Source organism: Treponema succinifaciens DSM 2489, assembly GCF_000195275.1.
Lineage (GTDB): Bacteria > Spirochaetota > Spirochaetia > Treponematales > Treponemataceae > Treponema_D > Treponema_D succinifaciens.
In genome coordinates, this window is record NC_015385.1 from 2,342,486 (window position 1) to 2,399,601 (window position 57,116).

The 57,116-nt window shown below is 39.3% G+C and carries 58 protein-coding genes (2 of these 58 running past the window's edge); 28 read left to right on the top strand and 30 right to left on the bottom strand.

Annotated features, from left to right (window positions below; genetic code table 11):
- The 7 genes from csm5 to TRESU_RS11150 all read right to left on the bottom strand — a co-directional run.
- Nucleotides 1-116 carry the start of a type III-A CRISPR-associated RAMP protein Csm5 gene (gene csm5 / locus TRESU_RS11120; protein ID WP_013702308.1) on the bottom strand. It extends 964 nt beyond the left edge of the window, so the window shows 116 of its 1,080 coding nt (coding positions 1-116); it begins with the start codon at nucleotides 114-116; the stop codon falls past the left edge of the window.
- Nucleotides 113-994: a type III-A CRISPR-associated RAMP protein Csm4 gene (csm4, locus tag TRESU_RS11125; RefSeq protein WP_013702309.1), complete on the bottom strand. Its 882-nt coding sequence runs from the start codon at nucleotides 992-994 to the stop codon at nucleotides 113-115. Before csm4 ends, csm5 begins: the two co-directional genes overlap by 4 nt.
- Nucleotides 995-1,007: 13 nt before the next feature.
- Nucleotides 1,008-1,676, bottom strand: coding sequence for a type III-A CRISPR-associated RAMP protein Csm3 (csm3, locus tag TRESU_RS11130; protein ID WP_013702310.1), 669 nt, complete (start codon nucleotides 1,674-1,676; stop codon nucleotides 1,008-1,010).
- An 18-nt stretch (nucleotides 1,677-1,694) separates the two neighbouring features.
- A complete protein-coding gene (gene csm2, locus TRESU_RS11135; protein ID WP_013702311.1) occupies nucleotides 1,695-2,213 on the bottom strand; it encodes a type III-A CRISPR-associated protein Csm2 in 519 nt (172 codons plus the stop codon).
- Nucleotides 2,214-2,305: 92 nt separating this feature from the next.
- The gene (gene cas10 / locus TRESU_RS11140) at nucleotides 2,306-4,678 is read right to left on the bottom strand and encodes a type III-A CRISPR-associated protein Cas10/Csm1 (protein ID WP_013702312.1); all 2,373 of its coding nucleotides are present in this window, start codon (nucleotides 4,676-4,678) and stop codon (nucleotides 2,306-2,308) included.
- A 10-nt stretch (nucleotides 4,679-4,688) separates the two neighbouring features.
- Nucleotides 4,689-5,603, bottom strand: a complete 915-nt coding sequence (gene cas6 / locus TRESU_RS11145) for a CRISPR system precrRNA processing endoribonuclease RAMP protein Cas6 (protein ID WP_013702313.1) — start codon at nucleotides 5,601-5,603, stop codon at nucleotides 4,689-4,691.
- Between the two features lie 202 nt (nucleotides 5,604-5,805).
- On the bottom strand, nucleotides 5,806-7,986 hold the full coding sequence (locus TRESU_RS11150) for a beta-galactosidase (protein ID WP_013702314.1): 2,181 nt from the start codon (nucleotides 7,984-7,986) through the stop codon (nucleotides 5,806-5,808).
- A 318-nt stretch (nucleotides 7,987-8,304) separates the two neighbouring features.
- On the opposite strand from TRESU_RS11150, the gene TRESU_RS15670 reads away from it, so the two are divergent.
- Complete coding sequence (locus TRESU_RS15670; RefSeq protein WP_013702315.1) at nucleotides 8,305-9,843, top strand: hypothetical protein; 1,539 nt, start codon at nucleotides 8,305-8,307, stop codon at nucleotides 9,841-9,843.
- Between the two features lie 964 nt (nucleotides 9,844-10,807).
- Here the strand turns inward: TRESU_RS15670 and TRESU_RS11165 are convergent.
- The 4 genes from TRESU_RS11165 to TRESU_RS11180 form a co-directional block, all read right to left on the bottom strand.
- Entirely contained in the window at nucleotides 10,808-11,650 is an 843-nt protein-coding gene (locus TRESU_RS11165; protein ID WP_013702316.1) for a sugar ABC transporter permease, read from the bottom strand.
- Entirely contained in the window at nucleotides 11,647-12,969 is a 1,323-nt protein-coding gene (locus TRESU_RS11170) for a carbohydrate ABC transporter permease (RefSeq protein WP_013702317.1), read from the bottom strand. The genes TRESU_RS11165 and TRESU_RS11170 overlap by 4 nt, the downstream gene beginning before the upstream one ends.
- Before the next feature lie 152 nt (nucleotides 12,970-13,121).
- Nucleotides 13,122-14,321, bottom strand: a complete 1,200-nt coding sequence (locus TRESU_RS11175; RefSeq protein WP_013702318.1) for a sugar ABC transporter substrate-binding protein — start codon at nucleotides 14,319-14,321, stop codon at nucleotides 13,122-13,124.
- Between the two features lie 50 nt (nucleotides 14,322-14,371).
- On the bottom strand, nucleotides 14,372-15,370 hold the full coding sequence (locus TRESU_RS11180) for a LacI family DNA-binding transcriptional regulator (protein ID WP_013702319.1): 999 nt from the start codon (nucleotides 15,368-15,370) through the stop codon (nucleotides 14,372-14,374).
- Between the two features lie 241 nt (nucleotides 15,371-15,611).
- On the opposite strand from TRESU_RS11180, the gene eda reads away from it, so the two are divergent.
- Entirely contained in the window at nucleotides 15,612-16,271 is a 660-nt protein-coding gene (eda, locus tag TRESU_RS11185; RefSeq protein ID WP_013702320.1) for a bifunctional 4-hydroxy-2-oxoglutarate aldolase/2-dehydro-3-deoxy-phosphogluconate aldolase, read from the top strand.
- Nucleotides 16,272-16,344: 73 nt separating this feature from the next.
- On the opposite strand, the gene gdhA is transcribed toward eda, so the two are convergent.
- Entirely contained in the window at nucleotides 16,345-17,700 is a 1,356-nt protein-coding gene (gene gdhA, locus TRESU_RS11190; RefSeq protein WP_013702321.1) for an NADP-specific glutamate dehydrogenase, read from the bottom strand.
- Between the two features lie 175 nt (nucleotides 17,701-17,875).
- Between gdhA and TRESU_RS11195 the strand changes: the two genes are divergently transcribed.
- A complete protein-coding gene (locus TRESU_RS11195; protein WP_013702322.1) occupies nucleotides 17,876-18,367 on the top strand; it encodes a DUF8052 family protein in 492 nt (163 codons plus the stop codon).
- A 69-nt stretch (nucleotides 18,368-18,436) separates the two neighbouring features.
- A complete protein-coding gene (locus TRESU_RS11200; protein ID WP_013702323.1) occupies nucleotides 18,437-20,152 on the top strand; it encodes a carbon starvation CstA family protein in 1,716 nt (571 codons plus the stop codon).
- A gap of 217 nt (nucleotides 20,153-20,369) precedes the next feature.
- Here TRESU_RS11200 and TRESU_RS11205 read toward each other — a convergent pair whose 3' ends face one another.
- Complete coding sequence (locus TRESU_RS11205) at nucleotides 20,370-21,527, bottom strand: hypothetical protein (RefSeq protein WP_013702324.1); 1,158 nt, start codon at nucleotides 21,525-21,527, stop codon at nucleotides 20,370-20,372.
- Between the two features lie 141 nt (nucleotides 21,528-21,668).
- Entirely contained in the window at nucleotides 21,669-23,093 is a 1,425-nt protein-coding gene (locus tag TRESU_RS11210) for an ATP-dependent 6-phosphofructokinase (RefSeq protein WP_013702325.1), read from the bottom strand.
- 142 nt (nucleotides 23,094-23,235) lie between these two features.
- On the opposite strand from TRESU_RS11210, the gene TRESU_RS11215 reads away from it, so the two are divergent.
- The gene (locus tag TRESU_RS11215) at nucleotides 23,236-23,817 is read left to right on the top strand and encodes a LemA family protein (protein WP_013702326.1); all 582 of its coding nucleotides are present in this window, start codon (nucleotides 23,236-23,238) and stop codon (nucleotides 23,815-23,817) included.
- Between the two features lie 15 nt (nucleotides 23,818-23,832).
- Nucleotides 23,833-24,630 (top strand): TPM domain-containing protein, encoded by a 798-nt coding sequence (locus tag TRESU_RS11220; RefSeq protein WP_013702327.1) that lies wholly within the window; start codon nucleotides 23,833-23,835, stop codon nucleotides 24,628-24,630.
- Between the two features lie 150 nt (nucleotides 24,631-24,780).
- On the opposite strand, the gene TRESU_RS11225 is transcribed toward TRESU_RS11220, so the two are convergent.
- The 4 genes from TRESU_RS11225 to TRESU_RS11240 form a co-directional block, all read right to left on the bottom strand.
- On the bottom strand, nucleotides 24,781-25,971 hold the full coding sequence (locus TRESU_RS11225) for a protein-glutamate methylesterase/protein-glutamine glutaminase (RefSeq protein WP_013702328.1): 1,191 nt from the start codon (nucleotides 25,969-25,971) through the stop codon (nucleotides 24,781-24,783).
- A gap of 29 nt (nucleotides 25,972-26,000) precedes the next feature.
- The gene (locus tag TRESU_RS11230) at nucleotides 26,001-26,822 is read right to left on the bottom strand and encodes a CheR family methyltransferase (protein WP_013702329.1); all 822 of its coding nucleotides are present in this window, start codon (nucleotides 26,820-26,822) and stop codon (nucleotides 26,001-26,003) included.
- Between the two features lie 125 nt (nucleotides 26,823-26,947).
- Entirely contained in the window at nucleotides 26,948-27,949 is a 1,002-nt protein-coding gene (locus TRESU_RS11235; protein WP_013702330.1) for a LysM peptidoglycan-binding domain-containing M23 family metallopeptidase, read from the bottom strand.
- An 8-nt stretch (nucleotides 27,950-27,957) separates the two neighbouring features.
- Nucleotides 27,958-28,563, bottom strand: a complete 606-nt coding sequence (locus TRESU_RS11240) for an SAM-dependent methyltransferase (protein WP_041612071.1) — start codon at nucleotides 28,561-28,563, stop codon at nucleotides 27,958-27,960.
- 192 nt (nucleotides 28,564-28,755) lie between these two features.
- Between TRESU_RS11240 and TRESU_RS11245 the strand changes: the two genes are divergently transcribed.
- On the top strand, nucleotides 28,756-30,693 hold the full coding sequence (locus tag TRESU_RS11245; RefSeq protein ID WP_013702332.1) for an AMP-dependent synthetase/ligase: 1,938 nt from the start codon (nucleotides 28,756-28,758) through the stop codon (nucleotides 30,691-30,693).
- Here TRESU_RS11245 and TRESU_RS11250 read toward each other — a convergent pair.
- From TRESU_RS11250 to ptsP, 4 genes are read right to left on the bottom strand one after another with little or no spacing between them, the layout of a single operon-like run.
- Nucleotides 30,690-32,051, bottom strand: coding sequence for a small ribosomal subunit Rsm22 family protein (locus TRESU_RS11250; RefSeq protein WP_013702333.1), 1,362 nt, complete (start codon nucleotides 32,049-32,051; stop codon nucleotides 30,690-30,692). The two genes, TRESU_RS11245 and TRESU_RS11250, sit on opposite strands and share 4 nt — an antisense overlap.
- Nucleotides 32,051-32,386 (bottom strand): MerR family transcriptional regulator, encoded by a 336-nt coding sequence (locus tag TRESU_RS11255; RefSeq protein WP_013702334.1) that lies wholly within the window; start codon nucleotides 32,384-32,386, stop codon nucleotides 32,051-32,053. The genes TRESU_RS11250 and TRESU_RS11255 overlap by 1 nt, the downstream gene beginning before the upstream one ends.
- Nucleotides 32,386-33,939, bottom strand: a complete 1,554-nt coding sequence (gene der / locus TRESU_RS11260) for a ribosome biogenesis GTPase Der (RefSeq protein ID WP_013702335.1) — start codon at nucleotides 33,937-33,939, stop codon at nucleotides 32,386-32,388. The genes TRESU_RS11255 and der overlap by 1 nt, the downstream gene beginning before the upstream one ends.
- Nucleotides 33,940-33,954: 15 nt before the next feature.
- Nucleotides 33,955-35,664, bottom strand: a complete 1,710-nt coding sequence (gene ptsP / locus TRESU_RS11265) for a phosphoenolpyruvate--protein phosphotransferase (protein ID WP_013702336.1) — start codon at nucleotides 35,662-35,664, stop codon at nucleotides 33,955-33,957.
- Nucleotides 35,665-35,789: 125 nt separating this feature from the next.
- Here ptsP and TRESU_RS14370 point away from each other — a divergent pair, with 125 nt between their 5' ends.
- From TRESU_RS14370 to TRESU_RS11280, 3 genes are all read left to right on the top strand, one after another.
- On the top strand, nucleotides 35,790-37,760 hold the full coding sequence (locus TRESU_RS14370; RefSeq protein ID WP_013702337.1) for a substrate-binding and GGDEF domain-containing protein: 1,971 nt from the start codon (nucleotides 35,790-35,792) through the stop codon (nucleotides 37,758-37,760).
- Complete coding sequence (locus TRESU_RS11275; RefSeq protein WP_013702338.1) at nucleotides 37,757-38,251, top strand: hypothetical protein; 495 nt, start codon at nucleotides 37,757-37,759, stop codon at nucleotides 38,249-38,251. The genes TRESU_RS14370 and TRESU_RS11275 overlap by 4 nt, the downstream gene beginning before the upstream one ends.
- Before the next feature lie 186 nt (nucleotides 38,252-38,437).
- The gene (locus tag TRESU_RS11280; RefSeq protein ID WP_013702339.1) at nucleotides 38,438-39,205 is read left to right on the top strand and encodes a lytic transglycosylase domain-containing protein; all 768 of its coding nucleotides are present in this window, start codon (nucleotides 38,438-38,440) and stop codon (nucleotides 39,203-39,205) included.
- On the opposite strand, the gene TRESU_RS11285 is transcribed toward TRESU_RS11280, so the two are convergent.
- The 6 genes from TRESU_RS11285 to TRESU_RS11310 form a co-directional block, all read right to left on the bottom strand.
- A complete protein-coding gene (locus TRESU_RS11285; RefSeq protein WP_013702340.1) occupies nucleotides 39,202-40,050 on the bottom strand; it encodes a biotin--[acetyl-CoA-carboxylase] ligase in 849 nt (282 codons plus the stop codon). The two genes, TRESU_RS11280 and TRESU_RS11285, sit on opposite strands and share 4 nt — an antisense overlap.
- Entirely contained in the window at nucleotides 40,050-40,694 is a 645-nt protein-coding gene (locus tag TRESU_RS11290) for a P-II family nitrogen regulator (protein ID WP_013702341.1), read from the bottom strand. Before TRESU_RS11290 ends, TRESU_RS11285 begins: the two co-directional genes overlap by 1 nt.
- On the bottom strand, nucleotides 40,691-42,211 hold the full coding sequence (locus TRESU_RS11295) for a DUF1538 domain-containing protein (protein ID WP_013702342.1): 1,521 nt from the start codon (nucleotides 42,209-42,211) through the stop codon (nucleotides 40,691-40,693). Before TRESU_RS11295 ends, TRESU_RS11290 begins: the two co-directional genes overlap by 4 nt.
- 287 nt (nucleotides 42,212-42,498) lie before the next feature.
- Nucleotides 42,499-42,984 (bottom strand): S-ribosylhomocysteine lyase, encoded by a 486-nt coding sequence (locus TRESU_RS11300; RefSeq protein ID WP_013702343.1) that lies wholly within the window; start codon nucleotides 42,982-42,984, stop codon nucleotides 42,499-42,501.
- Nucleotides 42,985-43,007: 23 nt separating this feature from the next.
- On the bottom strand, nucleotides 43,008-43,661 hold the full coding sequence (locus tag TRESU_RS11305; RefSeq protein WP_013702344.1) for an HAD hydrolase-like protein: 654 nt from the start codon (nucleotides 43,659-43,661) through the stop codon (nucleotides 43,008-43,010).
- A complete protein-coding gene (locus TRESU_RS11310; protein WP_081454789.1) occupies nucleotides 43,661-44,995 on the bottom strand; it encodes an aminopeptidase in 1,335 nt (444 codons plus the stop codon). Before TRESU_RS11310 ends, TRESU_RS11305 begins: the two co-directional genes overlap by 1 nt.
- Nucleotides 44,996-45,135: 140 nt before the next feature.
- Here TRESU_RS11310 and TRESU_RS11315 point away from each other — a divergent pair, with 140 nt between their 5' ends.
- From TRESU_RS11315 to TRESU_RS11330, 4 genes are read left to right on the top strand one after another with little or no spacing between them, the layout of a single operon-like run.
- A complete protein-coding gene (locus TRESU_RS11315; RefSeq protein ID WP_013702346.1) occupies nucleotides 45,136-45,756 on the top strand; it encodes a CarD family transcriptional regulator in 621 nt (206 codons plus the stop codon).
- Complete coding sequence (ispF, locus tag TRESU_RS11320) at nucleotides 45,749-46,930, top strand: 2-C-methyl-D-erythritol 2,4-cyclodiphosphate synthase (RefSeq protein ID WP_013702347.1); 1,182 nt, start codon at nucleotides 45,749-45,751, stop codon at nucleotides 46,928-46,930. The genes TRESU_RS11315 and ispF overlap by 8 nt, the downstream gene beginning before the upstream one ends.
- Nucleotides 46,931-46,980: 50 nt before the next feature.
- Nucleotides 46,981-47,253 (top strand): type II toxin-antitoxin system RelB/DinJ family antitoxin, encoded by a 273-nt coding sequence (locus TRESU_RS11325; RefSeq protein WP_013702348.1) that lies wholly within the window; start codon nucleotides 46,981-46,983, stop codon nucleotides 47,251-47,253.
- Nucleotides 47,250-47,549 (top strand): type II toxin-antitoxin system YafQ family toxin, encoded by a 300-nt coding sequence (locus tag TRESU_RS11330; protein WP_013702349.1) that lies wholly within the window; start codon nucleotides 47,250-47,252, stop codon nucleotides 47,547-47,549. Before TRESU_RS11325 ends, TRESU_RS11330 begins: the two co-directional genes overlap by 4 nt.
- A gap of 52 nt (nucleotides 47,550-47,601) precedes the next feature.
- Here TRESU_RS11330 and TRESU_RS14375 read toward each other — a convergent pair whose 3' ends face one another.
- Complete coding sequence (locus tag TRESU_RS14375) at nucleotides 47,602-47,931, bottom strand: helix-turn-helix domain-containing protein (protein WP_013702350.1); 330 nt, start codon at nucleotides 47,929-47,931, stop codon at nucleotides 47,602-47,604.
- Between the two features lie 147 nt (nucleotides 47,932-48,078).
- Here TRESU_RS14375 and TRESU_RS11340 point away from each other — a divergent pair, with 147 nt between their 5' ends.
- From TRESU_RS11340 to TRESU_RS11390, 10 genes are all read left to right on the top strand, one after another.
- Nucleotides 48,079-48,564, top strand: coding sequence for a hypothetical protein (locus TRESU_RS11340; RefSeq protein ID WP_013702351.1), 486 nt, complete (start codon nucleotides 48,079-48,081; stop codon nucleotides 48,562-48,564).
- 82 nt (nucleotides 48,565-48,646) lie between these two features.
- Nucleotides 48,647-48,997: a hypothetical protein gene (locus tag TRESU_RS11345; protein ID WP_013702352.1), complete on the top strand. Its 351-nt coding sequence runs from the start codon at nucleotides 48,647-48,649 to the stop codon at nucleotides 48,995-48,997.
- 54 nt (nucleotides 48,998-49,051) lie between these two features.
- Nucleotides 49,052-49,558, top strand: a complete 507-nt coding sequence (locus TRESU_RS11350) for a hypothetical protein (protein ID WP_013702353.1) — start codon at nucleotides 49,052-49,054, stop codon at nucleotides 49,556-49,558.
- An 18-nt stretch (nucleotides 49,559-49,576) separates the two neighbouring features.
- Nucleotides 49,577-50,254 carry a RipA family octameric membrane protein gene (locus TRESU_RS14380; protein WP_013702354.1) on the top strand — a complete coding sequence of 226 codons (678 nt, stop codon included), beginning with the start codon at nucleotides 49,577-49,579 and terminating at the stop codon, nucleotides 50,252-50,254.
- Between the two features lie 99 nt (nucleotides 50,255-50,353).
- Nucleotides 50,354-50,866 carry a hypothetical protein gene (locus TRESU_RS11360; protein ID WP_148228285.1) on the top strand — a complete coding sequence of 171 codons (513 nt, stop codon included), beginning with the start codon at nucleotides 50,354-50,356 and terminating at the stop codon, nucleotides 50,864-50,866.
- Between the two features lie 41 nt (nucleotides 50,867-50,907).
- Nucleotides 50,908-51,591, top strand: coding sequence for a hypothetical protein (locus TRESU_RS11365; protein ID WP_013702356.1), 684 nt, complete (start codon nucleotides 50,908-50,910; stop codon nucleotides 51,589-51,591).
- A gap of 75 nt (nucleotides 51,592-51,666) precedes the next feature.
- On the top strand, nucleotides 51,667-52,914 hold the full coding sequence (locus TRESU_RS11370) for a hypothetical protein (protein WP_013702357.1): 1,248 nt from the start codon (nucleotides 51,667-51,669) through the stop codon (nucleotides 52,912-52,914).
- 399 nt (nucleotides 52,915-53,313) lie between these two features.
- Nucleotides 53,314-53,649, top strand: coding sequence for a helix-turn-helix domain-containing protein (locus tag TRESU_RS11375; protein WP_013702358.1), 336 nt, complete (start codon nucleotides 53,314-53,316; stop codon nucleotides 53,647-53,649).
- Nucleotides 53,650-54,357, top strand: a complete 708-nt coding sequence (locus TRESU_RS14385) for an ImmA/IrrE family metallo-endopeptidase (protein ID WP_013702359.1) — start codon at nucleotides 53,650-53,652, stop codon at nucleotides 54,355-54,357.
- 262 nt (nucleotides 54,358-54,619) lie between these two features.
- Nucleotides 54,620-55,387, top strand: coding sequence for a DUF4469 domain-containing protein (locus TRESU_RS11390; protein WP_013702360.1), 768 nt, complete (start codon nucleotides 54,620-54,622; stop codon nucleotides 55,385-55,387).
- Nucleotides 55,388-55,452: 65 nt separating this feature from the next.
- On the opposite strand, the gene TRESU_RS11395 is transcribed toward TRESU_RS11390, so the two are convergent.
- Complete coding sequence (locus TRESU_RS11395; RefSeq protein ID WP_013702361.1) at nucleotides 55,453-55,776, bottom strand: helix-turn-helix domain-containing protein; 324 nt, start codon at nucleotides 55,774-55,776, stop codon at nucleotides 55,453-55,455.
- 152 nt (nucleotides 55,777-55,928) lie between these two features.
- On the opposite strand from TRESU_RS11395, the gene TRESU_RS11400 reads away from it, so the two are divergent.
- The 4 genes in view from TRESU_RS11400 to TRESU_RS11415 are tightly spaced (at most 30 nt apart) and all read left to right on the top strand, a layout consistent with a single transcriptional unit that may run on beyond the window.
- Nucleotides 55,929-56,135 (top strand): hypothetical protein, encoded by a 207-nt coding sequence (locus TRESU_RS11400; RefSeq protein ID WP_013702362.1) that lies wholly within the window; start codon nucleotides 55,929-55,931, stop codon nucleotides 56,133-56,135.
- Nucleotide 56,136: 1 nt separating this feature from the next.
- Nucleotides 56,137-56,577 (top strand): hypothetical protein, encoded by a 441-nt coding sequence (locus TRESU_RS11405; RefSeq protein ID WP_013702363.1) that lies wholly within the window; start codon nucleotides 56,137-56,139, stop codon nucleotides 56,575-56,577.
- Between the two features lie 30 nt (nucleotides 56,578-56,607).
- Nucleotides 56,608-56,994: a hypothetical protein gene (locus TRESU_RS11410; protein WP_013702364.1), complete on the top strand. Its 387-nt coding sequence runs from the start codon at nucleotides 56,608-56,610 to the stop codon at nucleotides 56,992-56,994.
- Between the two features lies 1 nt (nucleotide 56,995).
- On the top strand, nucleotides 56,996-57,116 hold the start of the coding sequence (locus tag TRESU_RS11415; protein WP_013702365.1) for a hypothetical protein. The gene runs 380 nt beyond the window's last position; only the first 121 of its 501 coding nucleotides appear in the window; the start codon lies at nucleotides 56,996-56,998; its stop codon lies off the right edge, out of view.

The following is a 57,116-nucleotide window of genomic DNA, read 5'->3' on the forward strand; positions in this document are numbered from 1 at the left end:
TTTCTTTTACCAGAACTTGTATTTGCCAGCTTATAATCCAACGGCGACAATGTGTTTCCGCTTCCAATATGAACGGCGGTCATCGGCTCGATTTTTATTTTGTAGATTTCTTTCATTCGTCATCTCCTATCGGCAAAATCGGTGCAAATCCCGACTGACAAATCCGCTCATCAGAATGGACTTTTGTAATCAGTTTTCCAATAAACTGTAACGGTATTGCTGACTCAAAAACCGCGCCTTCATCAAACAGAACCACTGTCTTTTTATAAGGACACATTGATGAGGCAAAAGCCCCGCCGATTTTTCCTGTGCGGATAAATGTATTCGCCCGCAAAGAATTTTCTTTAATTTCTGAAAAATCCGCAACAAACGGAGCAAGCGCAACATATTTATTTGAACTGATTTTAGGTTGCACAGGAATAATATTTTCCACAGAGATTTCTCCTTTTCCTGTTGAGGAATCCGCACCGTATCCGTTTTCAAAAGCCCAGTCCAAGAGCTGACTTAGCCGTTCTTTAGAATATGATGATAAAACATACAAATCAAAATCCTGACCACTTGCCCAAAATTCTTCCACTGCAAAAAGATTTCCCTCTTCCACCGTGTTTGAAAACCGGTTTATGGAATTGTGCATTGTCTGAACCCGTTCAAAAATGAAAGATTTCGTTTCATTTTCAGAAAAATCTGAAAAATACTTTGCGGAAGAAACAAATTTTTCTTTCTTGATTTTTTTTATTTGAGAATATTCTTCTGTAGACAATCTGGGTTTTCTATCCTCATGCTTTGGAAAAGGCTTGCAGATTGTTCCTTTTGGAAATGCAGAAGAAACAATCAAGCTTGGCGTTGCCGATTTTTCTTCCGCAAGAAATTTTTCCACAGCCTGCTCGTCCTCGTGGTTTGCGATTCCCCACACAATATGTCCCCAGATTGTGTCGCCTTTTAACGGTGTTACAAATGCGGACTTCAGTTTTATTGAAACTTTATAGAGTTGCATAAACACCTCAAACCTAAAGATTTACAGGATTGTTGTCTTCATCAACCAAATCCTTAAATTCAATCTGACCGTTTCCGCGGCTTCCGCCTCCGCCAAGATAGTCATCCTGCAAAAGTTTCAAAGATTCAAGGACAACTTCCTTAAAATAATTTTCGTCAGTCTTGCCACCATCGTCGGTATCAATTACTCGGTAGGAAATTTCAAAGTCGAATTCGACGCCGGGAACAATGCGTTCAATCGGACGGGGATTTGCTTCCGCAGTGATTCTGTTCAATGAGTTTTCATTCTTTTCTTCAACAATAGAATTTCCGTTTCTGAATTTCTCTTTCCATTCTTTTGTCAAGACTGCATCACGCACTATAAGCCTTGTCGGACCTCTGTCTTTTGCCTCTTCCGACTTTGTATTTGCGCTTCCAAAAACACGGCAAACTTTACACTCCGGAAGTCCACAGGAACAGACTTTTCCGCCGGTACTTTTGAGTTTGTCAAATTTCCATTCCATTAAAGAACGCATTTTTCCTTTTATCGAAGAGCCAGGAATATAAGGTTCATGTGTAAGCGGATTTCTGATAATCGGATTGTCCATTCCGCCGATTTCAACTTTGTCATTGCCAGCTCCAATATGAAGCCCTGTCTTTACAACAATTTTTCCTGAAAGTTTTTTTGTGTCTATCTGTTTCATAATTTTCTCCTGTAAAAATTATCTGCAATTACTTGGTGCAAGTTCGTAATAAAATCCGTAAGCGGCCTCAAAAAGATTTACAAAAATATGATAATCTTCCTGAGTTTTTATCAAATCAATTCCAGATGAAATAAAAGCTTCCAAGTTCTTATAAACTCCTTTTTCCTCTGATTTTTGCTTTGCAGCACGGGCAACAGAATACGCAACTTTAGATTTTATCATCTTTATATATGGAAGCTGTTTTTCCCACTGATTTTCCTGAAGAGACAGAATCTGCTCAAATCTTTTTACTTCATCAAAAATTCTTCTTAACTGGGTTGATGTAACTCCGATGTTTTTACCTTTGAATGATTTTGCAACATTCAGCGCAACAGAATCAAACAAATCTTCCTGAACTGTTTTTCCGTCAGCCTTGTAAAAACTTGTAATTTTCACAGGATTTGGAGTCTCAGATTTATCCTCAAAAGAGTTCTTCTGAAATCCTCCGCCGTTTCTGTTTCCATAATACTGCTGATTCCCATTTCTTCCGTCTCCCATATTTTTTCCTCCTAAAAAAAACTGCGATGTTTTAACGATTGACGTTTTCAAGCGTTAAAACTCGACGACATCTATAAAAACAGGCATTGTTTTTATAGATGTCTATTCATATACAACGCATAACTTACCGCTATGCGGGACTTTACCATTTCCTGCGGATTCTCTCCGTAAGCCAAAAGCCTTTTTTTCAGCTCATCATTCTTTACATTCCTTGCAAGAACATAAATCATATTGCTCTTCCAGATTCTGTCTTTTGTGTTTACAAGCTCGCTCACATCTGCAATCTTATCTTTATCGCCCAATGTTTTTTCCGCGCGGTTTGCAAAATCAATAAATTTGTAGATAACTCCAGTTGAAAGTTCATTTTTCCTCATAAGCTCTGCAAAATATTTTCCGTCCGAAAGGTATTTTTCATATTCAGTCCAAGATACAGTTGCTCCAAAAACCGTAACCGCATTTTTTCCGATGTGATTTTTTGAACGTTCCAGATTCTTCTCTGCCTCGTCCGCAATATTTCTTACCGGCAACTTTGAATTCACAAGCGCAATTCCGCCGCTTATCGTTACAGAAGGATTATTGTTCGTAAACATCTTAAGCTCTTTCTGAAAATCAAGGGCAAACTGCAAAACGCTTTCCCAAGTTCCAAGAACGCACAAATCATCCCCGCCCGAAAAAACTGTATAAATCTTATCTTTGTAAAATTCGCCGAACTGGTCGGTCTTATTCTTTACAAACCAGGAATAAAATCCGGAAAAGAAATAATGCAGCTGATGGCTTAAATCCGCATACCGCGAAAATGACATTCGTTCTCCCAAAGACTGGCTGAAAATAAGACCAAGGTTATCTACATCTGCTTTGAACATTGCAAGTTTCTTGTTTCCTTTAGAAAGATTTGCAATATCCTCAAAAGTCAAAAGCTCATCGTTTTCGGTTTTTGGCGCGATATATGGCAACGTTACCAGCGGAAATTTAGGTTTGAAATCATTTACGGAATAATAAAACTTTACATCCTCATCCCATTCATAAAGTTTTATCATGTCGCCAAAATGAAGCAATTTTTCGGATTTCAAGACAAGTTTTGCTGACTTTACAAGTTTTCCTCCAATTTCAATAAGTTTTTCGCATGACTTGCACTGCCGCTCATCGTCAGAACCTTCCACACTTCTGGCGGCAAAAATTCCACACTTCGGGCATTCGCCAAATTTCTGCAAATTTTCATACTGCGTCTCAAGAACAGCGCCGCATTTTTTAAGGACTTTCTGCATTTTCCTTGACTTTGCAATATCGCCGTCATCGCCTATTTTGTTTATCAGCGAGATGACATTTTCTTTTTGCAAGTCTTTATAACTTGCCACAGTTCCGTCACTTACAATAAAAGTCAGTTTTCCGGCGAATTCGTTTAAGAAATACTCTTCAATCTCAAGCTGAAGCTCTTCCAGCCGTTTTTTTGCTTTTTGTGTATTCGGCAAAAGAATGATAAATTTTCCGCCGGCGGAAGTCATAATGTTCGCATAAGTTACACCAAATTGCCTTGTGATATACTGAGAAATAATCTCGCTCAACGCCCAAAGCTGGAAACTTTTTGCGCGCAGGAGTTTTGCATTGTCAGAAGAAGTCTTCAAATCAAAAATGTAATTCTGGATTCCTGAAATATCGCCGTTGATAAAAAGAAATTTTTTGCCGTCTGTTCTTAACGAAAGTTCATTTTCAGAATTTTCTTCTTTGTGATATTCATAAAGAGCGGCTGCAAAAGCGGCGGTTGTCTTTGTATGCTGATACAAACTTATGTCCGCATCGGAATTTGTTGCAGACGGAATGCACCACCAGTAACGTTCAAGCAGAGAATTTAAGGACAGAAGAAATTCGTCATAATTCAATCCCTGCAATTTCTGAAAATCTTTTACAAACTTTTCCCAGAGCGCTTTATATTCTTCTTTTGAAGTTTTACATTTTTCAACCGGAATCACAGAATCTTCTTCAAGTTCCGACATTTTGCAAAACGCTTTTTCAGGTTCAGCACGGCCGTCCAAATGCAAGGTTGAAAGAATGTGAATCATCGGCTTTTCATAGAACCTCAACTTTTCTTTTTCCTCATCAAACTGGTTTTCATTTTCACATTCTGCAATTCCCAAAATATTGCATCTGTCAGAACCGCTGCTCAAGCAGTCCGCCTGGCTTATAATCCACTCAAAATAAGAAGAAGGATTATGATGACTTGCGGCAAGAGTTTTTATATGCTCAAAATTAATATTGTCAGGAAGAACATCTTTATACTTATTCAAAAATCCTTCCGTATAAACAACGTGCTGATGAGTAAAACGTCCGTCTTTTGTAGTCCTGCAATATCTGCCTTCAAGCTTGCTGCCGTATAGTTCCTGAATATCCGCCCGCTGGGCAAATTTTCCTACGTCATGAAGCCAAGCTGCAATTACAAGTTCTTCTTTTGTTATATTTTCATCTACCATCTTTTTTCTCCTACTTGCTCCAATAATCTATCTGCCCAAGCCCAAAGTTTGTGTTTTTTCCTGCTCCGGCAATTTTGTTCAGTTCCAGCAAAGAAAGCTCAAAGTCTGAAAAGTTTCCTGTTATCTTAAAGTTTCCCACGCTTCCGCCAAGTTCCATTGCATTTTTCTGGCGCGCGGAATAATGATTAAAGTCAATCCACCTGATTTTTCTGTCTGTAATTTCAAGCGATTCTGACGGAATATATTTCTGACAATCATCTTCCAAAACCTCACCGTAAAGCGAGCACAAAGTCTTTGCGCGGCGGTAAAGGCAGCCCATAAAATCCTGCGCGGAAAAATCTGTTCCATATCTTCCGCCAAACTTGAACCGCAGAGGAGAATTCAGCTCAACAAGAATCTCGTGCGGCCTTGATTTCAACCCCTCGTTGGAATCCCATATCTGCGGAGGAATTTCCATATCAATATGATTTTCATCAATAAGAATATTTTTTCCGCCCGAAACAACGCTTTTAATCCTGAACTGTGCCCGGCTTTTAAAGATTCCGTCGTTTCCGGCACGGACAAAAGCCGCGTATATATATGGAAGATATTCAACAGATTTTCCAAAAAGCGTGAGGATAAATGAATATTCAGTCAAAGGATTTTTGTGTTCCCGGTTTTTTACAGAAAGCGAATAAGGATGGCAGCCCTTGTTCCGTCCGGGCAGAACAGAATTATCAGACGGAAGAATCGTCTCAAAAATATACGAATAGACGCAGGTTTTGCTGTAAAGGCACTCGCCGCAGACCGACTGCCTGGAAATGCAGCACATTGAACGCAGGTTCTTTCCCAGCATTCCGCGAAGAACAAACAAAGGATTTGCGCTGACAATGGCCGGCTTTAAAAATTCAAGGTTGAATTCAAACTGTAAAAAGCTGAGCTTCAAAATTCTTCTCCGTAATGAAACATCTGCCAATTATTTTAGCACAACAATTTCATAAATCAAGTTTTATTAAAATATTTTACTCCCTATGCAAAAAAATCATCCCCGGACTTGCCACAATGACCAAAAAGCAAATCCAGGGATGATGAGGAGGACTAATTTAAATGCCTTAAAAAATAAGACGGATTTTAAAACTGCCTAATCTTTAAAGCTGGGCAGAAATTTTCACAAAAGCTCTAGCCTTTATTCCGTTGACTTTTTTGAGCGAACCCTGACCAGCAAAGTCCGGCCATTCTTCTATAAAAATCGGAGCGTCTTTTTTGAGCGCATCAATTTCCAAAGTAAAGTCATGCGCATTTTTTCCGTAGCGTTTAAGCCCGATGCTCCACGGATAATTTTCGCCAATAAAAATTCCGTCGTCAATAAGCTTTCCGTTTTCATAAAGGCGCGCGCAGTTTCCGGCATATCCAATGTCAATAAACAAATCGTCAAGTCCGTTCTGCCAGCTTTCCACGGAAATTTTATAGACCGCAGTTTTTTCATCTTCTGAAATTTTCTGGCACGAAACTTTTGGAGATTCCGCACCGTCCTGGTCGAAAGTATAAACCGTGAATCCGCCGCCGCATTTTTTTGCAGAAAATCCTTCTGGAACTTTTTCAAGTTCCGGGAATGCCTTGAATGAAATTTTCTTGCAGTCTTCAAATTCAAGTTCTGTTTTTCCATCTTGGTTATTCTGGAACAAAACTGAATCCGTCACAACAAGATATTCTTTTCCGTTTGCAGAAACTTTATGAGCGTTCAATGCATCTTCTCTTGAAAGCGTTACAATATCACAGTCAGGAACCTCGCCTTCAAACTGATAAAGAGAAACGGAAGCGTCCTTTGCGGAACAAACACTGGAATCTTTTTCAGCCAAAGAGCCGGCAGGTTTTGCAGCTGAATAAAAAACGTAAACTTTGCGCTGGTTATTTAAAACACAAAGCGGAGTTGCAAGCGAAGTCTTTAAAAGTCCATCCGCAACTTTCATGTTGAACGGCAAAAAGAAAAAGTCTTTGTCTGCAACATCAATCGCCGGGAACTGAATGTCCGCGCCGCTTTTTTCTGTGGAAGCAAGCACAACATTTTTATGCCCAGCCATTTTTCTTCTGCGCTGATAATTGTTTACAAAGACAAAGCCGCGTTTTTTTCCACATTTCTCACATTCTTTGTAACGCCAGCTTGTGCGCAAGTCAGAAAAGTTTTCCGGTGTAATAGGATTTGAGTCAGGCAAGTCAGTTTCCGTGGAGGCAAGAAATTCTCCAAAGTCATGCGCAAAAAGTGAATACAATTTTATCTCGCCGTAAGTTCCGTTTGGAAGTCCGTACTCTCCCAAAGGCGCTCGGAAATCGTAGTTCTTTATGCTCATGTCGTTCAAAGAGCCAGTCGCAATATTTTCTTCAAGAGTTGTAAGCTTTCCTTCCGGGTTCTGTCCGCCATGATACATATAGTAACCAAGCAGGTTGCAACCGCTTCCCATTTTTGCAAGGCTCATAGCGCCAATGTCTTTTGGCTGTGCAATCGGACGGCGTTTTAAAGTAACTTGAAGTCCGCCGCCAAGCTCCGCAGTAAGATATGGATATTTTGTCATATCAAAAGTGATTCCTTCGCCAAGTCCAAAGTCGCAGCCAATCGCATGGTCGTTGCGCTCGTAAGTGAACACGTAGTTTCCGCTAGGCTCAATTTCTGTAATGCGCGGATCCCAAGGAGCTTCGCAGTAGCCGCCCATAACAGGCAAAAGTCCGGCTGTAACAGCTCCACCCCAGCCAGTCGCAGTATACAAAGGAACATCAAAGCCAGTTTCACGCGCCATTTTTTCAAGACGCTTCATGTGCGCTTCGCCTGAATCGCCTATAAGTCCGCCGCAATGGCCGAATTCATTTTCAATCTGAACTCCGATAATCGGACCACCGTCTTTTAAAAGCAAGCCTTTTACCTGCTCGTAAATCGCCTTGTAGAATTTCTCAACTTCCGAAAAATATTTTTCATCATTCGTATTGCGTGCATCAGGACATTTTGCAAGAAGCCAGTCCGGGAATCCTCCGTGGCGAACTTCCGCATGGCTCCAAGGCCCGATGCGCAAAATCATTGAAAGCCCGCATTCCTTTATAGTCTGAACAAATTTGCGAAGATCGCGCCAGCCTGTCCACTCAAACTGATTTTCAATTTCCTCGTGATGAATCCAAATTACGTAGGAACTCACAATATCCACTCCGCCCTCTTTCATTTTTAAAAGAGCCTCTTTCCAGCCGCTGTCCGGGTATCGTGAATAATGGATTTCGCCCATAATCGGAAACCATCTTTTTTCACCCTTAAAAAGGCTTTTATTATCAAAAGAATATGAAATCATGTTTTTCTCCAATCCTTGATATTTACACGTGTTGATTTATAAAAATAATATCACGGAAATTTCAAAAAATCTAGGAAAATTTTTATAACAAAACCTCACAAAACAAAAAGTGAGCAACAGATTGCGCAATAAAAAAGTTAAAAAAATGCCCTCAAATGCTGACAAAAAGAATATTTTAAATCATAATTATAAGGACTGTTGTTTTACGGTGCAGATTATCTGGTCAAGCCGGATAATGACAAGGTGATAGCATTTACTGACAAAAAAACTGTCATTCCCGCGCAGCGACACGGGAATCCCTGACAAAGGAGGAACATTATGAAAAAACTGATTTTTTCTATTTTACCAGCATTTTTATTCGCATTTATTTCATGCATGAACATGAGCTCCGGCACTGGAGAAAACGGCTCTGTCCGTGTTGCCCTGCCGGGAAGCGGGCGCGCCACATACGCTTACAGAAAAAACAACGCCGACAAATTCATTGTGCGCCTTTATAATGACGACGACTTTGACCAAACCGAGAAAGGAGCTGTGGGGGGGGTAATAGAGTTTGGCGACCTGGAGCCGGGAAAATACACTGCCACAGCGGAAGCCTGGAACGCAGGCGAAAACATCCTTGAAGGCAGCGGAAGCACAGAGATTACCGTAAGAGCCGGCGAAACCACAGACTGCAATATTACAATGATTCTTGAGGGGCAAACCGCGTATTATTCAAAGTATTTAGCTCTTGCTAATTTTAATATAGATATTAAATGTAATATTACATTATATGACTATTCAAATTTAAATACAGTCATAAATTCCTTTGAAGGTAACTTTGTAAGTTTTTCAGAAGATAAAAATTCAAATTTATATTATATATTATATTCTAGCGGCAATGGTTATAGATGTATAAAAAAAACACAGCCATCATCAGCAGAGATAGCTGATAGTAGTAGTAGTACAAGCAACTATTCATATTATAGAGATTTATATTATGAACCAACCACAGATACACTTTATCGTATAGGAGATGATAACAGTCAAGTGGGAGTTTTTGAGCTTTCTTGTATAAAAAATGTATCAAAGCAATCAGATTTAAATTTTTCATCTCTAGGCACTATAAAGGTTAATAATAGTGATGCTGGCAGTGTAAAATGTTTTGCAGTAAAGGATGATAAAGTTTATATGGTTTATAATTACTATAATTATGCAACAACCAAGTATGATATTTCAGTTGTTTCTATTGATGACTTTTCTAATAACAATAACAAAACAATTGAGCATAGTGGAAAATCTTTTAATCTTTCCGGCGAAGTTACAGACATGGCGGTTCTTGAAGACGGAACAGTGGCAGTTCTTGTAAACGAAAAAAGTTTAAATCCTGCAAATCAATTTACTTTAAATGATGGTTGTACAGTATACAGCCGCGGCGCGCTCGTTCTTTTGTCTTCGGACTTGTCTAAAGTTGAAAAAGTTATTGGCTGGACAGATTCTCAAAGAACAATAAGTGCAACAAATGTTGAAAATGCCGAAAATTATGTAACAAAATGGACATCAATCACTGCTTACATTCCAGATTATGCCGAGCGCAATTCGCACTTTTACGGGCCAATGCGCATTGTAGCAATCCGCCCTAAGGAGCTTGTGATTGCAGACTGCGGCGCAAACTTTGTCCTTGCTGACTACAAAAAGCATAGGCAGGGTAAGATGTTCACGCACAACAGGCTAATGACCGTAAACCTGCGCAACTTTGCCATAGGCTGCAAAAAAGAATTCAGCGAAGATGAGCTAAAATTCCAGAACCTTAGCATCAGTGGCAATATTGAAGTAAGCACAAGCGGCGACTGGAGCAATAAATACGTAGACGAAAAATAAAGCAACTATATTGCCCCTTATTTTTAAACATAGTTACTATATTTGCTCAACGGACTGGGTACGTTTTTTATCGTTGTTTTGACATTTCAGTGCTTTCTGTCATAAAAGCTGAAGTAATACTTCCTAAGACCCTGAGTAATACTTCCTAAGACCCGTAGCGATACTTCCTAAGAGGCTGAGTAATACTTCCTAAGACCCTAAGGAATACTCTCTAAGGCTCTTAGGAATACTTACTTAGGGCTTTAGGAATACTCACTTAGCCTCTTAGGAAGTATTCCTTCAGCGCGCATTGAAATTGCTCCTACTATTCAGGATTATATTCCCAAAAAGTTATATTTCAAATGGCAATATCATAACCTTTAGCATGAGCAAAAAAAATTCCCCAGTCTAGCCGGGGAATAATAAGTTACAAAAAACTGTTCGCACTTGCTTACAGTTGCTTTTTTTTCTCGGGGCATTAAGCCTTGCGGCTTAATGTCGGTTAAAAAATAAAAAACTGTTCGCACTTGCTCACAGTTGCTTTTTTTTCTTGGGGCATTAAGCCTTGCGTTTGTTATTTTCAGAATATTCACTCATGCTTAATCGCAAATATTCTGAAAACTTCAATGTACATTGGTTAAAAAATAAAAAACTGTTCGCACTTGCTCACAGTTGCTTTTTTTTCTCGGGGCATTAAGCCTCGCGTTTGTTATTTTCAGAACATTTGCTCATGCTTAATCGCAAATATTCTGAAAACTTCAATGTACATTGGTTAAAAAATAAAAAACTGTTCGCACTTGCTCACAGTTGCTTTTTTTCTCGGGGCATTAAGCCTTGCGGCTTAATGTCGGTTAAAAAATAAAAAACTGTTCGCACTTGCTCACAGTTGCTTTTTTTCTCGGGGCATTAAGCCTTGCGGCTTAATGTCGGTTAAAAAATAAAAAACTGTTCGCACTTGCTCACAGTTTTTATTTTTTTTCGATGGTTATTCCTTTACAGCCGCTGTTCCCATGCTCATCATCATTGCTTTCTGTGTGAACAGGAAGAAGATTACGAACGGTATACAGATTACCAAAGAACCTGCTGCGAAGTTTGTAAACTCGTTCTTTTTATCAGAAACGAAAGAGAACAAGCCCAACGCAAGTGTCTGTTTTTCCGGGCTTCTTAAAACCATCTTCGGGAAGATAAAGTCCATCCATGGTCCTGTAAAACTTGAGATTCCCAGGAATGTGATAATCGGCTTTGTAACAGGAAGGATGATTGTTCCAAAAATTCTAAAATGGCTTGCACCGTCAATTCTTGCAGCCTCGTCAAGGTTCTTGCTTACTGTATCCATGTAGCTTTTTACCATCCAAGTGTTGTACGGAATTCCGCCGGCAACATAAACAAGCACCAGTCCCCACAGAGTATCAAGTCCGCCGATACGGTTCAAGATTACATAGATTGCAATCATTCCTACAAATGAAGGGAAAATCTGAAGAATAAGCATGCTCATCAAAAGGGTGTGCTTAAAGACGAACTTAAAGCGTGAAAAAACATAAGCGCTCAATGAGGAAATCACAACAGTAAGAAATGTTGTCCAAAGGGCGATGATGAATGTGTTCTTAAACCACAGCCAGTATTGGGTTTCAAAGAACAGATACTTAAAGTGCTTAAGCGTGAATCCGTCCTTGAAAGGAACAATGTTCATGCTTGCAATTCCGTTTCCAGGAGCAAAAGCGGCTGCAACAACATAAACAAGCGGATAAAAAACAACAAGCGAAATCAGTATAAAAACAAGATAAGAAAAAGTCTTGCTGATTGTCTTGAACGAGCGGTAATTTTTCATACTTCACCTTCCTTATAAGCCTTTGTATTTCTGAACTGATAAATAGCAAACGGCGCAAGAACAACGAAGATAAGTACTGCGATAACAGAAGCGTAGTTGTATCTAAGCATTGTAATTGTAAGCTTGTAAATCCAAGTAACAAGAATATCAGTTCCGCCCGCCATTGTGGTTGTGGAATCAGCAACAGTAGGAGAACCTCCTGTAAGGAAGAAGATGATTCCGAAGTTGTTGATGTTATGTGTAAAGCTCATGATAATCAAAGGCATTGTCTGGTAAAGAACAAGAGGCATTGTAATGTGCCGCAAAATCTGAGATCCGTTAGCACCGTCAATTTTTGCAGCTTCGTACAAATCCTTGGAAATAGCTGTCATTGTTCCCATAGAAAGCATCATAAAATAGCCAAATCCAGCCCAAAGGTTGATTACAATACACATTATTTTTGCCAGTGTCGCATCTCCAAGCCATGGAATCGCATTTCCCGACTCAAGAATTCCAAGCGCAACAAGAGTTCTGTTTACAATTCCAAAAGTTCCGTTAAGCATATGACGCCACAGAATCATTGTAATTACAGCCGGAACTGCATAAGGCAAGATAAATATAAACCTGAACACTGGAGCAAGCTTGATTCCGCTTTCATTCAAATGAACGGCAACCAAAAGTCCGCCAAAGTAGCAGGTAAAAGTTGAAGCCACAGCCCATACAAATGTCCAGATTGCGACGCGTGCAAAACCAGCCGACCAGTTTGTTCCGCCAAAAAGGAGCGCTTTAAAGTTCTGGAATCCAACCCAATCTACAGTATTTTTAGGAGGAATGTTGTTTGGAGCAGAATAGTTTGTAAAAGCAACCGCAACGCTAAAAAGAAGCGGAACAACAACAAAAACAAGGAGCATAACTACACAAGGAGCAAGACCTGTAATAGGGAATGCCTTGTTGCCAACCTCAGCCAAAGAGGACTTTTGAGAAACAAACCGTTTAGTCCTACAGTATTCTTCATAGGATTTTTTTGCGCTTCTTACAGAAATTACATAAGCAGCTATAAAAAGAGCAACTATCGAAAGAATAAGAATTCCGTCGATAAGCATAAACATAGAGTTATTGCGAAGCTTAACAGGAATATCAGGCTGCGGCTCGCCAAGAGTAATCAAACCAAAAATCTTTCTGCAAGTAACTGGCAGAAAAGCAAGAAAAAGAACTTCAAGGGCAGCAAAAAGAGCGCCTTTGACATATTGTTTAAGGTAAATAATATGGGATAATCCCATGAAGCATAAAGATGCGACTTTTACCTTTTTTGCAGAACTTCCATCGGACTCTATCCGCATAAGACACCTCGCAATTGAATACGTCTGGTCAAGGCACGCTTATGCCCAAGCCCTTGACTCAGCCGTTTTTACGGTTTTGACAACCCATAAATAAAAGAGGCTGCCTCCCAAGGAGACAACCCCTCGCTTATTACAAGAAAAAGCTATTAAACTTATATTCCAAGAATTGTAGCGTTGCAAGCGTCAAGTTCTTTCTTAACATCTGCACCGTCCCAAATATTCTTTGAAGCGTTTCCAAGTGCCTCCCAGAATGCAGACATCTGCGGAACAGAAGGCATTGGGAATGCGTAGTTAAGTTGCTGGAGGAATCCGCCAATGTATTCGCTTGAAACTTTTACGTTGATAGCTGGCATAGCTCCTGTGATGTCGAATCTGAGCTGCTGCATAGCAGGGCTGATAAGGAACTGGGCAAAGTCAGCAGCTTCTTCCGGATGATCAGAGTATGAACTTACAAACATAGCGCGTGTTCCAGAGAACGAAGCTGCTGGAACTGTGTCACCAGGAAGTGAAGGAAGAGGAGCAACACCAAAGTTCAGTCCTGCATCTACAAAGTTCTTTACGTTCCAAGGTCCAGTGATGTGCATTGCAGCCTGTCCGCCCTGGAATGCTGCGTCGCAAGCGCCAGTTGAAAGGTCTGCCGCAGGAACATTAAGAGCAGGTCTAAGCGACTGGAAGAATTTCATTCCGTTTACAGCATCATCATTATTAAGATATGTTGTAGAAGTGTCATCTCCTGTTGGACCGAAGATGCGGTTTCCGTTTTCTGTTGTAAATACGATTGAATAGTATGCGTTTCCTACATCCATTATAAATCCGCGTTTGTCTGGATTCTTTTTGTTGAAATCAACTACCCATTTTGCAAGAGCATCCCAAGTCTTTGGAACATCTTTTTCAGCAATGAGATCCTTGTTGTAAAACAAAGCGTAAGTTTCCGCGCTTACCGGGTATCCGTACATTTTTCCTTCATAGGTAAGAGCCTTTGAACAAGCACCAAGAACTTCTTTTGCAACAACGTCTGCGTTTGCTGTTGGAGCAACGTGTCCGCCGTTAACAAGTTCGCCAAGCTTATCATGTGGAGCAGCAAAAAGGTCTGCGCCAACTCCAGCAGGTCCGTCAAGAGCAATCTGTCCTGTCGAATCTCCAAGCTCTACGTTTACGAACTTGATTTCTACATTCGGATGGGACTCTGTGTATTTAGCTCCAGCCTGTTTAATGAATTCATCTGGTCCTAAAAGAGACTCCCATACAGTAAGAGTTATTTTTTCAGATTTTTTAGCTTTCTTGCTGCATCCTGTAAATGCGAGCAAACCTACAGATACTACAGCCACAGCTGCAATAATACCTTTCTTCATTTTGTCCTCCTAATTATAAAACAATGAAGCTTTTATATTCCAACCGCAAATCAGCGGAAAGATTCCCTTATTCTAAGCTCGTAGCCGACTTTTGTGTGGCTTGGAACTTTTTTTCCTTCTATAATATCCACAAGAAGATTTCCTGCCTTCTTTGTGAGATTTGAAACATTTACATTCAAAGCCGTAATCGGAGGTGTATTGTTCTCCAAAACCTGGCTGTCGTAAAACGAAATCACCTGAATGTCCGCCGGCACTTCATAGTCATTCTGCTTGAGCCATTTAAGCACATATACGCAGATAATGTCATCCATACATACAAGGCACTGCGGATTTTTTTTCATAATATCCGGCAAGATTGAAAAAACATCCTTCTGATTTTCCAAATTCCAATGAACAACACTGCCGTCCAAGGAAATTCCAGAAGAAGCAAAGCCTCTCTTAAATCCTTCAAATCGGAAAGTGTTCACGCTGTTTTTGTTGTCGCCCGCAAGAACCGCAACTTTTTCACATCCGCGGCTTATCATAAACTTTGTCATTTCGTAGCAGCCAGAAATCTGGTCGCTTCCAACATGGCAAAACTCATTGTCATCGGGCGTGCCCATTACAATAAACGGAATCCCTTCTTTTTTCAAGAAGTCCACAGATTCATCTTTTTCTTCAAGACGAGTCAAAATAATGCCGTCTACTTTCCTATTTATAACAAGCCGCCTTAACGGAGTAATGTCTCCGCCGCCCTGAACAACAATCAGAGCATCATAGCCAGCCTTGTAAACAGATTCAGAAATTCCAACGAGGCAATTCTGAAAAAACGGATTGTCCTCTTCATTCTTTGGAATCACAACGCCAATATTGAAAGTCTGCCGCAAAACAAGTCCTTTTGCCATCGGATTAGGAACATAGTTGCACGACTGAACTTTTTCCATTACACGCCGCCGGGTTTCCGCGCCAATCCGCCCCTTGCAGTTTATAACTCGGGACACTGTTGACTTTGAAACTCCAAGTTCCTGGGCAATATCCGAAATTGTAACAACAGAAGCGGACCTTTCCATAAAAACGTTTCCAAACTATTTTATTAAACAATACAAATCCAAAAACTTTGCAATGTTTAAAGTTTACACCAACAATTCTTATAAAACAAGAAAAATCGGTTGCTCAACACGAAAAAGTATACACGTGTCGATTCAATTTGTCAAACTTTTTTTATAAATTCTTTGTAATTTTCTTACAAAAATAATAACGTTTCCAGTAAATTTTCTTGCACACCAGTTTTTTTTATGCAATACTTATTTTATGTTTGAACAAACCGCAGAAAAAATCAAAAACGCAAAAATCATTCCAGTTGCAAAAGTACAGGAAAAAGAAGACGCAATAAAACTTGCACGCGCGCTCACAAACGGCGGAATGAAAGCTGTCGAAATAACTTTCAGGACAAACGACGGCGAAACAGGGCTAAAAAAAATCGCTTGTTGCATAGAATCAATAAAAAAAGAGTTTCCGAATATTCTTGTTGGAGCCGGAACAGTAATAAACACAAGCCTCGCACAAAAAGCCCAGAATGCCGGAGCGGATTTTCTTGTTTCCCCGGGATTCAATCCAAAAACAGTAAAGTGGTGCGTTGAGCATGAAGTTCCGTTTTTTCCTGGAGTTTGCACGCCGGGCGAAATTGAGCAGGCAATAGAAGCCGGACTGAATTTTTTAAAGTTTTTCCCTGCGGAAGTAATGGGCGGAACAAAATTCCTAAAGTCGCTGGCAGGACCTTTTCAGCAAACAATGTTCATCACGACCGGAGGAATAAATGCTGAAAATTTTTCAAGCTATCTTTCATGCAAAAATGTAGGCGCGGTTGGCGGAAGCTGGATGTGCCCCGAAAATCTCATAAAAGAAAAAAAATGGCAGGAAATTGAAAAACTTTGCGAAAAATCAAATTTTCCCCGCATAAAAAACTGCTAAAAAAACTGCCCTCTAAGCTAAATAAATTCAGCTTAAAGGGCAGCCTTTGAATAGCTTAACTAGAAATCAGTGATTAAACCAATCCCTGGGCAACCATTGCGTTTGCAACTTTTACAAATCCTGCAATGTTAGCACCGGCAACATAGTCGCCTTCTGTAGCATATTTCTTTGCAGTTTCGTAAGCGTTGTCGTGGATGTTTGTCATAATCTGCTTGAGTTTAGAGTCAACTTCTTCAAATGTCCAAGAAAGACGCTCTGAGTTCTGGCTCATTTCAAGTCCAGAAACCGCAACACCGCCGGCGTTTGCGGCTTTTCCAGGAGCGAACATAACTTTATTTTCCTGAAGATACTTGATAGCTTCCGCGCGTGTAGGCATATTTGCGCCTTCTGCAACGAGCATACATCCGTTTGCAACAAGTTTCTTTGCATCCTCAAGGTAAATTTCATCCTGAGTTGCGCAAGGCAATGCAAGGTCAGCTTTTACGCCCCAAGGTTTTTCGCCTTTGAAGAATTTTGCGTTAGGATATTTCTTTACATAAGCGTCTACTTTTTCTTTGCGTGCGCGGAATTCCTTTACATAGGCAAGTTTTTCCGCAGTGATTCCTTCTTCATCAAGAATATAGCCAGTTGAATCAGACAAAGTGATTGGCTTTCCGCCGAGCTGAAGAAGTTTTTCAGCAGCGTACTGGGCAACGTTTCCATCTCCAGAAATAATAGCTGTCTTTCCTTTGAAGTCCTGGCCTTTTTTTGCAAGCATACATTCAACAAAGTAGATAAGTCCGTAGCCTGTAGCTTCTGTGCGGGCAAGAGAACCGCCGAATGAAAGTCCTTTTCCTGTAAGAACTCCAGTGTACTGGTTTGTAATTCTCTTATACTGGCCGAACATATAAGCAACTTCTTTTCCGCCTACACCTTTGTCTCCAGCTGGAACATCTGTGTCTGCGCCAATATGACGATAAAGCTCTGTGATAAATGACTGGCAGAATCTCATGATTTCTGCGTCTGATTTTCCGTGGCCATCAAAGTCTGAACCGCCTTTTCCGCCGCCCATTGGAAGAGTTGTAAGGGAATTCTTAAGAACCTGCTCAAATCCGAGGAATTTCAAAACATCAAGTCCTACTTCCGGAGAAAAACGCAAACCTCCTTTATAAGGTCCGATTGCGCTGTTAAACTGAACACGGAATCCGCGGTTTACGTGAGGTTTTCCTGCATCGTCAGTCCAAGGAACACGGAACATTACAATTCTCTCTGGCTCAACGAAACGCTCAAGAACAGCATACTGCTCCAGCTCAGGCATTTTGTCTACCGCAGGAGAAATTGCTTCAAGAACAAGTCCAGCAGCCTGAAGAAAATGACCTTGATCTGCATAGCGCACAGAAATGTCATCCCAAACACGTTTACAATAAGCATTTTTAATACTGTATTCCATATAAACAACCCCTGTTTCTTGATTTTTTAATTTGTAACCCCAGAAATCAAGAAAAAACTTAAATAATATTAAACTATATTAAATGTTTTGAAAAGTAAAAAGTTAAAAATTTGTTGCAACATTTTACAAGCCGCTATATAATAAATACTGAAATTTCTTTAACGAGGCTTCAGAATTGACAGAGGAAAGCTGCCTTGAAAATGTTTTGCTTTCATATAAAAAATACTACGATGTTTCAAGAAATCCATGCAAAGATTTTTGTGCAACTGCGGAATTCCACTCGCACGAGGAACATTATTTTCTAACAAAGACGGCAAGAATCGCGGAAGTGGATTCAAATGAATATGTCTATTTTGCAGTTGAAGAAAACCTTTCATTGAAAAAGCTCAAGGAACTTTCCAGCGCGGCATGGTCAGACGGACTTTCAAAAGTAAAGCCTTTTTACGGACACAAAAATTCAGACATAAGCCTGATTGTCATAGCCAGCTCAGTTGAAAAAGATGCAGCCAAGGGAGCAAAAAAAATCAAGCTGCACAAGTCGTACAAGTTTTCATTTTTTGGCTGGAGCAACTTCAGTCTGATTGTCTACGACGTTTCAGCAGGAAAAACTTGGTTCAACTGGCACGGAAGAAATCTGCGCAGTATTTTTTCAAAAATGACACTGTAGCTTTTTAAGAAAATTTTGAGTGAGATTCAAAACTCATTCACATTTATATATTTTTTGGAGGCAAAAGAGATGGCTGCTTTACTGATTATTTTAGCGGCGCTTGTTCTGCTTTTCTGCGGATACGTTTTTTACGGTTCGTGGCTTGCAAAGCAATGGGGAATTGATCCGGCGAAAAAAACACCGGCAAAGGAAACACCTGACGGAATTGACTACGTGGCTGCAAAACCGGCAGTTCTCATGGGACACCACTACTCTTCCATAGCAGGGGCAGGACCAATCAACGGACCTATACAGGCGGCAGTTTTCGGATGGGTTCCAGTATTTTTGTGGTGCATAATCGGAGGAATTTTCTTTGGCGGAGTCCAGGACTTTGGCTCGCTGTTTGCATCTATAAGGCACAAGGGAAAATCCGTAGGCGAAATCATAAACGACACAATGGGAGCAAAGGCAAAAAAGCTCTTTATTATTTTTGCGCTTCTTGTTCTTATCCTTGTAATCGCCTCGTTTGTAAACGTTGTTGCAGGAACCTTCTTTACCGTGGCAGGAAGCCCAGTAATGTTCGGGCTTGTTTCAAATCCGACAAACAACCAGACGACAGCAATGATTTCAATTTTATTCATTGTGCTTGCCGTTATCTACGGAATCATAACAAACAAATGCGGACTAAAAACGCTTCCAGCTACAATCCTTGGAATAATCGGAATCGTGATTGTTACAATAATCGGTCTCAACGTGGGATTCGCAATGAGCCGCAACGCCTGGATTGTTTTTGTAGGAGTTTACATAGCGGTAGCTTCTCTTGTTCCAGTGTGGATTATGCTTCAGCCGCGCGACTACCTTTCAAGCTTTTTGCTTTACGCCATGATGCTTGTTGCACTTGCAGGAATTTTAGTCAATGCATTTAAAGGAAGCTCTGCAATCGAATTTTCAATTCCGGCATTCACAGGCTGGAAGACACAGGCAGGATTCCTTTTCCCAACGCTTTTCATAACAGTAGCTTGCGGCGCCTGCTCTGGATTCCACTCGCTGATTGCAACAGGAACAACCTCAAAGCAACTTGACAACGAAAAAAACGCAAAGGCAATCGGATACGGCTCAATGCTTATTGAATCCGCGCTTGGAATAATCGCACTTATTTCTGTAGGCGTTATCTGGACCCAGTGGAAACAAGGAAAATTCGGCTCACCATCCGCAGCATTCGGTGCTGGAATCGCGACACTTTTTGGTAAAGAAGGAAGCGGAATTTACAACACGATAAACGCTCTTCTTACACTTGCGGTTTCTGTATTCGCCCTTACTTCACTCGACACAGGAACAAGACTTAGCCGATTTATGTTCAGCGAGCTTTTCCTTAAAGACGGAGAATTTTCTTGGAAAGACGCAAAGGGAATCCGCAAAGTTCTTGCAAATCCGTTCTTCGGAACAATCTCAATGGTTGTAATCGGAAGCGTTCTGGGCGGACTTAAGCTCAGCCAGATTTGGGGACTTTTTGGTGCGGCAAACCAGCTTTTGGCAGGACTTGCGCTTATGGCGGTTGCAGCTTGGCTCGGTCAGGCAGGAAAAAACAACAAGATGTTCTTTATTCCAATGGCATTTATGCTTGCGGCTACTTTAACAAGCCTTGTTCTTACTGTATACAAAAAGATTGCGGCAATGATTCAAGGCGTGCAGGGAGCTCTTGTCTGGGGAAACTGGTTCCAGCTTTTATTCGCAGCGGCAATGTCGGTTCTTGCAGTAATTCTTGTTATTGAAGGAATCCAGACATTTAAGAAACAGAAAAAATAGCTTGGAGCTGCTTCACTCAACATAATGTATCTGAGCTATACAACGTAATGCATAGCTTCCATACATTATAATGAGAAACACAGTATCAGCATAATGATAAGCATACTATCAAGCCAATGATAATCTACGTGCCATTATGCTGACGCATAGACATAAAAAGAGGCTTCCCAACCAAGGAAGCCCCTTTTTTTCTTTATTACCTCTATTTACAATCTAATTACCAAGCAACACGAACGCTGACCGCCGCAGAAGGAATCTTTGAGGCAATGTCGTAGCTTCCGCTTACAGTAAGGTTCAGGAACAGAAGGTCAAGCCCGATTCCTCCAAACACCTGCGGATAAACAGAAAATCCAGAAGAGCTTCCGCTGAACGAGCTAGGAAGAATTCCCCATTTTAATGCGTTTGCAACACCTTCATAATAAGTATCACTTTCTTTTGCAATGATTCTTGCCCAGTCAGCATTTACCTTCCAGTCAACAGAAGTTTTTGAGAACAAGGCGCGTCCTCCAATGAACGGAACAAGGCAAAGCAACTTGATAGAAGCCTGTGTATTTACCATGAATGTTGTAGACTTAAAGTCAAGGCTGGCTTTTGCAGTGTCATCATCTACATCAACTCCGCCCTTTGTGTAATAGAATCCAGCTCCAACTGACCATTTTGGACGCATGAATCCGCCCTGAAAAATCGCATAGCGGATGTCTGCTCCAAGAGTAAAGAAGTCGATTGCAACAGGATCAATAGCTTTGTCAACTGAATCCATCTTTGAAGTGTCAATTGACATTGCAGTAACGCCAATATCAAACGGAAGAATTATTCCGCCAAGACGCGCGTCAACAGTGATTGTCGGGAAAACAAGCGTGTCATTTATATCTTTTACGTCATCAACACCAAGCGCAAGGGCAGCATCTTTAAGCGTAGAAACATCAAGCGCAGAAACGCCTGCATTTACACCAGCACCAAAATGGAATCCCGGGAAAATCTTTCCAATCCAGGCTTCCGCATAAACATTCTGCTGAGTCTGCGAGTTCGGAATAACATCCGCAAGGTCATCGCAAAAGTCGTTAAGTCCATTTTCTGCAACAGTAAATGGAGAGTCTGTCGGAATGTAATCTTTAATATTTTCATAGGCGTCTTTTACAGCACTTTCTGCTTCACGGATTTTAGAAGCATCAACCTTGTATTTATTCAACGCATCATTGATTTCGGATTCTCTTCCTTCAACCAAACTAAAAACATCCGACGGAATATCGATTGTAACAGAAACTCCGTTAATATCTTTTACAGTAATCTGCTTGTAATCAATCGCAAAAAGTCCGGAAGCCGCAAAAGTGCAAGCCATTGCCAATGCAGCAAACTGCTTTATTTTCTTTACCATAGTGGTTCTCCTTAGATTCTAAAAACAAAATCTTCTTAATTTATAGCATATTATTCTATGCAAGTCAAAAAAAAATGAGCTGCCGCACAAGACTTTTAAATCTCGGCAGGTCAGCCCGTTTATTCAGCAAAATATTTTAATTTAGCTGTTTTTCATTCCGTTGACTTTTTCAAGGCGGGCAAGAGCTTTTGCTTCTGCCTCGTCAGCGTCTTTCTTGAGCTTTTCTACAACAGTGTTGATATTGTTAACCATATATACAGGCTGCAAAGTTGCATCCAGACAGTCACGCCAAAGTGAACTTTCCGGGTCAACAATGTTTCTCTTCAAAGTTGCCATTGAAATCGGAATATGAACATATTTATCATGCACAAGTCCAATAACAATCTTTGTTTTTCCTGCCATAGCCGCATGAACCGCATTGTTTCCAAGGCGCTCGCAGTAGATAGAATCGTTTGCAGTTGTAACAGCCGCACGCACTTCGTATCCAGGGTCAATGTATTTAAGGTTGATATGGATTTTCTTTGAAGCAAAATATTCAGTGATTCTGTCGCGAAGATAAACACCAATGTCCGCAAGTTTTTTGTTTCCGGAAGCATCAGTCTGATTTGTAGAAGTCAAAAGCTCCTGTCCGGCTCCCTCTGCAACAACGATTACAGCGTGATGGCGTTCGTTCAAGCGGTCTTCAATATGAGCAAGCAAGCCGTTCGGTCCATCCAAGTCAAAAGGAACTTCAGGAATAAGGCAGAAGTTAGCTTCGTGGCTTGCAAGGGCAGTCGCAGTCGCAATGAATCCGGATTCGCGTCCCATAAGCTTTACAAGACCGATTCCGTTAATCTGCGAATGCGCTTCCATGTGGATTGAATTTACAGCCTGAGTAGCCTTCTGAACAGCAGTTTCAAATCCGAAAGAGCGGTCAATAAACTGAAGGTCATTGTCTACAGTCTTTGGAATTCCCACAACTGAAATCTTAAGTCCGCGGCGGTCGATTTCGTTTGCAATATCAAGCGCGCCTCTCTGGGTTCCGTCTCCACCGATGATAAACATCATGTTGATTCCCATGCGCTCAATGGAATCTACAATGTCAGAAGTTCTGTCTCCGCCTCCGCGTGAAGTTCCAAGGAAAGTTCCGCCGATTTTATGGATTGCGTCTACATTATCCGGGTTAAGGTCGATTGTGTCATATCCCTGCTCTGCAAAGAATCCTTTATATCCAAACTGAATTCCTTTGATTCTGCGCACACCGTAGCGGTTCCAAAGGCAGCGGACAACAGCGCGGATTACATCGTTAAGTCCAGGGCAAAGACCTCCGCAAGTGCAGATTCCAGCAGTAACGTGAGTCGGGTTAAAGTAAATATATTCACGAGGACCTGCTTTTTCCATGAACTTGGCTTTGTCATCGCAATCTTCTTCAGCACCTTTATAAACATTCACCTGGCGGCGAACATAAGAATTGTCTGTAACATAAGCGGCGCGGAAATTTCCGTGCTCCAAAGAAAGTTCAATAGGAGACTTTACCTTGCATTCTCCCAAGTTTTCAACTGAAAAATCATATTTCATTGTTGCCATAGCAAACCTCGTACCGTGAAATAAAAAGTCGTAAAAACACGCTCTTATAAAGATACTTTCAAATGGTAAAAAATTCAATATCGTAAAAAAAAGAAATTGTTAAACTTGACCAAAAAGCGTTTTTTGCATAGCTTTCTATATTATGAGAAAAACTTTTTACACTTTGGCGGCAGTTTTTTTGTGCCTTTTTGCATTTTCAAGCTGCGGATACAACGGACTCATCGACAAGCGTGAAGCAGTTGAGCAGCAGTGGGCAAACGTAGAAAATCAATATCAGAAACGCTCTGACTTAGTTCCAAATCTTGTGGCGACTGTAAAAGGATACGCTTCGCATGAAGAAAGCGTTTTCACACAAATTGCTGAATCGCGGTCAAAGCTTGGCGGAACTATAAATGTTGACATAACCGATGATCCTGAAAAATTCGCACAGTTTCAGGCTGAACAGAACACTTTTTCTGCAAGCATCGGACGGCTTCTTGCACTAACGGAAAGCTATCCGGAACTCAAGGCAAACGAAAATTTTCTTGATTTGCAAAGCCAGCTTGAAGGAATTGAAAACAGAATTTCCACGGAACGAAAAAGATACAATGATGCTGTAAGCGAATACAACAAGTCAATTCAAAAATTTCCCGGCGTTCTAACAGCGAAAATGTTCGGCTTTACAAAGAAAGCTTATTTCCGCTCGGAAGAAAAAGCCGCAAAAGCCCCTGAAGTTTCGTTTTAATTCGGAAGCTAAAAAATGAGCGCATCTTTTTTCGGCGGAAGCAAGCAGAACAAAAATTTCATTTGGATTCTTGTCCTCACATTTTTCATTGTAGCATTTCTGTCATTTTCCGCAAAAAGCAAAGGGGAACAGAACAGCGCGGCTTTTAACAATGAAGCCGACGGAATGTATAAGCCGGTTTTAGACAACGCGGGAATTTTTTCAAAAGCGGAACTAAGGCAGCTTGAATCCTTCATTGCAAATTTGGACGAGCGCACAGGAATTCAGATTGCGGTTATTATTGTAAAAAAATTGGACGGTGAAGACATTGAGTCATTCAGCATGAAGCAAGCGGAACAATACAAGCTTGGTCAAAAAGGAACTGACAATGGAGTTCTGTTAACAGTCGCCATGAAAGAGCGTGAATTAAGAATTGAAACCGGCTACGGCGCAGAGGGAATTCTTACAGACGCAGTTTGCGCACGTATAATCCGCAACAAGATCACCCCGCTGTTTAAGCAGGAAAAATATTTTGAAGGAATCGAAAGCGGAATCAAAGCCATTGCTTCAGTTTTAACAAGCGACGAAAAAATGACAGAAAATCAGTCCCAAACTGAAAATTCTGCGGAAGAAGACGAAGAAGAAAATCCTTTTTCTGTTCTTGCGTTTGTCTTTTTTGTAGTGCTTATTTTTATAATATTTGGGCGCGGAAAAAATCTCTGGATTTTACCTTTTATTTTTGGCGGCGGAAGTTCAGGCAGAAGAAATTCAGACAGTTTTAGAAAAGGCGGAGGAGGAAGTTTTGGCGGCGGCGGCGCAAGCGGACGCTGGTAAAGCAATTTTTTTTAATTACAACTGTCATTTTTTTAGAGTTAAACAGATTTTCGGCTCTAGCCTCTAAGATGACAGATTATTTTGGCTGAAGATGACAAAAATATAAAACTCAACATTCAGTCTAATCAACAAGCCATAAAAGCCGGCTTATTATTTTCCGTGTTCCCTTACAAGAGTGTTCATTTCGTTTGCCATGTTTTCCAACGAAACCTGCTTTTGGACAGCTCCAAGCTCATAAGCAACACGAGGCATTCCATAAACAACCGATGATTCTTCGTCCTGTCCCAAAGTCCAAGCGCCCTGTTTTCTCATTTCCGCAAGCTGAACCGCTCCATCACGACCCATTCCAGTCATTATAACTCCAAGCGCCCTGTTCTGGTAAATTTTCGCCACGGATTCAAAAAGCCAGTCCGCAGAAGGTCTGTGTCCATTGCGAAGATCTGCGCTGGAAAGCCGGATTACATTGCACAAAGTTGATTTTTCCACAACAATATGAAAGTTCCCGGGCGCAATATAAATCTGCCCAGGATGAATTTCATCTCTGTCTTCCGCCTCTTTTACTGAAAGCGGACAAATTTTATCCAGGCTCGCGGCAAATTCCTTTGTAAAACCCGCCGGCATGTGCTGAACAACAAGAATCGGACGTGAAAACTTAGGATCAAGATGCGCAAAAACTTCTCTAAGCGCGTTAGGCCCGCCGGTAGAAATTCCAATGGCAACAACTTCAATTCTGCCGGGCTCTCTTAACGGAACAATGACTTCCGGCTCTTTTCTTTTTGAAGTAAATAAAACTGGAGAAAAAGTTTCCTGCGACAAAGCCGCCGGAGCAATTTTATCTATAATGCCTTCTTTTTTTGCAGCGGCCTCAGCCTCACGGAGCTTTGCCTGCTTTACAAAAGTTTCTGTTAACGGAATATTTTTTCCGTTTTTGCGGGCATATTTTCCACCGTAAGAAGCAATTTTTTCGATAATCGCGCTTGAAACTGATGCGATATTGCTTGAAATTGAGCCGGACGGTTTTGTGATAAAGTCACTTGCTCCAAGCTCCAGGCACTGCATTGTTACAGCCGCGCCTTTTGTCGCTATAGAAGAAAGGATTACAACAGGAATGTCCATGCCGCGTTTCTTGCGTTCTTCCAAAAACTGAACACCTGTCATTTCAGGCATTTCTATGTCAAGAAGAATCAAATCCGGCTTAAGAAACGGAATTTTCTGAAGCGCGAATTTTCCGTTCATTGCAGTTCCGCAAACATTCATGCCTTCGGTTTCGTCTACAATTCTTGAAATAAGATTTCGCATCAACGCTGAATCATCGCAAACAAGTACTTCAATATTGTCCATCACAAAATCTCCGCAATAGAAAAGCGGGCTTATTTTTCATTTTTTTGATAAAGGCAAGCCCACGGTGTTTTTAAGAATTCAAATTTCGTGTCCATTCCAAAAAGGCTTTCAGAATGTCCGATAAAAAGATAGGAATGACGCGCCATTGACTTCCAGAAATTATCAATTGTTATTTTCTGCGCCGCCTCGTCGAAGTAAATGAGAACGTTTCGGCAAAAAACAATGTCAAAATTTCTTGCGCCCATGTCAAAACGCAAATTGTGGTAGTCAAAGCGGATTGTCTTCATAAGCTCAGGCTTAATCTGATAGCCGCCTTCAACCCTTGTAAAATACGAAGCAAGGTAATTCTGCGGAATTCCTGAAATGCGGGAATCCGGATAAAAACCTTTTTGCGCTGTCATCAGTGATTTAAGGGAAATGTCGGAAGCAATGATTTCAAATGTATAAGGAGCTGGAAGCTTGTCCTTTAGAAGCATCGCCAAAGTGTAAGGCTCTTCGCCGGTTGAACATCCCGCGCTCCAAATTCTGATTTTAAAGTCCCCGATGGTTTGTTTTTTATCTTCAATAACATGAGGGATTACATAATTTATAAGAGCATCAAAATGCGGCTGGTTTCTGAAAAATCTTGTAAGATTCGTTGTGATACTGTCAAGGAAAACTTTGAATTCTTCCTTATCGCTGGTTATCAAACGGTAATACTCCTGAGGATCTGTCAGATTTTTTTCACGCAGACGTTCCTTTAATCTGCTGTCAAGAATCGAACGATTTGTCTCTGAAAAAGTTATGCCGCTTGCATCGTAAATGAGTTTTCTAAATTCATTGAATTGTATATCTGAAAGCAAATCTGCCATAATTCAAATTATATAATTTAATAAAATATTTGTAAACTGAATTACAGCAGCATAAATTTACAGAACATAAGCATATAAAAGCTGATTGGAAAAATTTTTAAATCAAAACAAACTTTAAAACTTTCTTATTTCCACAAATTCGCAGGATTTATTGAGCGGCCGTTTTTGTAAACTGTAAAATGCAAATGCGGCCCCGTGCTCATTCCAGTGCTTCCAACTCTGCCGACCATTGTATTTGTGTCAACAAACTGACCTTTTCTTACAAGAATTTCATTCATGTGTCCGTAAAGAGTTTTATAACCTGAATGATGCGAAACAATCACATATTTTCCATATATTGCATTATCTCCGCAAACAGAAACTACTCCTGGAAGAGCCGCATAAATAGGAGTTCCCTTTGCGCATGCCATGTCGATTCCGCCGTGAAACGTTCTCTTTGAACTGTCAAAAGGACTTGTGCGCCAACCAAACATCGAAGAATAATAAAAGCGTCGTGTCTTAAGTGGCTTTGTAAACAAATCACCGTTGATTTCCTGCCGGGTAACCCAGTCAAGCTCCGCATAAGGCACAAAAAGCGATTTTCCAGCTGAAAGTTTTTCAGAAAGTCCAAGGTTGTTTACAGAAGAACATTTTTGAGCGTCAACATTGTATTTTTTGGAAATCGATTCAACAGTTTCGCCATCTTCCCTTACCGCGTAAAGAATTCCCGGCATTGAAGGAATTTTCAAATACTGGCCAATCTGAATCAAGCGCGAAGCATGAATGTTATTTACGCTGATTATTGTGTCCTGAGTAACACCGAATTCATCCGCAATAAAGCCAATCATGTCGCCTTTTTTCACGCGGTATGAAATATATGAAAGTCCGCTGTCGTTATATTCAGGCTGAACCGGAATGTCTTCGCCGGAAAAAATTTCAGTTGAAATATGAGATGAAGTATTTGAATCAAATCCGCCTTGACCGCTTGAATTTTTAAAATGAACAACACCGAATGTAATTCCCGTTACAAAAGCCGCAATTCCTGCAATGGAACAAGCACAAGTCAATGTTAATTTTAAGTATAATTTCATTTTTAGAGTTTTACTATAGCACACATCATCTGAAAACTCAATTTTATTTTTTTTCATAGCAACCTCTAAATTTTTTTGTTCAAACCGATTAAATAAGTTTCAAAAGATTCTGTGCGGCAGGCTTCCGGCTTGAATCCTTTTGCCTGAGTAAAAATTTCGCGCATTTTCATAAGAAGCTTTTGCTGATCTCCGTTTTGAAAAATTTTCACGCAGAAATTTCCGCCAGTCTTAAGCATTGCACCCGCATACCAAATCGCCATTTCAACAAGCGCCTTTGAACGCAAAGTGTCTATCGTGCGGTTTCCAGTCGTCAAAGGAGCGGCATCGCAAACAACCAAGTCGTAAGGCCCCTGCTCCTTTATAAGATTCCGAATTTCCTCGCTAAGCAAATCGCCCTGAAAAAAAACAAGATTTTCAGCCTTGACATCTTTTGAAAGAGGATTCAAATCTACGGAAACAACTTTTCCAGACTGCTTTATATTTCTTAAAAGCCAGACCGTCCAGCTTCCAGGAGCAGCCCCCAAATCAAGAATAATGGAACTTTTTTTTAGCATTCCAAATTTTTCATCTATTTCCTGAAGTTTATAAACGCTTCTTGCAGGGTAACCTTCCTTGAAAGCTTTTTGAGACCAGTAATCGGGCTTTTTGTAAAGATTCTGTTTTGATGGCATACGTTGATTTTCGGAAAAAAAACGAGATTTATTAGCATTGTTGAAGAAATAACACATATAAAATTGCGACTATTTATTACAAATTTCTGTCTTTTTCATAAAATTTTTATACAAATTTCTTTAATTTTCATTGTAACTCTTTTTTTTTTCACTTAAACTTACTGAAAATCAAACAAAATCAAGCGGGTCTATATGAATTACAAATTCGGAGATACACTTCCAAAATTAGTCAGAAAAAGCGCAATCCAGTGGCCTGAAATTTCAGCGCAACTTTCAAGAACAAAGTCGGGCGAATACAAGGAAACAAATTATCACGATTTATTTGAAAATGCCATGGACTTTGCCGGCGCGCTTTTGGACATCGGCGTAAAACGAGGAGATAGAGTCGGACTCATTGCTGACAACCGCGAAGAATGGGAGCAGGCAGACGTCGGACTTCTTTCAATCGGAGCAATAGACACACCGCGCGGTCTTGATGCAACAGAAACTGACCTTGCTTACATTCTTTCTTTTTCAGAAGTTGAAATCACAATTGTTGAAAACGAAACGCAAGTAAAAAAACTTTTGAATATAAAAAAATCAATTCCAACGCTCAAGACAATAATTTCATTTGAGGAAGTTTCAGAAGACGCAAAATCAGACTGCGAAAAGCAAAAAGTTACTTGCCTTTGGTTCAGGGATTTGCAGAAATCAGGACATGAATGGCGCAAGCAGCATCCAGACGCAGTTGAACAGGAACTTGAAAAAGGAAAACCGGACGACCTTGCAACAATAATTTTTACAAGCGGAACTACAGGAACTCCAAAAGGCGTAATGCTAAGCCACGGAAATATTTTATGCCAGCTTGACGAAGTTACAGAGCGAATATTTTTAAATCCTGGCGAGCGCGCCTTGCTAGTTCTTCCTGTATGGCACGCATTTCAAAGGGCAGTTGAATATGTAATCATTGCTCAAGGAGGAACTCTTTGCTACAGCAAGCCGATTGGAAGTGTTCTTCTTCAGGATTTGCAGAAACTTGATCCTTATCTTTTGCCGGCTGTTCCGCGTGTCTGGTCAGCAGTTTACGAAGGAATCTGGCGCAAAATGAGAAAAACCGGCGGAATCGCATTTGCGCTTTTCAGATTTTTCGTTGCAGAAGCATTATTATGGAGCAAAATCGACAGAAAATTAAGAAGAAAAAACACACGCTTCAGTCCAGACTATCTTGGCTTTTGGTGGCCGGTTCTTGTATGGCCGTGGCTTCTTCTTTATCCAATCAAACTTCTTGGAAACTTGCTTGTCTTTAGAAAAATCAGAGCAATGGTTGGAAAAAATTTTCGCTCTGGAATTGCCGGCGGCGGAGCATTTCCTAAAAATGTTGACGAGTTCTTCTGGGCAATCGGCGTAAACATTCAGGAAGGCTACGGACTTACAGAAACTTCTCCTATTATAAGCGTCCGTCCGATTGCAGATCCGATTTTCGGAAATGTCGGAACTCCTTTGCGCGGAATGGAAGTAAGAGTTGTTGATGATGACGGAATCATTCTCGGCAGATGCAAAAAGGGAACTCTCCAGATAAAGGGTGATTGTGTTATGCAAGGTTACTACAAACGCCCGGATTTAACCGACAAAGTTATGACCGTGGACGGCTGGTTTGACACTGGCGACATTGCAATTCTTTCTGTGAACAATGAAATTCAGCTTAGAGGCCGAAAAAAAGACACAATAGTTCTTCAAGGCGGAGAAAACATTGAGCCGCTTCCAATTGAAGCAAAAATAAACGAATCCAGATTCATTTCAACTTCTGTTGTATTCGGAACAAACGAAAAAGGAATCGACCAGAAATATCTTGTGGCGCTTATTTTGCCAGACCAAGATGCAATTGAAACTTATGCGACAGAAAACGGAATCAATTTTAACTCTTATGATGAACTTGCAGAAACTGAAGCGATTCAAAAACTTCTTGAAGGCGAAGTATTCGAATCAATCAGCGCAAAAAATGGATTCAAGTCTTTTGAGCGAATAAACAAAATCGCGGTAATAACAAAGCCTTTTGAAGTCGGAGTAGAACTAAGCGCAAAGCAAGAAATGATGCGCTACAGAGTTGCAGATATTTACAAAGAAAAACTCGCAAAACTTTACAAAGACTAAAGCTCCAAAATACAAGCTCCTGATTTTGAATCAATCGGGAGTTTTTTTTGTGGATTCAGCACTCTGATTTTTTGTCCGCTAAAAAACTGCTGCGTAGTCACAACAAGCAAAAGTCCTTTTTCTGAGCAAGCGTAATATCCGCTTCTTCCGCCCGGAAGTTTTATAAGCTCGCTTGTTATCCGCATTGAAATAAATTCTGGTCTTTCATCGGAAAAACAGTTGCATCCGTCAATTTGTCCAGCTTTTGATTTTTGGAACGCAACAAAAGAAAGTACAGCCCTTTCCTTTGGAAGCTCGGATTTTTCAGAAAGTTTTTTCAATTCAGTCGGAGCGTTGTCTGTTTTAAAAGCATAGTTGCACCATTTACCGCCTTTTTTTCCATCCATAGGACACTGGCAAAAATGCGTGCAAGGGGAAACTGGAAAAAATCCGCGCCGCATAAAACTGTCGCGCATCAAACTTACAAGCCGCGCCGAACGAGGATCGCCTGGCTCTACAATAATATAACGCGCATTTTCATTTTCAAATTTTAAATATGAAAGAATTTGTTCCGTATATTTTTTTGCAAGAAAGTCCGGCGGATTTTTAAAATCATCACAAAGCTCATTGAAAAGATTTGCGCTTGTAACAAAATCAGCTTTTTCTTTTAAAGCTGAACCAAGCTCGCCTTTCACACGGACAATTTTCCACGGTTCGCATTTTAAACGTGCTGCAACTGAAAGAAAAATATTTTCACCAAAAGCCAAAGCCTGTTGCGAAATGTCAAGACAGTAAAAAGTGATACATTTTTTTCTAAGTTCAGGACGAGACAAAAAAAGCGCAAGCGGAACAGTGAGAGGTCCAGAGCCAAGATCAAGAAAAACAGAAGAATCTTTTACATCGAAAAAATTTTTATCAATATTTGAAAAAAGCCGCACAAGCCGCACAAGATTCCACCAAGTATAATAATGAACATACGCGCTTAAAAGAACAGTCTGGTTCATGTAGCCAAGCCGACGCTCTCCACGCTCATCCGTAAGAAAATGGCTAAGGCTGCGGATTTGCCTTGGCAGCAAAAGTTTTTGCTTGGAATTAAGCGGATGTGTTGACTCAATAACTTTGTCAAAGTCTTCAATTATTTTTTTTGCATCTTCTGGAATATTTTCAGCGGAAAATAAATCTTCTAACGGCTTTACAAATTTCGATTTTTGAATCGAATATATTCTTTTTGAGCTTAGCTGTTTTTTTTCAGGAGCGTTGTTTTTCTTTAAATTCTGCTTTTCAAGAAATTCTTTTTTTCTCTGTTCAGATTTTATTTTATCCTTAAGTTTTATCCCCTGCCGTTTTTCGTACCACTTAAGTTGAATTTTCTCTTCCATCAATTTTCCTCTTGCCTCTTGGCTTTTTGAATTTCAAAAAAAAGCTCGCTCAAATCTGCCCGAATTTTTCTGATTTCCATCACGGCATCTGGATTGTTTTGGACATTTTCTGCATCTTCTATAATCTGATTTTTTGCACCTTCAATCGTAAATTTTTTTACATAAATCAGATATTTCAGTCTTAAAACAATTTCTACATCACGCTGCGAATAAATTCTTCGGCCGGAATAATCTTTCCGTGGAGCAAACCCAGGAACAGTTTCTTCCCAGTAACGCAAAACGTGCTGCTTGACTCCAGTAATTTTTTCAACTTGCCCGATGCTGTATTGCGCCATCAGAGTTCCTTTTCATTCTTTTCAGTTCTATCCTTCCACTTTTGACGGCTGGCTTTCATTTCAATCTGAACCGGAATATGATCAAAGCCCAAGTCTTCGCGAATTCTATTTTTCAAATAAGTAACATAACTCAAAGGAACATTGTCTGGCCGGGTTGCAAAAATCAAAAAGTTCACGGGATTAATGCTAGTCTGAGTCATGTAGCGGATTTTAAAATGAATAGACCTTGTAGCTGGCGGCGGATATTTAAACAGCCAGTCTTTTAACGCGGTGTTCAAAGACGCAGTATCAACCTTGCGTGTAAGCTGACTGTAAATTTCCAACGCTGTATCCATTAGATTTTTTATTCCGTCATGATTTTTTGCGCTCAACGGAATAATCGGTGCCCAGTTCATCTGACCAAACATTGTCTGAATCCATTCTTTTGTTTTCTTTACAGTTTTGTTTCCTTGGTCTTCAAGTAAATCCCATTTGTTCAAAATAAAAACAACACCGCGGCCTCTTTCAAACGCAAGCCCTGTAATTTTTTTATCTTGTTCTGCCAAGCCTTCAACTGCATCAATCATAATAAAAGCAATGTCGCATTCATCCAAAGTTTTTATGGCGCGGTTCACGGAATAATATTCAACATTTTCTTTGACTTTGGATTTTCGTCTGATTCCAGCAGTGTCCAAAATCTGAATATCATGTCCATTGTAGCGGAAACTTCCTTCAACAACATCGCGGGTTGTTCCTGCATAGTCGCTCACAATAGAAGATTCTGTATGTGTAAGAGCGTTACTCAAAGTTGATTTTCCAACGTTAGGTTTTCCAAGAATGGCAATACGTATTGGACGTTCTTCTTCTGAACCTTCTGTCACTTTTGAAAAATCAAGTCCTTCAATCATTTTTTCCTGAAGAACATTCAAGCCGTCGCCGTGAAACGCAGAAATAAGTGAAATGTCTTTAAAGCCATATTTCATGTAGTTGTATGCAAGATGCTCGTTTTTTCCGCCCTCAGTTTTATTGACGGCAACAATCAATTTGTCGGAATAACTTCTGAGCAAATGAATCAGTTCTTCGTCTTCAGAATTTATTTCAGTTGCGTCAAGAAGCAAAAGAATCTTGTCAGCCTTTTGAAACATACTGACAGTCTTTTCCACAACAAGATCGTCCATTTCACTTTCGCGGGATTTTAAATTCCGGGTAAGTTTATATCCACCCGTGTCCATAAGGTGAACAGGAAGCCCCGACAAAAAACAAGTTCCTTCAACAGGGTCGCGCGTAACGCCGGGAGTTGGATCAGTAATGGCGCGCTTTGTATGAGTAAGAGCATTGAACAAAGTTGACTTTCCAACATTAGGACGGCCGGCAATTACAATCAATGGAAGATTGTTATATATTCTATCCGGGAAAAATTTCTGGCTGCGTTCTTTTCTGCGGCTTTCAATTTCTTTTTTTACGGAAGAATTTTCTTCATCTTTTTTTTCTTCTATCTGACGAATCTCAAGCTCGTCTTTTTTTTCTGGCTTTGGTTTTGAAAAGTCCGGCTTTTTCTTTTTATTTTTTTTCATTTGTTTTCCTGAATTTTAAAATACTGAACGGTTCGAAAGATTCTCAAGTTCCTTTATTGAAAAATGAGAAAGCATTTCCTTTATAACTGGAATTTGTTTTGGAATCATGCTTAAATTTCTAACGCCCATTCCGGCAAGAACAACTGCGCTTTCTTTGTTGCCTGCCATTTCTCCGCAGACAGAAAGAGGAATATTGAACTTTTCAGCATTTAAAATTGTATTTTTTATCATGCGCAAAACGGCAAGGCTAAATTCATTGTACAGCGGATTCACAGCTTGATTTTCACGGTCAACGCCAAGAACATACTGGGTCAAGTCATTTGTTCCAAGCGAAAAAAATTTCGAGTATGGAGCAAGACAGTCCGCGCAAATTGCAGCAGCGGCGGTTTCAACCATTATTCCAATCGGAACATCAGGATCAAAAGGAATGTTGTCTTCCTTTAAAGAAATGCGTATTCCCTTTGCAATTCCAAGGGCAGTTTCAACTTGAGAAACATCCGTAATCAGCGGAAGCATAATTCTTAAATTTCCGTAGACGCTCGCACGGTACAAAGCCCGCAACTGTGTTCTAAAAACTGAAGGACAGTAAAGCGACATTCTTATTGCGCGCAATCCCATCAGCGGATTTTTTTCAGAAACGGCAGGAAGGTCAGACCCCTCAACAATTTTATCTCCGCCTGCATCAAGAGTTCTTATTGTAACAGGCTTGTCGCCCATTATTTGAAGAACACGCTTGTAGGCTTCAAACTGCGCATCCTCACTCATTGAATTCGTATAAGAAGACGAAGACTGCTTGCTGAACTTTTGCGCGGAATTCATAAAAAGAAATTCTGTTCTAAAAAGTCCGATTCCATCCGCGCCGTTATCCAACGCAATCTGAGCTTCTTCCGGCGTTCCGATGTTCGCATAAAGTTTAAAAACAGTTCCATCTTCTGTTTTTGCAGGAACGTCCTTGAATTTCTGAAGGTTTACTCTGTATTTTTGCTCGGAAACAATTTTCGCGTTTGCGCTTGTCAAAGTCGCCGCATCAGGGTGAATTATAAGCTCGCCGATATTTCCATCGACAACAATTGTTTCTCCGTTCTGCGCAAGATTCGCCGCGTCTTCAATTCCAACAACAACAGGAATTCCGTAGCTTTTTGCAAGAATGGCTACATGGCACGCACTGCTTCCTTCAGTAAGAGCAAGCCCGGCAATTTTTCGTTTTCCAAGAATCACCGTGTCGCTGGTTTTCATAGAGCGGCCGATAATAACCGCACCGTCGGGAACAAGCCAAATATCAAACGGATGATAGTCAAGCAAAATGTCAAGGACGCGGTTAAAAACATCTTCAATGTCCTGAGCGCGTTCCGCCAAATATCCATTGTGGCTGTTGCGAAGCATATCCGCATATTCCCTGACTTTAAAATCCAAAGAATATTCTATATTAAGAAGTTTTTTTGAAAAGAAATCCTGAAGTTCTTTCATAAAAACAGGATCTGAAAGCATAAGCTGGTAAGTTTCAAGAACTTCACGCTGATCCTTTGTAATATCCTTGGTCGAAAGAAAATCAGAAAATTCCTTTTGAACCTGAGAGCAAGCGTCAGTCAGCCTTTGCCATTCAAGATTAACTTCCTGAGCTGAAATTTTTCTTTTGGGGATTTTTCGTTCCTGCTCGTCTGGAAGAACAAACGCTTTTCCAATTCCGATTCCTTCGGCAGCAGAAATACCAAGGATTACATTCATTCTGATATAATAACGTCAAACAAAATGATAGTCAACTTTTAAGAAAATTTCAAAGTTGCCAAGTGAAATCAGCACAAAAAATCTTTATTGCCTACAGAAATATTATCTGCTATAATTATAATATTATGCGTCTAAGGAAGAGAATTGCAATCATAGTTGATTATCTTGAAACAGAATACACACAGCGTGCACTCGAGGGTGCGCAAAATTTTCTAAAAAAACATAATGCGGAGCTTGTTGTGTTTCCGATCGGAACAATGAATGCCGTAAATTTCAACTATGAATATCAGAACCTCGCAGTCGCTTCCCACATAAATTCCAACAATGTTGACGGAATGATTTTTTTAACTTGCACACAGCTCAATAACGTTTCAACTGAATATTTGCGGATGTACTTAAAATCATTTTCTCCGCTGCCGGTTGTTTCTGTAGGCTGTGAATTTGAAGACATTCCGAGCATAACAATTTCCTGCAAACGGAGTATGTGCCAGCTTGTAGAGCATTTAATCTTGACGCACAAAAAAAAGAACTTCGCGCTTATGACTTTGGAAGGCGAATCGCAGGAAGCACAGGAACGTGAAAACGCTTTCAGGCAGACATTAAAAAAATACAAAATTGAATTTGACGAATCTAAAAAAATTTACGGCGGATTCACTTACGACACGGCAACTTCCGCTATAAGGGAATACAGAGAAAGAAAAGGTAAATTTGACTTTGAAGCAATTGTCGCGCTAAATGATGAAATGGCTTTTGCCTGCCTCGATGTCCTGAAAATGTACGATGTAAAAATTCCGCAGGAAGTAACAGTTACTGGTTTTGATGACGAAATCAGAGCGGCTTGCATAACTCCGTCGCTTACATCTATAAATCAAAATGTGGAAAAGCAAACAGAAGCCGCGGCAAAACTTTTGTGCAAAATAATAAACGGCGAAAACACTTCAATAAAAAAAGCAATAAGCTCGTATCCAATTTTCAGGCAGACTTGCGGATGTATTTCACCAAAAGACACAACCGGCGTTGGAATCGGAGTCAAGGGAAACAAAATTGAAGCTTCCGTAAAAAACATAATGGATTTTGGACTGAACAAATGGTATGCAAACAGAAATAATTTTATTCAGATTATTCAGCAATACTCAACTTTGCAAGCTGAAATCACACTGGACACTTTGCGGCAAAGAATAAACAGCGACTTGATTTCTTACGGAATAACAGCAGCTGCAATCTGCCTTTTTGAATCTCCAGTTTTAACTGAACGTTTTGACTTTTTCAAGTTCCCGGACAAAACCTATATTTTTTCAGCATTTGACAAGCAAAACAATTTTATACTCAGCCACAATGAGGAAAAAATTTATTTTGATCCAAAATCAAAAATACTCCCAGATGATTTTTTTTCTTCGATGGATGGAATGTATGTTTGTAGTTTGTTCAACAATTCGCTGATTTACGGCTACATAATTTACAGACCGGGTGATTACGATTCTTCCATTTATTCGATGGTTTGCAAAATGATTTCATCCAGCATCGCAAACGCAGTTACTTTCAGCCAGGCAAAAAACAAACTCAAGAAACTCGAAAAAGACTACAACAAAATCTGCGCAGTTTCTGTTACGGACGAGCTTACAGGACTTTTAAACAGACGCGGATTTATTTCCATAAGCTCAAGAATTCTTGAAACCGCCATGAACAGCGGACAAAGCGGACTTGTTCTTTTTGGCGATATTGACGGACTGAAAAAAATAAACGACACGCACGGACACGCCGCAGGAGACAGAGCCATAAAAAATGAAGCCGCGCTTTTAAAGAAAACATTCCGCTCGTCAGATGCAATCGCGCGTCTTGGAGGAGATGAATTTGCAATACTTGCAGCCGGACTCAATCAAGAAAATTTTTCAAAGCTAAAAGAACGGCTTCAAGTTTATTGCGATGAATACAACAAAAATTCAGGAGAACCATTCACGCTTTCAATAAGCATAGGCTCAGCTCCGTTCGGCGGACAAAGTGGCTACGACATAAATTCCCTGCTTGAATATGCCGACTCAGTTTTGTACAAAGAAAAACAAAAAAAATACGGATTTAAATTTAAAGGTAGAAAATGAAAATCGAAGCGAAATTTTATTCAGAAAAAAACAAAATTTATTTTTTAAACGGAACTGAACTCAACACAAAAAACAAAAAAATCATAGACGGAAAATGCTGCAAAAATAATTCTGAGCCAGAAGAAAATGCGCTTTATTCTATAAACGTTACGCAAGAACTCACAGGCACAGAAGAAAATGCAAACGAAGAATTTCTTGCAGAATTCAGAGACTGGCTAAAAAAACTTGAAGACAAAAATTCATTTGCAATAATAATTCCTTTCGCAGAAAATGCTTCTGCAACTCAAGAGCAAAAAGAAATTTTCACGGCAAGTTTCAAGCATTGCGCAAGAAGAATAAAAGACTGCGAAAACGTAATAGGCTTTTCAGTTCCAGAAAATGTTGAGCCGGACTTTTTTATATCGGAATTAAAGGCAAAACACGGTCATTATATCTTTTTCAGCACAGATGAAAATCTTCTTGCTTCTGATGAGAAAATCGCAAAGCTTTGAGACGGCAGTTTTTTCAGCTTCAACAAAACATCATCATTTGCGAAATAACGCAATAGTTTCAAAAGTTTTTCAGTAAATTCTCTTGAACATTTTTTTATTTTTTGTCAAAATAAAGGAAAAGTTGAACGAGTCCTGTTTATTTATTAAATTTTTCATGAGGAAAACAACTTTTATGGAGAATATACCATGGATTATGAGCACAACGATTTTATCAAACTTGTTTCAGGAACTGTAGCTTTCAGCCTGTTTTTTGTAGCTCTTTGTGTATGCACTCTTGTTTTTATCCCTGCGGAAAAGCCGGTAGAAAATACTGTGGCTTCAGAAAATGCAAAATCAAAAGCCTTTCAGGAGCAGACTGTAAATTATGAATCGCTTTTTGACAAGGAATATCCTGAGCTTGTAATTGAAAACAGAAAAAAAGATGATGCCGGACTTGTTCTTTACAAGCAGCCTCAAAGCAGAGCCGCAGTTGAATGGTACTACTCAAGAGTTGTAAACAGCCGCGAAGTTGCGCAAGCAGTGCTTCAGTCAGCAGAAGAATTCAATATTCCTCTTTCACTTGCGTTTGCACTCGCCCACACAGAAAGCAACTTTAAAGTAACGGCAATGCACAAAAACACAAACGGAAGCATTGACCGCGGACTTTTCCAGCTTAACAACACAAGTTTTCCAAAGTTAGAAGAATCTGATTTTTACGATCCGAAGACTTCCGCGCATTACGGACTTTCGCATTTAAGATTCTGCCTGAACACAGCAGGAAATGAAATCGCAGCACTTGCAATGTACAATGCCGGAGCAAACAAAGTAAGAAAAAACAGCACGCCTCAGATTACGCTTGACTACATTTCTAAAATTCAGAATTACAAGCGCGATCTTGAAGATAATTTTGCTGTTGAAGTTTTGGCTTTGTACAATACAGAAACACAGAAAAATCTGCTTGCAAAAAAGTTTTAACCTAAAAATGAATGAAGCGTAACTTCACCGGAGTGAAGAACTTTTTTTGTTCCGTCAGCAAGTTCAACTAGAAGCCCTGCGTCATCAGTAATGTCCAGGGCTTTTGCTTTAAATGATTGTTCCTGACCAATCACAGGCAATACATCCAGTTCCTTTCCAAGCAAAAAAGAAAGACTTTTATATTCGGGGATGATATTTTCGCCAGAATTTAAGATTTCTGTTATTTCATCCAGACAGCAAAATATCAATTTCTGACTGCTTATTTTTTTTTCAGATAAGAATTCAGCAGTAGAAATTCCGCCGGCTTTTTTGCGAAGCTCTTCTGGAAAATCATTTTTCACAACAAGATTTATGCCGATTCCAACCACAGCGGCTTCAACAATTCCTTTTGAAGAGTTTACAATTCCTTCAGTTAGAATTCCGCAGACTTTTTTTCCGCAGCAAAAAATATCATTCACCCATTTTATTGAGCAGCTTGCCCCAAACAATTTTTTTATGGCGCGGCAAACCCCAACGGCAGAAGTCACCGTGAACATCGCAGGATTTTTTATGCCTCCTTCCTTTACAACTGAAAAACTGAAATACGCTCCAGTCAAAGACGGCGAATAAAAAAAACGCCCCAAGCGTCCATGTCCGGAAGTCTGGGATTCAGCAGCAACAAGAGTATTGTTAAAAATTCCGCCGTTTTCTGTTAAAGTGCCGTCTTCATTCAAAAGAGGCGACATTGCATTTCCGCGGCGGATAAGCTCGGAATTTGTGCTGTCAATTTCTTTAAACAGTTGGATTTTAAAATATTTTTCCCAACTGCCTAAAGAAATATTTTCAGCCTCAAATTCCTTTGACATTATTTTTTTCCAAGAGTTGAAAAAGAATTTACAGTTGAACAGAAAACGATTCCGCTTCCAGGCTCCTGTAAGCAAGCAAGATTTTTTACCGCATCAAGAACTGAATCTTTTTTTTCAGAATCTACAATAATCATAAGCATTTCTTTTTCAGGAACAATATGCATTCCAAAAAATTTAGCATCGTCTTCGCGCGCGGTTCCTCTTGCATTTATAACAGTTCCACCGCCAGCTCCAGCTTTTCTTGCCGCAGCCATCGCGTCATCTGCATAACCCTTATTCAAAATTACAGAAATTAAAGTCTGTTTTCCTTCTGACATAGCGTCGCCTTCCTTTCCTTTTATAATTCCCGCTTTTACCATTGTGTCCGACTCCAAAGCGCAAAGATAACCAAAATCTTTTTTTTCATTTTCGCAGGCTTCTTGAACCGCTGAAAAAATTTTTTCTTTATTTTCCTGCTCAACAAGAATAAGAACAATGTCCTTTGTTTTTGCTCCAAGTCCCAAAGCATCCGCAAGTCCGCTTGAAGAAATTCCTTTTCCACGCAAAACAGTTCCACCAAAACTTCCAGCCTTTACAGCAGAATCAGAAACAAGCTCGGCTTTATTCTGCGGAACTTCAGCTAACAAAAGATAAAATGCACTCATTGCTTAACCTCCTTTTTTCTTGTCTTCAGCTTGAAAATTATTCCAAGAATCTGAATTGCAATCAGCGGAGTCATGGCAACAAGGGCAATCACTCCGAACGCTCCAGCAGCAGAATCGATTCCGCTTGCAGAAGCCGCGCCGATTGTAAATGAAAGAATAAACGTGCTAGTCATAGGACCAGATGCAACTCCTCCGGAATCAAAAGCGATTCCCATAAAAAGCGGAGGACTAAAGAAAGTCAAAAGAAGCGCAACAGCATATCCCGGAATCAAAATGTACCACAAGCTGAATCCATATAAAATGCGGATCATGCACAATGCGATTGAAGCCGCAACTCCAAGTGAAAGAGTCGCAAGAATAACTTTTCTTCTGATGTTTCCGCCGCTTACGTTTTCAACCTGCTCTGTAAGAACCCAAACAGCCGGCTCCGCGCAAACCGTTATCGCCCCGAACAAAAGCGAAACTAAAATTATAAGCACAACCCAAATTCCACCATTAGAAAAGGCCGCCTGCCCAAGAACACTGCCAAGCATTTTTCCTGCGCTCATAAATCCGCCGTCCGCTCCAACCAAGAACAAAATTAGTCCAAAAAAGCAATACAAAATTCCCTGGGCAACTTTTCTAATTTGAACTGGAGGAAGCTTTAAAAGCAAAATCTGGAAAACCGCAAACATTATTACAAGCGGAAGCATCGACATAAAAACTTCACGTACAACTTCCGGCAGATATTCAATAAAAACTGAAAGTCCTTCCTGAAGATTATCAGCAGAAGATTCCGCCGAACTAGAAACCGAAGAAGATGCGCCTGCGCCAGAAAGATTCAGAATCATTCCGTAGACACAAACTGCGGCAATAGGTCCGATACTTGCAATTCCCGTAAGACCAAACGAACTGTCGCTTGTTCCGCCTTCCTTTGAAGAACCTGCATGACGAACAGAAGCAACACCCATTCCAAGAGCCATGATAAACGGAACTGTCATAGGTCCTGTTGTCGCTCCTCCCGCATCAAACGCCGCGCCTTGAAGTTCTTTTGGGCACACAAATGCAAGAGAAAACAATACAATGTATGAAATAATCAAAACAGTTCTAAGATTAAGAGAAAATACAGTTCTGCAAAGTCCGATTGTTATAAAAAAACCTACACCAAGCGCAATGCCCAGAACAAGTCCCCATTTGTTCACATTTGAAGAAAGACTTTTTATTTGATCCGCAAGAACTTGAACATCAGGCTCGGCAATTGTAACCATAACGCCAATCAAAAATGAAGCAGAAAGAAGCAAGGCAAGATTCTTTTTACTTGTAAGAGCCGCGCCGCTCCTTTCACCTATAGGAAGGATTCCAATGTCAACGCCAAGCAGAAAAAATGTAAGCCCAACAACGACAAGAATTCCTCCTACAATAAACCTTACAATTATGTTAAGGCTTAAAGGAGCAACGGTGACCGAAAGCAAAAGAACAATCGCCATAATCGGGAAGACAGAAAAAAATGTCTCCTTGAATTTTTGAAACAGGTTCATCAATTCTCCAATAAAAAGCCAATGAGAAAGTTTTAACTTTCGATTTGACTTTTTAACGCAATCTCTCAACAAAGTGAACTCGCAACGCAAGTTTCCAGCAGAAATTGCACATGATAAAGGAAGTTTGCAACGCAAACTTGTGAACAAAAAACTTGACGCTATTTTAGGCAAAGTTTTTTATTGCACTCTCCTAAAGTATGAACGAATTAGAAAAATACTTTTATAAAAAAGACCGTTGAAAGCTATTGCTTCCTAGCCGCATTCTAGCATTATTTTTTTAAGCTAAACTACGATAAATTTTTGTAGCAATTCCAGCCCTTTTCCCTGATTTCCTTGACCCAGCGAGCAGCAAATTTTTTTGCACCTTCCAAGTCATGGTCTTTGTAGTTTCCGCATTCAACTTCTGTGCTTCCAGGAATTTCTTTGTTCCAAGCCGCAACTTTTTCAAGAACATTGCAAAGATGCTCGGCAATATAAGATTCCTCGTGGTCTCCCCAAACCGTAAGATAAAATCCAGTTCTGCATCCCATAGGGCTAAAGTCAATTACAATGCGCGGAAGCTCATCTCTTATATATTCAGCAACAAGATGCTCCAAAGTGTGAATCGCTCCAGTCGGCATAAACTCCTTGTTCGGCTGGCAAAAACGGACATCATACTTGCTTACAATGTCGCCCTTTCTACCAGTTTTTTCAGAAGCCAAGCGCACAAAAGGAGCTGTAACCTTTGTGTGATCCAAATTAAAACTGTCCACGTTGTATTTTTTTTCAGGCATAATTTTCCTCCATTTTCAATTTACTATTTTTGAATAAGAAAAACTTCAACATTTTTGGGAAATTCAAAAATAAAATCCGCGCCGCAGTTTTCAAATTCTTCTTTTGTTCCAAAGCCCCAAAGAATTCCTGCGCACTTTATTCCAGCAGAATGCGCGCCGTCCACATCATAATGCCGGTCGCCAATTAAAATGCATTTTTCTTTTTCGTCTGAAATTCCGTTTGATTCCAAAACATATTTTACAACATCGCATTTTTCAACACGGGATTTTTCTTCCAAATCGCTTCCGCCCACAAAATCAAAAAGACTCAGGATTCCCTTGCGCTCAAGAATTTGCTTTGCGTAAACTTCCGGCTTGCTTGTTGCAACAAATATTTTTTTTTCGGCAGCGCGCAGATTTTTTATAAGCTCAACAACGCCGCTGTAAAGTTCAGCTTCGAACATTCCTTTTTCCGCATAATAATCTCTGTAAACCTGCATTGCGTTTTGAATTTCATTTTCTGGAAGCTTGAGTGTCTTGGAAAAACTTTCTTTTAACGGCGGACCAATCATCGTGCTGTAAACCGCGCGGTCAATTTTTAAGCCGTAATGAGCAACAACTTTATCAAACGAATTAAAAACACCTTTCGAAGTGTCCATTAAAGTCCCGTCAAAATCAAAAAGAATATAGTCAAACATTATTCCATTCCCAAGAAAAGTTTGTAGCCGTTGTATGCCTGCTGAATGTCTTCTTTTGAAGTGATTTCCCACGGAGCGTGCATACTCAAAACCGCAACGCCGGCATCAAGAACGTACATTCCATATTTCGCGGCAAGATGCGCAATTGTTCCTCCGCCGCCCTGGTCAACTTTTCCAAGTTCCGCAAGCTGATACTTTACATTTCCAGAATCAAGAACATTTCTAAGTTTTGCAATGAATTCAGGATCCGCATCACTTGCCCCGGACTTTCCGCGCGAACCAGTATACTTTTGGAAAACAATTCCGCCTCCAAGGAATGAAGAATTTTCCTTGTCAAACAAGCTTGCATTCATAGGGTCATAAGCTGAATTTACATCGCTAGAAAGCATCCAGCTGTTGTTCAGGCAACGGCGCACAGAAAGCTCTGAATATTCACCAAGCCGGGCAACAACTTCCGCAACAGCGTTTTCCATAAAATGGCTTCCCATTCCAGTCGCACCGTAGCTTCCGATTTCTTCCTTGTCAACGCAAATGCAGCAGTTTGTTCTGGAAGAAGCATTGCTGTCCACCATCGCCTGTGCAGAAGTGTAAGCGCAAGAGCGGTCGTCCTGTCCGTAAGCCAAAATCAAGCTGCGGTCAAAACCCAAGTCTCTTGGAGCGCCAGCCGGAACAACCTCAAGCTCAGCGGAATTAAAATCCTTTTCTTCAATTCCGTATTTTTCATTTAAAATATCCAGAACAAGTTTTTTTGCCTTGTCTTTTTCCTTTGACTCTGAATCTTCGTTTTGTGCTGAAGGAATTTCGCTTCCGCAGATTAAATCCAAACTTTCTCCGTCTATAAAATCAGCGGCGGTTTCTTTCATCTGTTTTTGGGCAAGATGCGGAAGAATATCAGAAATGCAGAAAACAGGCTCATCGGATTTTTCGCCAATTGAAACCTTTACAGTAGAACCATCTTTTAAACAGACAACTCCGTGCAAGGCAAGCGGCAAAGTAACCCACTGGTATTTTTTTATTCCGCCGTAATAATGCGTGTTCAAATAAACAATAAAATCTTTTTCATAAAGCGGATTCTGCTTTACGTCCAAGCGAGGAGAATCAATGTGCGCCCCAAGAATATTCATTCCGTTTTCAATAGAGCCTGTGCCGATTTCAAAAAGCGCAATGCTTTTATTGCGTTTGCAGACATAGACTTTTTCACCCGGCTTTAAGGAGTCAGTTTTCTGAATGTCCTTGTATCCATTTTTTTCCGCAAGATGAATTATAAGAGAAACACATTCGCGCTCAGTTTTTCCGTTTTCAAGAAATTTCTTATATTCTTCTATTAAATTCATTTTATTCTCCAAATAATTTTTCAAAAAGTATAGCATAATATAAGGAAAAAGTCAGTCTGAAAAAAAATCCAACTGCCATTCAATCCACCTATTTTTTCAGCGTTGAATTTTTAAAGAAACTGTGTTATAATAATCTCATTATGGCAAAACCAAAGACAGAATTTTCTGTAAACCAAAAAGTTGTTTACCCAAGCCAGGGCGTTGGAAAAATCACAGAGATTTTCAAAAAAGACTTCAACAATGAGCCTACATACTACTACAAAATTTATCTTGAAGTTTCCGACATGAATGTAATGGTTCCTGTTTCAAGATCAAAAGACCTAGGAATCCGCGCAATCGTTTCAAAAGATGAAGCGCAGACAGCACTGAATTCAATCAGCGATGACTTTGAGCCTCCTACTTCCGACTGGAAACTCCGCTATCAGATGAACCTTGACCTGCTCAAAAAAGGAACAATCGGCGACATTGCGGCAATCGTGCGCTGTCTTTACCACCGCTCAAAGGTAAAGGAACTTCCAATTCTTGAGCGCAAGCTTTACGACAATGCAAAAAAACTTCTTGAGGACGAAATTGCAGAAGCCTTTGGAATTTCCAACAAGGAAGTTGAAGCCATGTTACATGAAAAACTTGAGCCGCTCGGTTTAAAGATTGAAAAGAAACAAGCCTTTGCTGACGATGATGAAGACGAAGATGAGTTTGAGGAAGAAACTTCATCTAACGAAAAAGACTCCGAAGAGTTTGACAGCGAGGATGATGATTAATAAAGTTCTTGTCATAGCCGCCGCAGGCTCTTCCAGCCGGATGGGACTTGGCAAAAAAAAAGAATACCTTCCATTAAAAAAGGGAACTGTGCTTTCTGAATCAGTCCGTGCATTTATTGAAGCTTCGGATTTTTCAGAAGTCATAGTTTCCATTCCTAAAAACGGTGAGAAGGAAGCAAAAGCCGCACTGCTTGCCGACACAGAGATAACAAGCCTTTTAAAGAACACAACGCTGACTTTTACGGAAGGCGGAGCTACAAGACAAGAGTCAGTTTTCAAAGCGCTTTGCAAAATCAAAAACAAAAATTCAATTGTCCTAATCCATGACGGCGCGCGTCCGTTCGTTTCAAAAAAAATAATTCAGGATGTAATTTCTAAAACGCAAGAATTTGGTGCGGCAGTTCCGGCAATTCAGCCTGTTGACACACAAAAAGAAATTGCGACGGACAGAACAATCAGCCGTCATCTTGTAAGAAAAAATTTGGGAGCCGTGCAAACTCCGCAGGGATTTTTACTTGAACCGCTGATTAAATGCCACAAGGCTGCTTTTCAAAAAAAACTTGAGTTCACGGACGACACAGAAGTGTGGGACGCTTTTCCAAATTTTACAGGCGGAAAAAAAGTCCACATTGTTGAAGGCAGCGAAAAAAACAAGAAGATAACCTTTATTCAGGATATTTCCAAGGAAACAAAAATGGTCCGCATAGGAATTGGAACAGACTTGCACAGGCTTGTTGAAGGCAGAAAATTTATTTTAGGCGGAGTCGAAATCCCATCGGAAAAAGGCGAGCTTGGGCATTCAGACGGAGACGTTCTGCTTCATGCAATCAGCGACTCTCTTTTAGGAGCTTCCGGCATGGGAGACATAGGCTCGTACTTTCCAAGCGAAAATCCGAAATGGAAAAACGCTGATTCCGCAGAGCTTCTAAAAAAAATCTGGGCGGACATAAAATCAGCAGGCTGGACTTTAGGAAATCTTGACTGCGTAGTAGAAACAGAAAAACCAAAGTTGCTTCCCTGGCGCGAAAAAATAATCAGTTCAATCTCATGCATTCTTGAAACTACATCAGAAAAAATTTTTGTAAAAGCAAAGACAAACGAAAAGCAAGACGCTGTTGGAGAAGGCAACGCAATAAAGGCATATTGCGTATGTCTATTAGAAAAAACTGAATAATTTCCAAGCATTTTCTTTACAAATGCAACTTTTTAGCATATATTGTAAACATGAACACAGTAGCAATGAATATTAGAGTTGACAAAAATCTCAAGGAACAGGCGACGGAGCTTTACAATGATTTGGGGCTTTCGCTTTCGAGCGCAATCAATATGTTTTTGCGGCAGTCTGTGAGGGAAAATGGATTGCCGTTCAAGCCGCAGCGGACGAGGCGAAAGAGCGAGATTGAGCTTGCATCTGAGGAAGCCGACCAGCTTATGAACGACCCGAATGCGAAAACTTACGAGGCTCCGCAGGAACTTTGGGATGAAATCGGTTTATGAGCGAAAATTTCTACAAATATAAAACCAGAGCAACAAAGCGGTTCAAGAAACATGCGAAACTTGTAAAAAAGCGCAGCGTGAAAGATTCAGAAAAGCTGAAATCCGCAGTTGAACTTCTTGCAAAAGGCGAAAAACTTCCCGAACGATTCCGCGACCACGAGCTTGCAGGAAATCTTAAAGGCAGCCGCGAGTGCCATATTCTGCTGGATTTGCTTTTGATTTACAGGATTTTCAACGACATTCTGATTCTTGAGCTTGTTGACACCGGCAGCCATGCGGATTTGTTCGGAATGTAAAAACCGCATTTATTTTTCTTCTATATAATATCACATTCATTACAAATAAAAATCAAGCGTTCTTTATCTTTGAAAATGCTTTTTGAATGCTTTCGAGTACTTCGCTTCTTAGAGTTTCTTCTATACTTATGACATTTTCGGCGATTTTTTCTTTTTCTGATTCTTCACATTTTACAAAAAGGCGGACAGGCTCAATTCCAAGTGAACGCGCGATGCTTTCGATTGTTTCCGGGGAAGGAAAATACTTGCCGTTTTCAATACTGTTTATGTAGTTCGAGCTTTTTCCGATTTCGAGCGCAAGGTCAAGCTGGCGCATTCCCTTTTGTTTCCTGAAAAATTTGAGATTCTGAATGAACTGTTGCCGCAAAGTCTGCATACACATACTATGGCAATGTTTTTAAAACTATGTACATCTAAATAGAATGTGTATTTCTGCATATTTTGTTGACGATAACTGTATTTAGATGTATTATTACATTCATATTAAATGTATCGTGGGAGTTTATCATCACGATAAAAGGAGAAAAAAATGAAGAAATCATTTTTAGGTTTGGTTGCGGTTGCTACACTATTTTTGATGGCAAGTTGTGTTACAACAGCTGAAGTAAAACAGTATGGTCTTGAAACTGAAGAGACCATAGCTTTGAATCTTACAAAAGATCCAAATGTCGGAGTTCTTTATGTAACTCATGTGAACGGAGAAGCTACAGGAGCGACATTTACACCTTCCATTCTTCCGGGAGTTGGCGGAAAATCTGTTTATGTAAATCCGTTGTATGTAAAACTGAACGGAAAGCCTATCATCTTTACAATCCAGTGCCCTGTTGTAACTGGTTATGACACAAACAACAAACCAATCGTTCAATATAGACAGACTGAACTGCGTTTGACAAAACTTTCTGATTTGAAAGCTGGTGATGTTATAACATTGAAATGGATGTATCAAACTCAAACATTTGCCTTCATGGATGCTACAGGAAACATTGTACAGCAGACAATTCCAACTTTTAATTAATTTATAACATTACAGCAGGAATATTGCGCACATCACAATGTTCCTGCTGTTTTTATGAAAAAATTATAAGGGGAAAGCGGTGATGAACATAATATTAATTACAAAAGATGTCGCAGAGGCTATAACTGCTATAAGCACAGCGATAATTATATTAATTTCAATAGTAAAATTACTTCCCAGCCCAATAAAAAATTTTTTCACAAAAATAATTCCAACTTTTTTCTGCGGATTTACAGATGCTAATGGCAAAAAGTCTTTCTTTTTCAAAGCAGTGAAAGCAAGAAATTCTCAACAGGAGCAATTGAGAGATGTTTTACATTCATTGACCCAAGATTGTGAATTTGAAGAATTTCTAGTCTTAAATGAAAAAGAATTAGCCAATTTTTTATCTGAAACAAAATTATTTACAAAGATTTCACTAAGAAAACAATAAATTGAATTTCAAATTAAGAAACATAATAAAACTAAACAAAAGGAGAAATTTAAGATGAAGAAGAAAAGTTTTATCGCAATAATTCTATTTTGCATTTTTTCACACATTTATGCGGATAATGAGTGGGTAGAAATTGCAAGTACTGAAAATAAAAATCTTACAGAAGCAGATATAGTGCGTTTTTTTGTAACAGAACTCGTAAAAAGCACATATCCTTATGCATTAGTAAATTATGATACATTTGATGGAAATTGCTATTGGACCTGTAGAGTAAAATATGAAAAAAACTCAAAAAAAGTCCAACTTGTTATAAGGAATGCCTATATAGACTTTGACTTCTTCAGCAACTCAGGTTGGTATTGGTATGATGATGACGGAAGAAGAATTGATTCAGTTAACATAAATAGCTATGCTTTTTCAAACATGGCATATTCAACAATATGTAATTGCATAATAGAAAGCAAACTTTTATTAAAAAAACATGGGCAGGCATATTCTGGCACTGCACTAGAAGGTATAGAAGAACTAGAAGAATATGCAGATTGTTTTAAACAAAACTAACAAGGAACAAGAAAGTTTATGAGCATGAGATGGCATAGGAATCGCAATCTGTCAAAAGATGAATATCTGAAAAATTTTGATAAAAACGCAAAGCCTGCTCAAGCTGAAAAAGACAGCAAAATAGAAAATGCCTACAGGCAGGCTGCCGAAATCCGCAAGTTTGAAATTGAGCTTTTCTGGAAACGCGCTGGATACTTTTGGGCGTTCATTATTTCTATTTATGCCGCATTTTTCAACGTACAGAAAGAATTCTACTATGACAAATGCACTGGCAACTTTAAGCACGGAACAATACCACTGCTCTCACTTTCTGCCCTGGGATTTTTCTTTTGCCTTGCATGGCTTTTGTCCAGTTACGCATCAAAATTCTGGCAGGAAAACTGGGAAAACCACATCGACCTTTTGGAAGATTATGTTACAGGTCCGCTTCACAAAATCTATTCCGCAGGAGAATCTTTTTCAGTTTCAAAAATAAACATTGCGGCTGGCTACATTGTTTCGTTTTTTTCTGCCGGACTGTTTGTATTCGAGCTTGCTGAATTCTGCAGGAATTTAAAGCTTAATCACTTCCTGATTTTTCTTGTGCTGATTGTGCTGTTTTCTTGCGGCGTGGCAGGATTTATCTTTCAAATGAAAGGCAACGTTTCTAACAACGGTGAAATTCATTTTGACAAGAAAGTTTACGAGGGAAACTGACAAGTGAAAAAAATCAATCCTTTTTTATTGCTGTTTATTTTCATGGGATTTTGCCTTGCAATTTTATACGGATTTTTTGAGCTGGGAGATTTTAAAACTATGAATTCAAGTTTAGAAAAAAAATTTTGTTGTATTTCTATAATATTAATTGCTCTTATTTTATGTAGCTTCATCTGGTTTTGCATTTATTCAAGCAATTCAAATGATTCTGTAAAAATATACTATTGCAATAATTCTGTTTTAAAAATAGAAACTACAGACATTAACAGTTTTTTCGTGCTTTGTAAAAAAGATGCAACAGTTCCTGAAAAAACAAAAATGGTTGTATATTCTTCCGCGGATATTCTTTCAGAAAACAATTTTAGTGATTTGCAAGCTTTATCAATACTTTGTTTTTCTGGCGAAGAAAGCAATATAGATAAAAACCTTTATGAAAAACTTATAAAAGACAATGTGAAAATTGCAATCTGCAACGGAAACAAGTTGAATATATTTAAGAATGAAAAACTTTGTTCTTCCATTGTTTTTCCCATAAAAGAAAATTCACAAAAGAACAATTTAAATATATCTGGAAAAATAAAAATTTCAGCATCTTTTGAAAAAGATAAATAAAACATATTCGATGCAAAAGCATAAAAGAATGGAGGTTTTGTATGAAAATGGGCACAAAAATTAAAATTTTATTATTTATACTTTGCATTTTTGGTTTGTATGTATTTATTGAAGAAACTTCTATAGAAGAAAGCGTTCCTCCACCCAAAGATACAACCACACCACTTACAACGAAAAATACAGGAATTACTAATACTACCAATTCTAAACATAGCGACATCACACCTTCTTTTGATGATATAATGGGGCTGTTTGATGAAGAGAATAAGGTGGCAACAATTGCAAGTACCGAAAACGAAAATCTCACAGAAAAAGATATAGTGGAGTTTTTTGTAACAGAACTTTTAAAAAATTCATATCCTTCTTATATAGCAGTAACTTATGTTACATTCGATGATAAAAATTGGTATTGGACCTGTCGTGTAAAATATAGAAAAAATGGAAAAACAGTCCAACTTGTTATAAGAAATGCCAGAATAGAATTTTACTTCTTTAACGAACCGGGTTATTATGTAACAACGGATGACGGAAGAAAAATTAATGCAGTTGGCAATAAATATAATGCTGCAAACATGGCATATTTAGCAACAAGCAATTGTATAGCAGAAAGTAAACTTTTACTAAAAAAGTACGGACAATCATATTCTGGCAGTGAACTAGAAGGTATAGAAGAGCTAGAAAAAATGGCAGATGAGTTTAAAACTGCACGAGATAGCTATAAATAACTACTAATATTGATGAGATTATTTTATAAACCAATGAATATACCTTCTGCTAAAACCCCAGTATACTAAACACACATGAAATTTTATCAGCGCATATTTTTCCTTACATTCTTCTCTATTGCGGCTGTTCATGCCGATGACTTTACGGACATTCTTCAGGATTTGGCGGTTCAGACTGCTTGCATCGGGCAGTACTCGGCAACACAGGCGGGTGGAACTTGGAGCGAAGATCCTCTCGATTACTACAAACCGTATTTGCTGGCAGAGCGGTTTAAGAAAATGTCCGGGAACACAACGCGCACAATAACGTTCTACGGCGTATGCTTCGACTATGCGGAATTTGCGTATTGGGACATAAAAGACAACGAAAGTCTTTATATTAAAAACGGAATGAGAAAAGGCCAATTTTTTCTTGCCGGAAATAATTCAAATCCAAACGTCATCGAGCTTTCAGTTCCAACTTCAACTTCAAACGCGACAAAATTTCAAAATGGAATTCCTGTTAGAACTTACGGAAATTCAAGCTACAAAAATATAAAGGCACACAAGGCGCAGAACGGAACGCGGGCAACAAACCACGCCTGGCTTTGGGTAATGCGCAATGACGGAGTGTGGTTCTGGATTGACCCGACTTGGACAGACAATTTGGGCTACGTAGTCTACGGCTATGTCAGCAACGGAGAAGAAATTCAGTGCCGTCCCGACAAAGACTTCTGCCTTGAATATCCTGACTTTCTTAAAAATCTTCCCCTTCCTCCAAAAATGACTGAATGGAATCCGTCTCCTGCCTCCACTTCAACTTCTTCATCTTACAACGATTATTCTGGCTCAAGTTCTAGCGACTTTAACTACGGAAATTACAATAATGAGTTTCCCTGGATTTTCGGAGTTTCGGCGACCGCTCCTTATCCCTATGTGGAAGAAAAAGAATTCAGCCAGGACAAAATAGGTTTTTCATTTGACGCTTTGAGCCTGATAAACGGAATGACTGGCGGATTCAGCATAGACTACCTGCGGAACTTTAAAGACGAAGAAAAGCTTCAGTCATGGTTGCTTTCAATATGCTTTGGACCAAGGCTCTACAGCAACCTTGCAGCTTATGTTGGCGGCGGTTTAGGAGTTGGATTCGACGGAAACAAAAAAGAAGAAATAGAAAATTCAGGAGAAACTTATGACTTTACAGACTCATTCTTTCTCAGCTACAAACTCTCGCTAGGTCTCGTTCTCAACATTTCAAGTCTTGTTGCAAAAGTCGAACTTTCATTCAACGACATTCTCGGTTTTTCAGCAGGAGCCGGAATCATGCTTGGATTTGGATATTAAAAAATCACATCTACAACTTTGCAAGGCACTTGGAAATTTCTAAAGCCGCAACTTCAAGTTGATTTTTTTTCAGAAACGCAATAGGCTCTAGTTCCGAAAATATCGTTAAATCCTTCCGAGTACTTCGCTTCTTAAAGTTTCTTCTATACTAAAACAAAGGAGAAGTTGTTCTCCTTGCCTGGAGAGAGTCCCTCTCCTTGCAATGTTTAAAGGTCTCTCCTTGTAACGGAGAGAAAGTCTCTCCAAAATTCATCGGTTACACTCTATAGTTAAATTTTATTGAATTTTAATTCAATTATTATTGACAAAATCATATTTATGACTTACTCTATATTTATAAAGTTCAATTTTATTGAACATAATATCAGGAGGAGAAATTCCATTTGGAGGCCACACATTATGGAAGGAAACAAAATTTTTGCTGAGAGAGTGAAAGCTGAAAAGGAAAAACATAATTTGACAACAACACAGCTTGCAGAAAAACTAGGAATCAACAAAAGTCGTATCAGCATGTGGGAAACAAACGGAACAATTCCGCGCCAGGATATGCTTCTAAAACTTTGTACGCTTTTTAACGTTTCATCGGATTATCTGCTCGGAAACGAAGTTGATATGAAGTCCGAACAAATATCTTCAATCCAGCGCAAACTTTCAAAACTTAATCCTACAGACTTGGAAAAAGCGAACAATATTCTGGATGCGGCTTTTGCAGAGATTTTTGGAGGAATAAAATAAATGATTATAGAAGAACCTGATTTCAAAAAAGCTGTTCAAACAGCAGATGAAATTCTTGTAAGTTCAAAGGAAATCAAAGCATTTCCATTCATGTTAATTCCTGTAATTATGGAATACACAGACTTTGAACTGCGTACATTTGGCTGGATAGAAAAAAAAGGAATATCTGCAAAAGACTCTTTTCTTTCTAATGATGCTGAGCTTAAAAAGAAAGGCGGAATGTATATTCTTTTTTACAATGAAATGATGCCGCCTGCAAGACTGATTTTTTCATGCACCCATGAACTTGGACATTACATGCTTGGTCATCCAATTGACAGTCTTTCAAGAATGAGGGACAGAAACGACCCAAAATTTTTGGATCTTTATAGAATTTGCGAAGTGGAAGCGAATTTCTTTGCGGCAGAACTTTTAATGCCAGAGCCAATTATAGTTGAGCTTTTTAAGCGTGGATGCAAGATAACAGAAGAATTTCTTATTAAACATTTTGAAGTTTCAAGAGAAGCTGCTAAGAAAAGAATCGAATTACTTAGAAAGGCTTACGACTGGAATAATTTTAACCGTTATCCTGATTCATGCAATTATGATGACATCATTGTAGAAAAATACAAAAAGTTCATAGACTCAATTGCTCCGCAAAAGTTCAAATATGGATACAGTCTTGAACAGGACCTTGAGCTAGAAAAGCAAAGGGAAACATGGGTATAAAAATTATTAGCAAGGAGGCAAAACCAATGAAAACACTTTCTAAATGCTCTTCCGCTTTATCCGGTGCGGCAAGAGTTTTGAAACAAAAAAGCTGACATTTTACTCCAATAAAACATCAGCCTACAAGTGCGTGAAAAACTTCAAGCACAAAAAATTCGTTGAATTAAAATATCACGCACCGGCCGCCGGGGTCAATACATAATTGGAAAAAATCCGATAAAAAAAACTAAACAATATCCGCAAGAGGTAAGGAAGGTGCAAAATGAATGACAAAAAAAATTCATTAACAGACAAAGTGAACGTAACAATGCATCCTGTTGCGCTCTCAGAAAAAGATATTTCTTATGCAAAAGTCCAGCGAGAAACTGCATATATAGGAAACGTGATTGATTCAATTCTAAAATACAACAAGACTTTAGACAGAGAAACACTTTTGTTTACGGCAGGTCTTTTTAGAAATGGAATCCTTGAGCTTTTGCAAACAGGAAAAGCAGTTGATCTTCTTGAGATGGGAATTCTTTATATTAAGCCTGATGGTGGAATGGAGACAGCAAGCCCAGGCATAAATGACGTTCCATCGATGAAGGTTGCTTTTACTCCATCAGAACTTGCTCTTGAAGCTGTAAAAGGAGTATCGGTCGCAGCTGATGTTACAGCAACAACAGCTCCTGAAATAACAGAAGTTTTCGATATGCACACACGCAAAAAAGGAACAGAAATAACATCCGGTCAGACTGTGCGTATAAAAGGCAAGCGGCTTAAAGTAGCAGGAAACAATGATGAAACAGGAGTTTTTCTTGCTTCTTGCAATGAAAACGGAAAGTACTCGGAAAATATTTCTGAGTGGATTCAAATCAAAAGCGATGAACTGATAGACAATACAGGTTCTGTTCTACTTTTCAATGTTCCGGTAGAAGCAAAATCTGGAACTTATAGGCTCATTGTAAGAACAGCTTACGGTTCAGGAACTCGCATAAACAAAACAGTCCGCGCCGGTATTCATTCTGAAACTATAACAGTTTCCACATAAGGTGCTTAGTAAACAAAAAAAACGGCTCTTCTGAATAAGAAGGGCTGTTTTTTTCAGCAAAAATTCTACAACTTTGCAAGCCGCTTGGAAATTTCTAAAGTTGCGGTTTCAAGTTCTTCCTTTATTATCGAGTTGATTTTGTTCTGAAGAGTGTCGTCAAAAGAAGCCGTTCCCGGAGTAAAGAATAGCGCGGCAGGCATCACATCAAAAGCCGCTACAATGCGCTCAAGAAGTTTATAAGTTACGAATTTTCCGCCCGTTTCAATTACGCTCAAATGGTTTGGTGAAATTTCAAGTTTTTCCGCAAACTGCTCCTGCGACATTCCCGACTTTTTTCTGTAATATTTAACGTTCTCGCCAAAAATTTTTCTTATATCAACCGACGACATAAAAATAGTATGCCCTACAAGCACAACAAATCACATAAGCAAAAAGAATAAATATCAACGTAAATCATTCTAAAAGCATTGAAATATATTGCTTTTTGAAATAAAATAATTATAAATCATTCTTTAGGAATGGAAATAAAGGAGTTTTTTTTATGGAAACAAATGAAATTACAAACGCACTTATAAAATTAAGCAATGAAGACGACACAAAAAATCTTGAAAACGTGCAGAAAATTCTTGACTACTACAGAAAATCAGACAATCCAAAAATTAAAGAACTGATTTATAAAGAATACAATCGATTTGCAGAAACTGTTAATAAAATAATAAAAAAAGAACAGAAAAAAGGAGAGAATTAAAATGAAAAAAAGAAGCCTTATTATAGCAATTTTGTTTTGTATTTTTTCGCATATTTATGCGGAAGGGTATGTTGGATCTACTTATTTCGCCAATATCGGAAAAGCCACTGCTTGCATAAGATTCTGTTATTCTCCAACAATTAAACAGCCATATGAAGAAATAAATAAATTTGCTCAATTTTACATTGAAGATTATCGTAAAATAGCTGAGAACCACCCTGAACTGATTTATGTCAATACTACTGTATGCCAAAAACAATCTGGAACTATCTATGTTATAGCAAAATACGATACAAAAAAAGGAATAGAAGTTTCAGCAATTATTGACTCAAAAGATAGTGAAAGAAATATATTAACTGGTAAAACTTATGATGATCCTTATGTTGCGCAATATGAATATGACCGTTTATGCCAACAATACATAGATATGCTTTTTAACTAAATATCAAAAAAATAATAGGAGCAGAAATTTATGGCAGACAACAAAGCTTTTATTTTTAAAAGCCTTGAGGCATTAGAAGCACACGGAAAAATAAAAGAGATTCATTGGCTTTCAGAATCATATTTTTGTGAAGAAAAGTTTAAGATTTCATGGAAAGATGAAATAGGAAAAACACTTCCTGTTCTAAAAGTACTGTATCCACAACTAGACAAAGAAACTGAGAGAAAATCAAAAACTGACAAGGACGTGTATTATAAAGATAAAATCGTCCTAGACGGCATACCTTTTCTTGTATTTGACAAATGGTTTGATGATAGTCAAACTCAATTTTTAGAATGGTTAAAAAGTGTTTTGGGAAATAACTTTTCTGAACTTTCCGAAATAGAAAATTCATTAAAATCAAAAGGAGAGAATTAAAATGAAAAAGAAAAGTCTTGTTGCATTTATTGTATTTATGTTTTTTGCAGTAACTGGCATTTTTGCAGAAGAAGGACCAATAAAAAAACATGGGTGGTATTGGCCGAATGGAATAACTCTTA

Coding starts and splice junctions, on each gene's coding strand:
- TRESU_RS11310 (WP_081454789.1), bottom strand. CDS start 44,995: ATGAATTTAATAGAAGAATATAAGAAATTTCTTGAAAACGGAAAAACT.
- TRESU_RS11305 (WP_013702344.1), bottom strand. CDS start 43,661: ATGTTTGACTATATTCTTTTTGATTTTGACGGGACTTTAATGGACACT.
- csm3 (WP_013702310.1), bottom strand. CDS start 1,676: ATGAAACAGATAGACACAAAAAAACTTTCAGGAAAAATTGTTGTAAAG.
- TRESU_RS11170 (WP_013702317.1), bottom strand. CDS start 12,969: ATGCGGATAGAGTCCGATGGAAGTTCTGCAAAAAAGGTAAAAGTCGCA.
- TRESU_RS11350 (WP_013702353.1), top strand. CDS start 49,052: ATGAAGAAGAAAAGTTTTATCGCAATAATTCTATTTTGCATTTTTTCA.
- TRESU_RS11405 (WP_013702363.1), top strand. CDS start 56,137: ATGAAAAAAAGAAGCCTTATTATAGCAATTTTGTTTTGTATTTTTTCG.
- TRESU_RS11245 (WP_013702332.1), top strand. CDS start 28,756: ATGAATTACAAATTCGGAGATACACTTCCAAAATTAGTCAGAAAAAGC.
- TRESU_RS14385 (WP_013702359.1), top strand. CDS start 53,650: ATGATTATAGAAGAACCTGATTTCAAAAAAGCTGTTCAAACAGCAGAT.
- eda (WP_013702320.1), top strand. CDS start 15,612: ATGTTTGAACAAACCGCAGAAAAAATCAAAAACGCAAAAATCATTCCA.
- TRESU_RS11285 (WP_013702340.1), bottom strand. CDS start 40,050: ATGTCAAAGGAATTTGAGGCTGAAAATATTTCTTTAGGCAGTTGGGAA.
- TRESU_RS11410 (WP_013702364.1), top strand. CDS start 56,608: ATGGCAGACAACAAAGCTTTTATTTTTAAAAGCCTTGAGGCATTAGAA.
- TRESU_RS11325 (WP_013702348.1), top strand. CDS start 46,981: ATGAACACAGTAGCAATGAATATTAGAGTTGACAAAAATCTCAAGGAA.
- TRESU_RS11250 (WP_013702333.1), bottom strand. CDS start 32,051: ATGGAAGAGAAAATTCAACTTAAGTGGTACGAAAAACGGCAGGGGATA.
- TRESU_RS11210 (WP_013702325.1), bottom strand. CDS start 23,093: ATGGCAACAATGAAATATGATTTTTCAGTTGAAAACTTGGGAGAATGC.
- csm2 (WP_013702311.1), bottom strand. CDS start 2,213: ATGGGAGACGGAAGAAATGGGAATCAGCAGTATTATGGAAACAGAAAC.
- TRESU_RS11175 (WP_013702318.1), bottom strand. CDS start 14,321: ATGAAGAAAGGTATTATTGCAGCTGTGGCTGTAGTATCTGTAGGTTTG.
- TRESU_RS11215 (WP_013702326.1), top strand. CDS start 23,236: ATGAGAAAAACTTTTTACACTTTGGCGGCAGTTTTTTTGTGCCTTTTT.
- TRESU_RS11180 (WP_013702319.1), bottom strand. CDS start 15,370: ATGGAAAGGTCCGCTTCTGTTGTTACAATTTCGGATATTGCCCAGGAA.
- gdhA (WP_013702321.1), bottom strand. CDS start 17,700: ATGGAATACAGTATTAAAAATGCTTATTGTAAACGTGTTTGGGATGAC.
- TRESU_RS11390 (WP_013702360.1), top strand. CDS start 54,620: ATGAATGACAAAAAAAATTCATTAACAGACAAAGTGAACGTAACAATG.
- TRESU_RS11150 (WP_013702314.1), bottom strand. CDS start 7,986: ATGATTTCATATTCTTTTGATAATAAAAGCCTTTTTAAGGGTGAAAAA.
- TRESU_RS11275 (WP_013702338.1), top strand. CDS start 37,757: ATGAAAATCGAAGCGAAATTTTATTCAGAAAAAAACAAAATTTATTTT.
- TRESU_RS11200 (WP_013702323.1), top strand. CDS start 18,437: ATGGCTGCTTTACTGATTATTTTAGCGGCGCTTGTTCTGCTTTTCTGC.
- cas10 (WP_013702312.1), bottom strand. CDS start 4,678: ATGGTAGATGAAAATATAACAAAAGAAGAACTTGTAATTGCAGCTTGG.
- TRESU_RS11240 (WP_041612071.1), bottom strand. CDS start 28,563: ATGCCATCAAAACAGAATCTTTACAAAAAGCCCGATTACTGGTCTCAA.
- TRESU_RS14370 (WP_013702337.1), top strand. CDS start 35,790: ATGCGTCTAAGGAAGAGAATTGCAATCATAGTTGATTATCTTGAAACA.
- TRESU_RS11360 (WP_148228285.1), top strand. CDS start 50,354: ATGAATTCAAGTTTAGAAAAAAAATTTTGTTGTATTTCTATAATATTA.
- TRESU_RS11290 (WP_013702341.1), bottom strand. CDS start 40,694: ATGAGTGCATTTTATCTTTTGTTAGCTGAAGTTCCGCAGAATAAAGCC.
- TRESU_RS11340 (WP_013702351.1), top strand. CDS start 48,079: ATGAAGAAATCATTTTTAGGTTTGGTTGCGGTTGCTACACTATTTTTG.
- TRESU_RS11295 (WP_013702342.1), bottom strand. CDS start 42,211: ATGAACCTGTTTCAAAAATTCAAGGAGACATTTTTTTCTGTCTTCCCG.
- ispF (WP_013702347.1), top strand. CDS start 45,749: ATGATTAATAAAGTTCTTGTCATAGCCGCCGCAGGCTCTTCCAGCCGG.
- der (WP_013702335.1), bottom strand. CDS start 33,939: ATGAAAAAAAATAAAAAGAAAAAGCCGGACTTTTCAAAACCAAAGCCA.
- TRESU_RS14375 (WP_013702350.1), bottom strand. CDS start 47,931: ATGTGTATGCAGACTTTGCGGCAACAGTTCATTCAGAATCTCAAATTT.
- csm4 (WP_013702309.1), bottom strand. CDS start 994: ATGCAACTCTATAAAGTTTCAATAAAACTGAAGTCCGCATTTGTAACA.
- TRESU_RS11330 (WP_013702349.1), top strand. CDS start 47,250: ATGAGCGAAAATTTCTACAAATATAAAACCAGAGCAACAAAGCGGTTC.
- TRESU_RS14380 (WP_013702354.1), top strand. CDS start 49,577: ATGAGCATGAGATGGCATAGGAATCGCAATCTGTCAAAAGATGAATAT.
- TRESU_RS11395 (WP_013702361.1), bottom strand. CDS start 55,776: ATGTCGTCGGTTGATATAAGAAAAATTTTTGGCGAGAACGTTAAATAT.
- TRESU_RS15670 (WP_013702315.1), top strand. CDS start 8,305: ATGAAAAAACTGATTTTTTCTATTTTACCAGCATTTTTATTCGCATTT.
- TRESU_RS11225 (WP_013702328.1), bottom strand. CDS start 25,971: ATGGACAATATTGAAGTACTTGTTTGCGATGATTCAGCGTTGATGCGA.
- TRESU_RS11230 (WP_013702329.1), bottom strand. CDS start 26,822: ATGGCAGATTTGCTTTCAGATATACAATTCAATGAATTTAGAAAACTC.
- TRESU_RS11280 (WP_013702339.1), top strand. CDS start 38,438: ATGGATTATGAGCACAACGATTTTATCAAACTTGTTTCAGGAACTGTA.
- TRESU_RS11375 (WP_013702358.1), top strand. CDS start 53,314: ATGGAAGGAAACAAAATTTTTGCTGAGAGAGTGAAAGCTGAAAAGGAA.
- TRESU_RS11400 (WP_013702362.1), top strand. CDS start 55,929: ATGGAAACAAATGAAATTACAAACGCACTTATAAAATTAAGCAATGAA.
- TRESU_RS11235 (WP_013702330.1), bottom strand. CDS start 27,949: ATGAAAAAAAATAAAATTGAGTTTTCAGATGATGTGTGCTATAGTAAA.
- TRESU_RS11205 (WP_013702324.1), bottom strand. CDS start 21,527: ATGGTAAAGAAAATAAAGCAGTTTGCTGCATTGGCAATGGCTTGCACT.
- TRESU_RS11165 (WP_013702316.1), bottom strand. CDS start 11,650: ATGAAAAATTACCGCTCGTTCAAGACAATCAGCAAGACTTTTTCTTAT.
- TRESU_RS11300 (WP_013702343.1), bottom strand. CDS start 42,984: ATGCCTGAAAAAAAATACAACGTGGACAGTTTTAATTTGGATCACACA.
- ptsP (WP_013702336.1), bottom strand. CDS start 35,664: ATGAATGTAATCCTTGGTATTTCTGCTGCCGAAGGAATCGGAATTGGA.
- TRESU_RS11315 (WP_013702346.1), top strand. CDS start 45,136: ATGGCAAAACCAAAGACAGAATTTTCTGTAAACCAAAAAGTTGTTTAC.
- TRESU_RS11220 (WP_013702327.1), top strand. CDS start 23,833: ATGAGCGCATCTTTTTTCGGCGGAAGCAAGCAGAACAAAAATTTCATT.
- TRESU_RS11370 (WP_013702357.1), top strand. CDS start 51,667: ATGAAATTTTATCAGCGCATATTTTTCCTTACATTCTTCTCTATTGCG.
- TRESU_RS11345 (WP_013702352.1), top strand. CDS start 48,647: ATGAACATAATATTAATTACAAAAGATGTCGCAGAGGCTATAACTGCT.
- TRESU_RS11255 (WP_013702334.1), bottom strand. CDS start 32,386: ATGGCGCAATACAGCATCGGGCAAGTTGAAAAAATTACTGGAGTCAAG.
- TRESU_RS11365 (WP_013702356.1), top strand. CDS start 50,908: ATGAAAATGGGCACAAAAATTAAAATTTTATTATTTATACTTTGCATT.